This is a genomic window from Bradyrhizobium yuanmingense (genome assembly GCF_025200905.1).
Lineage (GTDB): Bacteria > Pseudomonadota > Alphaproteobacteria > Rhizobiales > Xanthobacteraceae > Bradyrhizobium > Bradyrhizobium yuanmingense.
Genome location: NZ_CP104173.1, coordinates 1,016,062 through 1,073,732, shown reverse-complemented (window position 1 = coordinate 1,073,732; position 57,671 = coordinate 1,016,062). Strand labels below are relative to the sequence as shown.

Sequence of the window (57,671 nt, the reverse complement as noted above, 5' to 3'; positions counted from 1 at the left end):
TCTGCCCTTCTCGCTGCCGAAGAACATCGTAAAGCGCAGCATCTGGCATGCGGTCGACGACTGGCAGATGCAGGCGCCGCTGATAGCGGAACGCATCCGGGCCTTCAAGCCGGACGTGCTGCACTCCAACAATTTGTCGGGTCTCACCACCGCGATCTGGCGCGTCGCCGCCCAGCTCGGCGTGCCGGTGCTGCATACGCTTCACGATTATTATCTGACCTGCCCGCGCTGCTCGCGCTTCGACAAGGGACGCTCTTGCGAGCACACCTGCACGAGCTGCGGGATCCTGACCTTCCATCGCAAGCGGGCGACGCACTGGCTGAGCGCCGTGGTCGGCGTGAGCGAGCGCGTGCTGTCGATCCATACCGACATGGGCATGTTCGCGGAGACGCCGATCCGAACCGTGATCCGCAACGCCTCGACCGAGCCGCCGCGCGAGCCCTACCCTCGCCCGGTCTGCACCACGGAAGTGACGTTCGGGTTCATCGGCCGCCTCACTGAGGAGAAGGGCATCGACAACCTGATGCATGCCCTTGCCATGCTGCCCCCCGACCGCATCCGAATGATGATCGCCGGCCGGGTCAGCGAGGAGGAGCAGCGCCGCCTCAAGGCGCTCGCGCCGGATGCGCGCATCGAGTTCATGGGCTTCGTGGCGCCGGACGATTTCTACAGGCAGGTCGACGTGGTGGTCGCGCCCTCGATCTGGCACGACCCCGGTCCACTCGTCGTCGCAGATGCCAAGGCGGCCGGCAGGCCGCTGCTCGGAACGCGCTTTGGCGGCATGCCCGAGGTCATCGAGCACGGCGTGACGGGCTGGCTGACCGAAGCCGATCCGCAATCCCTGGCCGACAGCATGCTCGCAGTCGCCTCCGATCCGCACAAGATCGACGAGATCAGCCGGCGCCTGATCGCGGATACCAACAAATGGGTATTTGCCGACGTGCTGTCATCCTACAAGAATCTGTACGAGCAACTGCGCGAGCAACGGATGTCGCGCGTGCGCGCAGCAACGACTGAAGCGCCGCGGGCCGTCGGCAAGGAGCGCCTCATTCCGAGATGACACGCCTCTTCGCGATGGCGGGCTACCTCTATCAGAGCGCCGCGGCGATCATCCTGATCTTCGCGATCAGTCATCTGTTGCCCGCCTCCGACTACACCAATTTCTCGCTGGCACTGGCCTCGAGCCAGTTGCTCTGCGTCCTGATGTTCGAGTGGCTGCAACTCGCCGGATTGCGTTTTCTGGCAGCAGCCGGGGAGAACGAGGCGGCGCGGCTGAGGTGGTCGCTCTTTGCCGCGGGCCTGTCGAGCGCAGGCGCGCTCGTCGTGGTCGGCGGCTGCGCATCTCTGGCCAGCGTACTCCCGGCCGGGATCATCGCGCTGGGCCTCGGCATATCCGTGCTTCAGGGCCTGACCGACCTCTATTTGCTGTCGGTCCGCCTGTCCGACCGGCTGGGTGTCGCCTCCTCTCTCCTGGCGTTTCGCGCTACCGCCCTTCTGACCGGAGCCGCCGCGGGTGCGGCGATTTGGGGAACGGCGGAAGCGGCGCTGCTTGGCGTCAGTGCGGGCCACGCCCTGGGCCTGCTCGCGGGGCTGGTGGCCTATCGCACCCCCCTGGAGCGCGTTCCGCTGCGGACGATGCTGGCCGACTGGAAGGATTTCTCCCGCTACGGCATGCTGGCGGCGGGTGCGTCCGTCATCCATCTCTCGGTGCCGGTGCTGCTCCGCTTCATCATCATCGGCCGGCTGGGCGCGACGGGCGCCGGCGCCGGATTCTCGATTGCGCTCGACCTGCTGCAACGCCCGTTCTGGGTCCTCAATGCAGCGATCCACACCGTGAGCTATCCCGATGTCGTGAAGGATTTCGAGCACGGAACCGTCATGAAGTCGGTGCAATCGACGCGGCGAATGTTCGAGTTCATGGTCTGCACGACCCTCGTGCTGCTCGGCGGTCTCGTCGGCTTCATTCCGGATGCAGCCCGTATCCTGGTGCCGCGGGAGAGCCTTGATGGCTTCCTGACGACGGCACCTGTTGTGGCCGTCTTCTATTTCCTGCACACGCATCTCCAGGCGACCGTCGCGGTCGTTCCGCACCTGGAGAAGCTCGCAACGAGGCTCGTGATCGTTGCGGCCGGCCAGCTCGCGATCGTCGCTGCCGTCGCGCTGGCCGCGGCATGGGCCGGCCTGTCGCCGCACCAGGCGGTCGGCTGCGCTTGCCTCGCCACGCTGGCAGCGATTCTGTTTGCGCTCGGTCCGACCCTGCGGTTCGAGGCATTCCCGCGCTGGTCACTGGTCGCGCAGGCGCTGGTGGCCGCCGTCCTGATCGGATCACTCGGCGCGATGCCGACCGAGCCCGCGACATGGCTTGCCGGCAAGATCGTGATCGCCGCGCTCGCAACGGCGATCGTCGGATGGCGCGGTGACTTTCTGATGCTGGCCCGTCGCGGCTAGCCCAATTCGCCGCATCCGGCACGGATCGGAACACAGCGGGCGAGCAACTGAGCCGTTGGGCCACGGCTCAAATTCAGGTCCTGGACGGAACCATTGCGCCTCCCCGATCAAACCAAGCGGTCATATCCGGGAAAATACGGATACAACCAGTGCGATAAAATCTTTCAGATTGATCGCCCATGAAAATGGCATCTGCCGACTCCCTGTGCCATCCGATGACGCAGACGAAAGAGACGCACCCCACCGCCGCGTTCGTATGACACGCTCTCAAGCCGAAGCGTTGGATCGAACTCGCACGGCTTGCGCATATATTTAGCAGCGTGAATCGTGGAAATCTTGAAAGCGCCATTCTCACGCCATCCTGCACGGGCATCGCATCAGCATTCTGCTGCAACACGAGTCGAGCTGTTCCTGCACAAGGAACCGCATTTCACTCGCGATTTGTAGCTTCGATTTTTATCTGAAATTCACACTCGACAGAGAAGCTTCGACGCAAATCCCTGCGAGCAATTTCGTTCGCGCTGAAACCCGAGTTTGCAATGCCTGATCAAACCATCCTGTCCGCCAGCGGCTTCATCAACTCCATCGGCGTCAACACGCACGCCGGTTTCGGATGGACCGGCTACAACAACCTCGCGCTGATGGCCGACAGCCTCGAATATATCGGCGTCACCCATCTCCGCGACGCGATGGGCACGAACCCCGCTGCGCAGCCGGTCGTCGAGGGCCTGGCCGCCGCCGGCTACAAGTTCGACTTTCTGGTATCGTCTGCGCTGCCCCAGTCCGGTACGGTCGGGTTGCAGAACTACATCGCCTCGCTCCAAAAATTCGCGACGAGCTATTCGGGTAGCATCACCGCCATCGAGGGGCTCAACGAGGCCAATCACCAGCCCTTCAGCTACAATGGCAGCTCCAGCCTTTCGGCCGCGGCCCAGTTCCAGAGTGCGCTCTATCAGGCCGTCAATGCCAACGCGACGCTCGCCAGCATCCCCGTCTACAATCTGTCACTGGCCTACAACGATCCGCAAGGCTACAGCCAGCTCGGCAACATGTCGGGCTCGGTCGACTATGCCAACGCCCACGCTTATGTCAGCACCGGCCTCAATCCGAGCAGCTCCATTGCGGCGACGCTGAGCGCCGTCATGGCCGCGGCTCCGGGAAAGCCTGTCGTCATCACGGAAACCGGCTACACCACGCAAAACAACACCCAGTATCTCGGCGCCAACGAGACGGTGCAGGCCAAATCGATCCTGAACACGCTTGTCGTCGCCTACAAGGCCGGCGTGAGTGCAACTTACCTCTACGAGCTGTTCGACCGCGACTCGTCTGCAGCCAACACCAATCCGGAAGCCAATTTCGGATTGTTCAATTCCGACGGCACGCCCAAGCTCGCCGCGACGGCGATTCACAACCTGACGACCATTCTGGCCGACGACGGCAAGGGCGGCCTGCAGCCGACTGACCCATTGAACTACACGTTGAGCAACATGCCGGCCACCGGCAACAGCATGGTGCTCGGCAAGAGCAATGGCGCCTACGAACTCGTCGTCTGGGCCGAGCCGAAGCTCTGGAACGATGCCACCGATACCGAGCTGTCCAATGCGGCCCAGACGGTGACGGTGAACCTCGGCGCCGTCCATCATACCGTGAAGGTGTACGACACGCTGACCGGCACCACAGCGATCGCCAGCTACACCGACGTCAGCACCATCACCATTCCGGTCAGCGATCACCCTGTGATCATCGAGATCGACGCGCCCCCGACCACGCCGCCCGCCCCGGACACAAGGACCAGCGTCACCGGAACGGCTGCGGAGATCGTACCGCAACTGTCCGATCTGAGCGACTCGACGGCGCTGCAGACAATCACCCTGACCGACTCCCACGTCCTGCAGGTCGCGTCGAAGGCGACCATGGACTACATGATCGCCCATTACGGCAACGCGCTCTCGAAGATCCAGGGCGGATATTCGTTCTCGGTGACGAACTCGGCGGCGACCTGGACCAGCACGAGGACTTACGATTCGAGCGGCAAGCTGCTCTCGAAATCCGACACCGGCCTCAATTCAAGCGGACAGCCGACCTCGACCACCATCGTCCACAGCGACGGCTCCAAGGACGTGATCAGCTACACCGGCGGCGTGCAGACGAAGTTCGTTCATGTCGGAACCGACGCAACCCGGACAACCGACACCTACAACACGGCCGGCACCCTGCTGAGCGAAGTCGTCCAGAAGCCCGACGGCTATTACTCCACCACGCTCTACACCAACGGCGTGAAGACAGCCGCCTACGTCAAGAACGCGGACCGCTCGCAGGACAACTATACCTACAACATCACGGGCAAGAGCTTCACCACCCAGGTGCAGCATCTCGACGCTTCGGGGAAGGTCACTTCGGTGATCCGCAGCCATGCCGACGGCTCGCTGGACTCGACCCAGGTCTACAATAGTGACGGCAGCAGCGTGATCACGTTGTACAGCGCCACGGGAGTGAAACTGATCGAGACGGCCTACCATGCCGATCGCAGCAAGGATGTCTGGACGTACAACATCAAGGACCAGAACTATACGACCCAGCACGACGTCTACGATTCGACCGGATTCCTCACGACCCTGACGCGCCTGCATGCCGACGGCAGCCTGGCCTTCGAGCTGATGCAGACCGCCGACGGCACCAAGACGACCAACTGGTACAATGCCGCCGGCAGCCTCACCAGCGAGGTGGTCCAAAAGGCCGACGGCTTCGCCTCGACAACCCTCTACAGCAACGGCGTCAAGACAAAAGTTTACATCAAGAACGCCGACGGTAGTCTGGACAACTATGCCTATGGCATCACCGGCCAGAGCTACACCACGCTGATCCAGCACATCGATCCGTCCGGCAAGGTCACGTCCGTCACCCGCAAGCACGCGGACGGCACGCTCGACTATACCCAGGTCGTCAACAACGACGGGAGCAGCGTCGTCACCATCTATGACTCGACGGGAGTACGGACGAAACAATCCGAGTACCACGCTGATGGCAGCAAGGATGTCTTCCTCTACAACATCACCGGCCAGAACTACACGACCGAACACAATGTCTACGATGCAACCGGCTTCCTCACGACGCTGATCCGGAAGCACGCGGACGGCAGCATGGCGTTCAAGCTGGTGCAGAGCAAGGACGGGACCAAGACGACGGACTGGTACGATGCCAAGGGGGTCCTCACCAGCGAGGTGATCACGAAGGCCGACGGTTACAGCTCGACAACGGTCTATACCAACGGCCTGAAAACTGCGGCCTACATCACCAATGCCGACCTGAGCCAAGACAATTACACCTACAACATCACCGGTCAGAGCTATGCCACGCAGCACCAGCATCTCGATCCGACCGGCAAAACGACGGAGGTGACCCGCTGGCACGCCGACGGCACGCTCGACTATACCCAGGTCGTCGGCAGCGACGGTGGCAGCGTCGTGACCAATTACGACGCTTCAGGCCTCAAGAAGATACAAACCGACTATCACTCCGACGGCTCGAGGGATGTCTATCTCTTCAACGTCGTCGGTCAGAACTACACGAAAGAGCACGATACCTACGATACCACCGGTTTCCTGACGCACATCGTGCGGACCCACGCCGACGACAGCCTGGCATTCACCCTTGTGCAGAGCGCCGACGGCACCAAGACCTCGGGCTGGTATGACGCCAAAGGAATTATCACCAGCGAGGTGACGACCAAGAGCGACGGCTACAGTTCCACCACGGTCTACACCGGCGGTATCAAGACCGCTGCCTATATCAAGAACGCCGACGGCACGTCGGACAACTGGAACTACAACATCACAGGCCAGTCCTACACGACGCAGCACCAGCACCTCGATGCCTCGGGCAAGATCGTCGAGATCACAAGGACCCACGCCGACGGCAGTCTGGACTATACCCAGGTCATCAACAATGACGGCAGCAAGCTGACCGACATCTATAACAGCGCCGGCATCAAGACCCAGGAGATCGCCAGCCACGCCGACGGCTCGAGGGACGTCTTCCTGTTCAACTTCAACGGACAGGCCGGCGTCACGCAGCACGAGAGCTACAACACCGCCAAGGCGCTCGAGTTCATCGATCAGACCAAGTCCGATGGCACCCACAACGTCACGGCCGTCGCCAGCGGCGTGACGATCCAGGGCGGGGCCGGCAATGACGTGTTCTCGGCGGCGCCGAACTCGACGACCATCGCGTACGACCACGGCCAGGACCAGATCCTCAACTTCCAGGCCGGCAGCGGGACGACGCACGACACGATCGCGATCTCGAAACTGCTGGCGGAGGACTACGGCCAGCTCCAGATCACGCAGTCCGGCACGAACGCGCTCATCACGTTCTCGGCGACCGACTCGATTCTGCTGAAGAACGTCTACGTCTCCAGCCTGACGAGCCACGACTTCGTGTTCGTTTGAGCCGGTGAGACCTGCCCAAACGGGCGCCAACGTCGCTGGGGCCGGGACCATGTCCCGGCCCCTGATCGCTCGTTGGTCGGGCGCCTGCCTCATCGATGAGCAAAGGGCTCTCTGCCATCCGCAATTGGATGAGCCCCATGAATTCGGAGGGATCGTCGGGTTGTGCCGCCATCGGCCGCCGCGCTTGCGAACTTGCGTCACAATTCGTCTCTAGAAGAGCGACGAAACGTGCAAGGAAACCGAGCCCCGATGGAAGCCAGTGAAGCAAGACGTTTTGTCGTTCTCGACTTCTACCGCTTCGTCGCCGCGCTCGGGGTCTTCATCTTCCACCTGAAGCTGATCGACAAGGGCATCTCACCGGCCTGGAACGGGTCCTATGGCCTGTTCGTGGACATGTTCTTCATCCTGTCCGGGTTCGTGATTTCCTACTCCTATCCTTCAACCTCGACAGGCCCGCGCTCCTATGCGCGCTTCCTCATTAGGCGGATCGCGCGAATCTACCCCTTGCATCTGCTCACATTGTTGATATTCGCGGTCCTTGCTCTCATGGGCATATCCGGTCCGACCTCGCACGCGAGCTTGACGGATTTCATTCAAAACCTCTTCCTCGTGCAGGCGTGGGGTATTACAGATCATCTCAGCTTCAACTCGCCGGCTTGGTCCATCAGCGCCGAGCTGTTCTGTTACCTATTATTCCCATTGTTCATGCTGCTGGCCGGGAGGATCTCGCCGCTGATGCTGGCGATCATCGTCGCGCTCTCTTACGGCATCCTTGCCCATGCTCACCTGCCGATCTGGCAGGAACGCTCTCAGATGTACGGGGCAACTTTCGATTTCGGGATGTTACGGGCGCTTCCGAGTTTCCTGAACGGGATTCTCCTAACCGTCCTGTTCAGGCTCTCGAGCGGCTATCGCAAGAAGCCGGTTGCATTCGCCGGAATAGCGCTGTTTGCCGTCTCGGTTCTGGTTCTCAACTTCTTTGCCAAGCCCGACCTTGCAATCATACTGTTCTCTCTCGCGATCCTCGTCACAGCCACGGGAGAAAGCGCCTTCGCGCGGTTTCCCGGCTCCGATTGGCTCGGCCGCCTCGGCAACACGTCATATGCCATCTACATGATGCACGAAGTGCTGTTGATCCTGCTCTTCAAGCCGGCCTGGCACTATTTCGGACTTCAGCCAAGCATGTTTCCGGTGTTTGCATTGGTCTGCTGCATCGTTCTGACAGTCGTTGCCGACGTGACATATCGCTACGTCGAAGATCCCGCTAGAAGATTGATCAACCGGCTTGCGCCTGGCGGGGCAAGATCAGCCCGCGTCCCGAAGCCCGAGCCGCTCGATCTTGCCGAGGCCAGACAGGCGGCCAACGCAAGCTAACTGGTGCGTGCAGGCCGAATTCTGGCTAGGTCTTAGACGATCGCCGCACACGACCCCAGACTTCCTGGCATATCCGCACCACGGCCGGCCGGGCGACCGCCATGACAACGGCAAGATAGACCGAAGAACCAAGCAGCACGAGCGCGGAGAGACGCAGCCATGGCGACGTGGCCGGCATGGTAATGGAGGCAGCAACCACCGCGCACGCCATCACCGCGGAGCCCGCAAGTGCCGGCATCAGCGCCGCGGCATAGGGCCTGATGCCGAGCGCCAAGATCCGCATCGAGGCTCCGGCGGACAGTGGATACAGCAACAAGGCGCGAACGACGTAGCCGACAGCGATGGCGATAAGGCCAAATGGCGCAGCGAGGATGAAGATCGTTATGTTCGAAACCGCGTATATCAGCGTCAGCCAAGTCTGCCAGTGCGGTTTGCCGAATGCCAGGATCACCGAGTGATTGTAGAGGCCGATCGTGGTCAAGAACCCGGTGATCGACATGATCGCGAGTAGAGGGGCGGCCTCGCCCCACTTGGATCCGAAGAAACCGACGATGAGATCCGGTGCCAGAGCCGCTATGCCCGCGAAAAGCGGGGCTGTCAGCAGTGACGTGTATTTGACGAAGTCCACCAGCGTCGAACGCGATGCTTCCCGGTCATGCTGGAGGCCAGCGATGGTCGAAAAGAACACGCGGTTCAACGCATTCCCGATCACGGTACTCACGGCGTTGACCAGGCGCTTGGCGAGGCTGTAGAAGCCCGCGCCGGCGGCGCCGGTATACCAAGTGACGAAAATCAGATCGGAATTGGCATTGGCAAAGTTCGTGATTCCCGTCAGCGCCACGTAGCGCGCATAACTCAGGAGATCGATAACAGCCTGCCGGCTGACCCGGAGCCGAGGGCGCCAGGGCGTCAGGATCCAAAGGCTGACCAGCGAGATCAACGAAGTCGAGACGAGCTGTCCGACCAGCGCAACGACCCCGTATCCCTGTATCGCCAGCGCGATCCCTACCGCCCCGCCGATAGAGATTGAAGAAAGCGAACGGATGGCGAGGGATCGAAAGAGTTGATTGCGCGTCAGCCAGGCTTCGTGCGTCCGTGACAGGCCTTGCACGGCCACCACGATGCAAAATCCCTTGAGAACGATGGCAAGATCCGAAAGACCGGAGAATCGTTCGATGGCGCCGCTCGAGGCGAACAGTGCGAGTGCTGCAAACAAGGAGAGGCCCGCGATGAGCCAAAACGAGGCAGTGTAATCCTCATCCTTCGGATCGGGACGCGCCTGGACGGCAATCGCGATGCTCTCGATCAGGACTGCCCGGCAGAACTCGAGCGCCAGCGCTCCCGTTGCCACGATGCCGAGAATCTGCGGCGACAGCAGCCGCGCCATGATCATGTAGATTGCGAGCGTGAGCGCCTGCCCGACCGCGGAATCGAGCGCCGACCAAATGACGCCCGAAACGATCGAGCGCGGCTTGATAATCTCGTGGCGCAATTGGAAGCCTGTCACAATTCGGGGTTAGGTCGACATTCGTCGAGAGCCATTGGCTGCTATGGTCCAATAGTCGCCTTGTTTACGAGGACACTACGGCAAGAAAGCAGCTACATCCGAGGCAGCATGAATTTTCGAGGCAATCTACGACGGCTGATCAACGAGGTCGGCTGCGACTTTATTCATCAACTGCCCTATCCGCACGTGGACTTGTTCTTCTGGCGTCCCGACGATGGAACGATCAATTTCGGTGATCATCTTTCGATCGTGGTCGTTGACCATCTCTTGCGGCAATTCGGCTATACGCTCGCCGATGAGGTGCCGCGGCAAGCGCGCTTGTTCGCGATCGGCTCCGTGCTCCACTACGCGCGAAATGGCGATGTGATCTGGGGAAGCGGCGTAAACGGACGCCCCGGCCAAGGCGACCTCAACCATCGCGTGCAGAATTTGGACGTGCGAGCGGTGCGCGGCCCCCGTACCCGGGAAGTTCTGCAGCGCCGGGGCATCGCGGTTCCCGAAGTGTTCGGAGATCCGGCGTTGCTGCTTCCTCAGCTGTTTCCAAATCGTTTTCGCCCTACTGCCAAGAAGCCGTGGGTGTTTGTTCCGAATTTGCACGATTTGAACATCGTCGACCCTGCCGCCGATACGGTGGTCTCACCGCTGGGATCCTGGAACCGCCGAATTGACGCCATTCTCGAAGCTGAACTGGTTCTGGCCAGCTCGCTCCACGGCATCATCGTCGCCGAGGCATTCGGGATACCGGCTCGATACGTACGGCTGAGCAGCGGAGAGGCCGAGTTCAAGTATCATGACTATTATGAGGGCACCGGCCGGTTCGCCGTCGAGTTTGCGACGAGTATTGACGAAGGTCGCGAGATGGGGGGAGCTGCGCGCCTCAACTTTGATCATCGTGCCTTGATGAGTGCATTCCCGATCGACCTCTGGAGCGGAAAGAACTAACATGGCCAAGCGCCTTCGCGTGGCCATCTACGCGCCGCATTTTGCGGAATATTCCTACCGGCTCGCATCGGGACTGGCGCATCATTGCGACGTTCGGCTTGTGCTCAACCGCAAAGACGCGAACCAGCAATGGGAGCTTGCCGATATCGCTGTGACGGCGCCGTTCGAGACACGGATTCGCGACCTCAGTCTGCGGCGCGGCGGCGCAATCGGCATCCCTGCCTCGTTCATCGACATAATTTCCTTCCGCCCGGACGTGATCCATTGTCACGAAGTTCCCGAGATCTACACGTCCAAGCTGATTCAGCTCCTGCGTCCGCTCGGCATTCCCCTGGTGCTGACCGTTCACGATGCTATCCCGCACTCGGAGGGCGGCTCCGGCACCTCGCCCCGTGAAGATGCCTGGCGCGGGCGCATGCGTGCGGCCGCCTCGATCGTCACGACGCACGGCGAGAGCTGCATTGCAGATTTTCGTCGCGCTTCGCCCGACTTCAAGGGCGAGACGGTTTCCAGCATGCACGGCGTGCTGATGGTTCCGCCGGACAAAAGCTCGTTCACCGAGCCCGAATCCGGACGCATCCTGTTTTTTGGACGGATGTGGGCTTACAAGGGCCTCGACGTCTTCATCGACGCGATCGACATGTTGGCCCAGCGCGGCGTCGCGCATGAAGCGATCGTCGCCGGGCGCGGCCCCGAGATGACACGGCTCGGCGCCCGGATGGAGGCAATGCCGACGGTCAAGACCATCAATGCCTACATTTCGCCTGCGGATACCGGACGTCTATTTCAATCTGCTACGGTGGTTGCCTTGCCCTACAAGGATGCATCACAAAGCGGGGTGCTCGCATCCGCCTATGGGAATGCGCGTCCCGTCGTCGCCAGCGCCACCGGTGGCATTCCCGACGTCGTGACGGACGGCGTCAATGGTCTCCTGGTCCCTCCCGGCGATGCCACTGCGCTCGCCGATGCACTCGAGCGCGTGCTGACGTCGAATTCACTCGCCACAACGTTGGCTGACGGCGCGCGGCAGACCGCGGCCGGCCCTCTGAACTGGGACCACATTGCCGAACGGTTGCTTGGATCCTATCACAGGCTCGCCGGTCGTACCGTGTGAGCGCGACACGCGCTTTCTCAAGCCGATTGCCCCACTTTCAGCGGTCGAAAGAACGTGCTGCGGAACGCGCCGTCCAGCAAGCGCCTCAGCCGGACCTCGATCAGTTCATAGCTGATCGCACTTGCAGCCAGTGACATCACCAACCCGAGTCCGATGAAAGCCGCCCATAGCAGCCAACGGTCGACGCCGGCGGCAACCAGCTTCAGGCCAACCACTTGCAAGGGGAAGAGCACGAAGGGGTGCACGAGATAGAGGCTGTAGCTGATCTTGCCGATATATTGGAGCGCCGGCGTGCTCAGGGCCTTCCCGAGGCCTGATTCCGGGGCGAGCACCATGGCGAACAGCAGAAATCCGGGAATGAGGCCCACGAACGGATGAAACAGCACCAGGCTCGCGTACAGCGCGGCCCCGCAGACGAGCCCTGCGACCAGACCGAGCCGTCCGGGAATGGAAATGCGAAATCCCGTCGCGCTGAACAGCATCCCGATGCAGAAGAACGCGGTGATCGGCCAGCGCATCAGGCAGGCCACGCCCAGCAGGATCAGAGGCGCAGCCAGCAGCCTGCCGCCGGCGCGCCACATCGAGAATGTCAGCGCAAACCAGATGTAGAATGCCCACTCATAGGTCAGCGTCCAGGCATTCTGCTGGGCAATGGGCAGGCCGAGCGCGTCCTGCACGAAGAACAGGTTGGCCGCAAAGATCGCGAGATAGCTGGTGAGATCGATCCCGCGGAAGAACTTGTAGGCCACGATCGGCCCGATCGCGAACAGCGCAAGATGCAGCACGACGAACACCGGCATGATGCGCAGGACGCGGTCGAAGAAGAACCGCGACAGCGAACCGTGGCGTATCAGACTGGCCGGGATCAGGAAGCCGCTGATCATGAAGAACAGCTCGACACCGTGCCCGCCGACATTGATCACCGACTGCAGCCAGGGCCAGAGCGGCGGCAGAAAACCGGGATTCGGGATGTCGTACATGCCTGCCTTCGGCATGTCGTAGAAATGATCCATCAGCACGCTCAGCGCCGCGATGGCACGAAGGCCCTGGACCGAAGGAAGGAACGATCCGTCATAGGCGGCGCCCGGCTGGTGAGGTGCCTTGATCACTCTGCGGCACCCTGGGTGCTGAGCACTGGCTCGAGGACGACAGGCTTTCTTCGCGCGGAGCGGAATCTTTGCCCGAAGGAAATGCTGGGCTTCTCGATGAACGTGTATGTCATCCAACTGACGAGGATCGACAATGCCAGGATGACGACCAGGAAGATCGACCATCCGAGGGGTCCGTCGCCGAACCATACCAGGCGGTGGACGTAGACGATCGCGAACGGCGACATCAGATAGACCGAATAGCTGATCACGCCGACGAATGCCATCGGACGCCAGGCCATCCGTTCGCCGAACACGGCAAAGCCGATGAAGACAAGCGCCGCGGAGATATAGGCCGATCCGATCGAATAACTGTAGAAGAAATTCTCGTGATACACGCCGCCGAACCGGCGGTCGGACAGGGTGGCGGCGAAGACCGCATACAGAAGCGTGCAGACGGTCACATGCGTCCACCGCAGCTTGCCGCCAATGACGGTGTCGCGGATGATCTTGCCCAGGAACATCGCCGAGAGGTTCAAGCCGACCTCCATCACCGAGGAGACTGCCCTGCTCTCAACGAAAAGTGCAGCTGTGGTTCCCACCAGCGCGGCGGCAACGACGATGGTCACCGCCGTGAAGCGCCGGTTGAGCAGCCCCATCGCAAAGAGAATGGTGCATCCGATGTAGAACAAGAGTTCGATCGCCAGCGTCCAATAGAACACCCAGAGATTCGGGACGTTCACGAAAGTCTGCAACATCGTCACGTTAGCGGCGATCTGCCCCAGCGGAAAACTCTTCGAATCCAGCAGCTGCACCGACACGAGCCCGACAACGATCGAAGTCCAATAAGCCGGATAGAGCCGGAAGAAGCGGCTGATCGTAAAATCGCGCACAGGCGTGGCGCTGTCCGGGAAGCTGAACGGAATGACGAAGCCGCTCACGAAGAAGAACAACACGACCCCGAACCGGCCAAAGTTCATGTAGTAGCCGAATATGTCGTGGAGGGGCCCGTAATAGACACCCGTCGGGTGCTTTTCCAGGATGACCTCGAATACGTGCTGGACCAGGACGGCCAGCACGGCAATGCCGCGCAGTGTGTCGATGAATGCGAGCCGTTTATGCATTGTTCGTTCTCACCTGCTTCCGCTCGCCGCCGGTACATCCGGGCGGAAGCCTTCTAATGACGGCATCGGTGGCCGTACGATGATTGGCACGGCGTCGCCCGCCCGCGCGGTGGTCGCGCGCCGCGAGAACACCTCGCTGAAGCTCAACGCGATGATCAGCAGGCCGGACGCCGGGCCGTAATTCAGAACGGTGATCGTGAACAAGTTGACGACGAAGATCAGCGTCAGCTTGTAGACGTCGGTCGTGCCGAACGTCGCCCGGAATACCATCACCATGAATGCGACGAACGGGAGTCCGAACATCAGATACGTGCCGATGTAGAAATTGTCGACGGGAACCCAGAAGGCGGCGAGCGGCGAGAACAGCTTCTGCGGATAGTTGAAGCAGCCCACGCCGCAGCCGGTCACGAGACCAACGGGCATGAGCTGGCTCAGGTAGACGAACGGCAGTTGCCAGCTGTTGTTGATGCGGTCGACGATGCTGAACAGGGTCGTGTGCGGCACCGCGGCGGTACCCGAAGCGAGCACGATCATGAAGAACGGCACCAGGATCGCGGCAAACGACCACAATGCAATGTTCCGTATCGCGGAGAAGCGCGACTTCTCCGGGAGCATCCGCACGAACACCAGCAGAATCAAGTAGAGCACGAGGACGATCATGGTCGTCTTGCTGGTCGTCAGACGGATGATGTAGACCGCAAGAGAGCCGTACAGAAGGCACCAAAGCGTGCTCTTACGGATCGACGTAATTGCGAAGGACACGAGTATGAAGAAGGCCGCCATGGTACTTTCGGCAGCAAAGCCCGTGAGACGCTGATCGTCACCGCCATAGGCCCACCATAAGCGACCCGCCTCACGAACGGCGCCGAAGGACTCATATTTGTATCCGACCCAGGGCATGAAGTAGAATTTCGTCAGCAGCACGCCGATCAGCGAGAGGTAGAACGTCGCGGCGATGACCGACAGCAACTTCTTGTAGGAGCCCAGACTGGTGTCGCAGAAACAAAATCCGACGAACACCGGGAGCATCATCTTAAACGACGACATCGCCGCGTTGACCGTCCCCAGCATGAAGTAGCCGAGCACCAGCGACAGCATGATCTGCACGAGGACAACTGCAGCCATGATACTGCGATTGCGCAAGATGCAATGCACGATGAACTGGACCAGGCACAGAAGCGCAATGCCATCCGGCACGAACCAAAGCGCGTCCAAATGCATGATGCTGGTGTAGTACCGCATCATACCGCCGAAGGCATCCCGGACCAGATAGGCTGCGAGCGCGATCGCCTCGATATTGAGGCTGATCAGCATCATCCTGCGGGGTTGCAGCGCGAAGGTGCTCATGCGCGGCTCAGTTGCTCAGCCGCGCCGATCGGGCGGGGGATGGCGCAAAATCCGGGGGGCTTCCGAATGCATTTCGCAGGAGCCTGCCGCCGGGAATTTCGACATAGAGATAGGTGAGGTGCGAAACCGCGAGCACGGCGGCCAGTGAAACGACGAGATTCAGCGTCGCCGGCAGGCCTGCCCAGATCGAATCCAGGGCGGCGATTCGCCCCGCCCCCACGCCCCGCACGAAGTATTCAGCCAGCAGCACCACGAGCGCGTGCACCATATAGATCGAGTACGAACGACGCCCCAACCAGATCAGCGGCTTGGCCACCAGGATCCGCGGCACCAGCAGCGCATCCGGAAAGGCCAGCAGGCTGCCGAGGAAGATCGCGAACATCACTGGCGCGAGGAAGGTCGCGGCAGGATTGGCCTCAGCCAGGGACACCAGGACGATGCTCGCGATCATGGCGACGAATTGCAATGCGCCCTGCGCGGCAGGCCGCGGCTTGGCCGGCAGGCGATCGACGATCCTCACCATCAAGACGCCCAGGAAAAAGCCGACGAAGCAGCGTAGCAAGCCGAAATCCGTCTGAAGCTCGATGCTCTTCTTTTCGAGCACGAAGATGATGAAGACGAGACTTCCGACCGCGAGCAGCCCGGAGAGGACATAGAACCACGCCAGCGAGCGCATGCGCAGGGCAATGAGAACGATCAGACCAAACACCAGGTAGGTGTAGAACTCAACGCTGATGCTCCAGCTCGGCGCATTCCAGCTGAGATAGTCGATGAACCCCATCGAGTGGAGAAGCAGGACGTTGAGGCCGAAGGAATAGGCATTGTTCACTTCGAACGCCGCAGGCGCGGCGACGACCACCCCCGCCATGACCAGGCCGATGCGCAGCAGGCGAAAGACGAGGTTTGCCAGCAGCATGACGATATGCAGCGGGTAGACTCGCGCCAGGCGCCGTACCATAAATTCGCGCAGCGAGAAGCGCGTGAAGTCGTTCTCGACATAGCTGAGCGCCATGACCATTCCGCTGAGAACGAAGAACAGATCGACCAGCAGCCATGCACTCCTGAAGAAGGAGCAGTTGATCCAGGCGTTGTGCGGGAATGCCGCGAGAAAGGTTGGCATCAGCAGCAGATGGTGGATCACCACGGAAGTCGCGGCGATCCCTCGGATGCTGTCGAGCGGCAGGACGTGCGCCTTCTCACGATGAACCAACTCCGTCACATCAACATTCCGTAGCTGTTGCACCGCAGCAGTGTGTATCAGGTCTCAACGCGTGATCAATCTCTGCAATCGCGGAGCCGCATTCGATGCATGACGACCGACAATAATTTCAAAGCTTGCAGATCATTCGGACATGCGAGCGCCAAGTTCATGCCACTTTTCATCCGACGTGCGCCTGCTTCGGCGCGCAAGCCAATCGGCATGGGATGATTGCGAGTATTTGCGCGCAAAGTGTGCGCGAAATTCGGCACTGTTGCGATCGAGGCCCTTGCAGCACATTGATTGCTGCGTGCCAATGTCGCGCGAAAAAATCTTTCGCCAATGGGAACAATAAACGCGCGTCGTGACTTGTGTCGGTTTTGCGACGAGCGGCTGCGCGAGTGCCCGATATGTTTTCAGGTTGCAACATTCATGGGCGTGATTTGCCGATCTCGCAGGCATTGTAGAACTTGTTTTTGCAACCGGCGAACAAGCGGGCTCGCGTTTGTTTTGTCGCCAGCTTTGCACCAGCTTTTGCGTCGCACAAAAAGATGACACAGTTACCTGTCAAGTTTCGCCTGTTCTCCTATTGCAACAGAAGCAAGGAACACGGATGGGCCGCGGACTAACACGTCGTCATGCGCAGCCGCGATGGCTAGCGATTGTCTTGATTGGTTCTGCGCTGATTGTGTCGAGCGCTGGTGCTTGCCGCGCGCAGTGCGTCGAATTCTCGGACCGCGCCTCGCAACTCGAACTCGACACCTTCGCAAAGTCGCCGTCCTCGCTCCTCGAGCGGTTGCGCAATGACAAGGAGAAGTTGCGGTATTGGCTCGCCCGCTATGTCGCGACGAATCCGTCGGTGCTGCCGTCCGTCCAGACGCTCATCTCGGCGTCGGCTTCAGCCGATCGCTCGTCCATCGGCGCTGCGCTGCGCCTTGCCGAAGCACGTTGCACGTCGACCAAGCCGGACGCCGCGCGCAAGATCAGGGATTTCGTGCAGCGGATCGGCGATCTCAACGTGCAGGCCGGTTATTCCGGCGCCGGAGAGGACAGCTCCGGCGTCCAGGCCCAATCGCAAATCAAGACCTCGCCGCAGCCGGGCCGTGGCGGAGCACTCCTCGAAGGCGAGTGGAGAACCAAGCTGGCCAATCCATTCAAGCCCGTCCCCCTTCCGAATTGATCCATGATCGTCAAAGGCAGCGAATTAGCACATGTACCAGCCTAGGGAACATTTCCAGTCGGGGCACCGATTCGGCATCGAATTCGGCGGGGCGGTCCTCAGCTTCGAGCGCGTGGCCGACGTCCTTCGCCGCCAATGGCCGATCATCGCGGTCTGTACGGGAGCTTCGCTGGCCCTGGTGATCGTCTACCTGGCCATGGCGCAGCCCATGTATACGGCAAATGCCCGCATCATGATGGATACGCGGCAGACGCAAGTTCTGGACAAGGACAGCAACGCCAGCAGCGCCCTGATCGACACGGGCTACGTCGACAGCCAGGTGGAGATCATCAACTCGGACGACCTCATTCTGTCCGTCGTCCGCCGCCTGAAGCTGACAGAAGACCCGGAGTTCAACGGCTCCAAGCCCGGCCTGCTCTCTATCATCATCGGCAAGCTGACATCGCTATTCGGCTCCGGCGAACCAGCAAGCCAGGAGCGAATCGAACATGCAGTCGTCCAGCAGATTCAGAAGAATCTGCGTACGGAGCGCGTGCTGACGACATATGTGCTGTCGCTGAGCTATAAAGCGCGGAGCCCCGACAAAGCCGCCAAGATCGCCAACGCGATCGCCAATGCCTATCTCGTCGGCGCCCTGGAGGCCAAATATCAGTCCACCAAGCGGGCCACCGAATGGCTGCAGCAGCGCAGCCTCGAGCTGAGCGAGCAGGCATCGGCCAGCGATCGCGCCGTCCAGACCTTCAAGGCCGAGAACAACATCGTCGGAACCAGCCGCGGCCTGATGTCCGAGCAGCAATTGTCGGACCTCAACACGCAGCTAGTTCAGGCGCGGGCTGCGACCGCCGAAGCCAAGGCCCGGCTTGACCGGATCGACACGATCTCCGATCAGGATGTTGCGCAATCAACCGTGACGGACGCCCTCAACAACTCGGTGATCACCCGTCTGCGCGCTCAATATCTCGACCTACAGGCCCAATATTCCGACTGGTCCAGGCGCTACGGCAAGACCCACCTTGCGGCAGTCAATCTGGCCAACAAGATGGACGAGCTGCGCAAGAACATCGCCGACGAGGTGCGTCGGATCGCAGACGCCTATCGCAGCGACTACGAGATCGCGAAGAGCCGGGAGGCCTCGCTCGAGAAGAACGTAAAGGACCTCGTCGCCCAGGCCGGCAACAAGGGCCAGGCCGAGGTCAAGCTGCGCGATCTCGAAAGTGCCGCCGACACCTACCGCAATCTCTACAACAACTTCCTGGAAAAGCTGCAGAGCGCGACGCAGAACCAGAGCTTTCCCCTCAGCGAGGCCCGCCTCATCAGCACCGCCACCAAGCCGGACCGCAAGAGCTCGCCGCGAACGGTCCTCGCCCTCGTGGGCGGCCTGGTCGGCGGCCTCTGCCTCGGCTTCGGCGCGGCATTTGCGCGTGAACTGCTGAGCGACGTGCTGCGGACCCCCGGCGAGGTCGAGGATGAGCTCGGCGTGAAATGCCTCGGCGTGCTGCCGGACATACGTCCGCCGACGACGGCCGGCGCGTTGCTCTCGACGTCAGCGAAGACCGGCCCTCCCGATCTCTCCCGCTACGTCGTCGATCATCCGTTCTCACGCTTTGCCGAGACCTTGCGCAACATCAAGGTTTCGATCGACGTCGCGCGTCTGACCCGCGAGATCAAGGTGATCGGCATCGTCTCCTCGCTTCCAAAGGAGGGCAAGACGACGGTGGCCGCCAATTTCGCGCAGCTGATCGCCCTCACCGGGCATCGCACGGTTCTGATCGACGGCGATCTGCACACGCGCTCGCTGACGCGGGAGCTCGCGCCCAACGCCAAGACCGGCCTCGTGGAGGCTCTCAACGATCCCGCGAACCTCGGCTACCACGTGCAGCGAAGCAAGGAGACGGGACTGGATTTCCTGCCCTCCGTAGTGGCCTCGCGCATGGTCAATTCGGCCGACGTCATCGGATCCAAGGCAATGGCCGAGCTGCTCAAGGTGCTGAGGGAGCACTACGAGTACATCGTGATCGATCTCGCCCCGGTGATGCCGGTGGCCGATTCCAAGGCCGTCAGCTTCCTGATCGACGCCATGGTCTACGTGATCGAATGGGGCCAGACCACGCGAACCGCTCTGCAGGAGTCGGTTTCGGGTTCGGAAGTCCTCCAGAAGAAGCTGATCGGCGCCGTGCTCAACCGCGCGAACCCGAAGATGCTCAAGCGCATCGAGGCCTACAAGGGCAAGCACCACAACAGCTATTACGTCGAGCACGCCTAGGCGGAGGCGAGGCGCCGCTCCCACTGAACAACTGGAATGAGCTCGGGCCCGTTGCCGATTGGCAGCGGGCCTTATTCGTGCTTGGCGGTCGCTTGAAGGGCATCCCGTGCGCCCTCGCGCACGGACCGAGATGCGGCAAGCGCTCCGGACCTGCTCGCGGGCTCCGTATTCGTCCGGAATCCACAACTTGCAGTTATTGCTCTAGCCAAAAGCAAGGATTGACGGATACGGTGGTCGCCAAGAGAGTGCGCTTTTGGGCCATCGTCCATCGATAAGACGAGACAATCCGAGCCTTGAGGCCTGAAAATGCCGAAACTTTAGGCATCTTTCTTTCTCCGTTCCCCGGGGCTAATCTCGGCTCATTACTCGCAGTTATTTTTCCGGTAGGCTCGGATGCTGATCGTCCTGACGATTTTGACTATTTGGGTCCTGCTCAACATCCTGTTCGTGTTGATCGTGGTCCCTCCACGCAAGCCGCTCCGCCACCCCATGGCGACGACGCTCTCACCCGCGCCCATCGACCCGAGCCGGCGCCAGATCGAGCAGGACGAGCCTTTCTCGATCCGCCATGTCATCGTCTCCGTCGCAATGGGAGCCTTCTTCGTGCTCGTGCCGCCGCTGCTCGCGCTGCGCGATGCGATCATGCGGCTCTTCCGCAGGCCGCCGCGAAGTGGAACCTGAGGCCCCGGGACGGAGGTTTCCGGCGATTGAGAGATCGAGCGGCTAAAGCGCGATACGATTAGGATGAATCGCCATCGCGCCTTTAGGAGCATGATCTTTTCGGAGAACCGCTACGCACTTTTCCGGATCATGCTCTAATAGGCCTCCTGGAACATCACGGCGGACGCGGTGCGGGCCATGATCTTCAGGTCGAGCCAGATGCTCCAATTGCTGACGTACCAGACGTCGTACTCGACCCGCTTTTCCATCAGATCGATCGTTGGCGTTTCGCCCCTGAATCCGTTCACCTGAGCCCAGCCCGTCAGGCCCGGCTTCATGTGATGGCGGTAGACATACTTGCTGATGAGCTCGTCGTAGTAATTGTCATGGGCGAGCGCGTGCGGACGCGGTCCCACCAGCGACATGTCCCCCCGTAGCACGTTCCAGAGCTGCGGCAGCTCGTCGATGCTGGTCATGCGCAGGAAGCGCCCGATCTTGGTGACCCGGGCATCCCCCTTGGTCGCCTGGGTCACCGTCTCGCCATTCTCGGCAACCGTCATGGTGCGGAACTTCCAGATCTCGAACGGCTTGCCGTTGAAGCCGCGGCGCGACTGCCGGAATATGACGCTTCCCGGCGAATCCAGCTTGATCAGCACGGCTACGGTCAGCAGCAGCGGCGTCAGCAGCACGAGCGCGAACAGAGCGACGCCGACGTCGAGACAGCGCTTCTGCAGCCGCTCGAGAATGGTGAGCGGCGGCCGCTGGATCTCGACCGCGACGGTTCCGCTGACCGGCAGGAACGGACGGGTCACGAGGTCGGCAACTGAATCGTCCGGCAGCAGGCGAATCGGCTGCGGAACGGCGCGCAAATATGGCCCGAGCTTGCGCAGCATCGGCAATTCGTTCCAGTCGATCGCGAGCAGATATTCATCGACATCGGCCGCGCGCGACTGACGGATGACGTCGCGAATCTGCCGCTCCCATTGGCCGTCATCCCGGTCCTCTCCGAGCACGAAATGGCGCATGACGTCGAAGCCGTTCCTGCGCAAATCCTTGAAGCGGCTCGAGGTGAAGTCGAGCGGCTTCAGGCTGAGCAGGATCACCTTGCGGTCGACCAGGCGGCTTCTCGCAAAGCTCGTGCCGAACACGGCCTGCCAGACGAAGCGCAGGCTGATCAGACCGAGCCCGCCGATCACGGCGAAGACGATGACGGTGCCGCGCGACAGATTGTCCGTCGATTTCAGCAGGAAGGCCGCGACGGCGAGGATCGTGAGCGACGTCAGCCAGATAAAGGCCGCCATTCGAAGCTGCCAAACCAGATTGAGCAGGCGGTGCGTGGAATAGACGTCCCGGAAATAGGCGATCCCGACGAACACCACACCGACAAACAATCCGGCTCCCACCGATGCACCGTCGGGCGGCGATGCGACCACCACGCCATACAGCGAAGCTCCCGCCGCGTAGCTCAGCAGGATCAACAGAAAGTCAGCAGCGATGACGACGACCTGAAAGGGCCTCTGAAGCGCACTGCCGCGCGCAGATGACAGCGCATGAGCGCTTTCAGAACCGTAAGTTGCAACAGCCATTCGAACCTCTGCGTATCGAGAGAGTGCCTGACGCTCATCGTGATGCTGAAGACTCGTCAATTCCCCGCACGGAAAGTGTTGGTCGATCGCAGCGACATTGTGGCGCTGCACGCGAAACTTTTGCGGCGCACGGACGATGTGTCGCGTTGAGATGCGCGGCGAAATTCGGCGCGCTGAAAATGTCGTCACAGTGCTGACATACGAGCGAACGAACTGCCCTATTTTGAATCAAGTTCCGCATCCGATGCGACGCTATCGTTGCACGAGCGGCTGTTCGCTCAAGTTTGAGGCGCTGCCTGCTGCTGACGAACGCAATATCGGATCACTCGCGAGAGTTTCATCGGATTTCTATCTGTGGCTGTATGTGAGAATCTGCGGCGAGTCATGCAGACTTGCCGCGCGCTTCGAGGCAGCAATGCAATTCCCGCGGCCCCATCTCGTTCCTGCCACCATTGAAAACAAACTCGGCAAAAAATGCCGTGCCCTTCTTTTGGCGTGATCGGGACCGACAACGAGCTGCGGCCCCACGGAACTCGCGTTGTTCGCGTTGGATGGACGCTCTCCGGTGCCGGTGACTTGGGGATATTTTTCCGACCACCCGATCGATGAGCGCCATGAAATCTTTCGCGCGATCCCACCCGTCGCTTCCCAAACCGCAATTGCCGGACGGCGTCCGCATTTACGCGATCTCGGATATCCACGGCTGCGCGCATCTGCTCGAGCCCATGCTGCGGGTGATCGACGCCGACGTTGCGCGCAGCCGGCCGCGCTATGCCGTCGAAGTCTTCATGGGTGACTACATCGATCGCGGCCCGGATACGCGTTCCACCCTCGACATCCTGGTCGAGCGGAGCCGCCGGGGAAATGCGGTCTTCCTCAAGGGCAACCACGAGGCCTTTCTGGTGAGGGTGTTCGAAGACCCTTCATTGTTCGAGGACTGGATCGCCTTCGGCGGGACCCAGACATTGATGTCCTACGGGCTTGCTCCACCCGATCTCAGGCGCGACGAGCCGGCATCGATCCTGCGCGACTTGATTCGCGCCATGCCGACCGAGCATCTGGAATTCCTGGACAATCTGCGGCTGAGCTTCAGTTGCGGAGACTTCTTCTTCGTCCACGCCGGCGTTCGCCCGGGCGTGCCGCTCGCCGAGCAGACCGAGCGCGATCTGCTCTGGATTCGCGAGGAATTCCTGCAGAGCGAGGAGCAGTTCGGCAAATATATCGTCCACGGCCATACGCCGGTCCGCAGCGCCGAACTACTGGCCAACCGCGCCAATATCGACACCGGCGCCTATGCGACCGGTAACCTCACCCTGATGAGCATCCAGGGAAGCCGCATGCTCGCGGTGTGATGAGCTTCAGCCTCCTGCCACCGATGCGCGAGACCGTCTCAGGGAGGGAATAAACGTCCGCAATTTCTAGTTGAGCAACGTCGGCTGCGCCGGCCGCGCACGCGTCTGGGCCATCCAGTCGCTCCAGGCTCGCTCGTGCTTGACGTAGAGCTCCACCCAACGTTCGCCATGCCTGGCCTCTCGGACGCGCGCCGCCTCCCCGAGCAGCTCGGCGCCGGGACGGGTGTCCGGCTTGTCCAGCGCTTCGAACTCGATCGTTTCCGAGATCGTCAGACCGACAAGCACGCGCTGTCCGGCGCCGTCCACGATGTAGCGTCGCGGCGCATCCTTCTTGGGCTCACTCATGTCGTCATGTCCGATCGGGTTCAGTGTGAAGCTGGATACCGTCATCGAATGGGACGATGCCTAGAAGGCTCGCCGGGCGTGGCCGAACGTCGAGGTCGGAGCGGGCCGCGAGGCCCGGCGCGAGGCGCTGCTAGATGAGCTCACGGTTCTTCGTTGGACGCGCCAGGCGCGTAGCGCGTATCCGAGAATGAGACCAGCGCCGAAAATGGAAGCAGAGACAAACGCAGAAGTCATGAGAGTCGTCCTGGGAATCGTCCTGGATCGTGCGCGTCCTATCAAGAGTGAGCAGTGTGTCGACATCATGGTTCTCGAGGATTCACGAGCGCCGAAAAAATGTTCAAGGTTCGGTCTCCTTTGCATGCATGCCGCGCACGCGGCAACGCTGCAAGCCTCTGCCTGATCTCGTCTCGGCCGGAGGTGATCATCGAACACTCTCTATATATGACGACCACATATCTAAGAGACGTTCTCGCAGCTCAATGCATCAAGGTCCGTCGCGGTCGATCCGACGCGCCTCGGCGAGACCATGCGCCCCTGCAACCGGAAATTCGGCGTCAGCCGGCCTGCCAGTGCCCTTGCAACCATCCGGAACCCGTCGCATTATCACCCATCGCATTTGATGAGGGATTCAATCCAATGAACTTCCGCGCCGTTGCTTCATCCATTGCCCTGGCCGCTCTCGGCCTCACTTTGGCAGCATCCGCGACATCAGCCGCCGAGCTCGCGCTTGCCCCGTCACAGCGGGCGGCCGCCGTCCAGGGCGGGCTTGTGTTCTGGGACAACGTCTACCCACCGGCGGTCTATGGCCCGCAGCTTCGCCCGGCCGAAGAAGTCGCAGCGATGAAGGCGCAGGCACGGCCGGTGTCCCAGCGCTGGTGGGGATATTGGTACGTGCGGTAACGCGCCGCCGGAGCGGTTCGGCCAAGAGCCGAGCTTCGTTGAACCGCCGCCGTGTGCAAACGCTGGCGGCGGTTTTCGTTTGGGGCCGCGCCATCCAGCCACGACGGCTACGCACGCGCGGCTCGTAAGAGTCGCATCGACAATGTCGCGCCCAAACGGCTTCCGCAATCAACCTCAACTCGATCGACTTCACGAGCGCCGGGCACCTCGCCAGCGGAAGCTGATCACGCTCGTTTTTCTCAAAGCGCCGGGGTCTTTGGTCGGGGCCGCGGAAAGCAGGCCGACCTTCCCTGGTAACAGGGAATATTACAGGGAAACCGCAGCGCAATCGCCGCCGTGGCAACGTAAGAAACGACAGAAACGCCTTCGAATACAAGCGTGTCGCGGTGGTCGGGTGCCACCACAGAACAGGGAATTTTGGCTGAAGATCAGGGCTATGATTTGCATATGAGGAGAATGGTCATTGCCGGCACTGCCTAGCCGCGACGTCATTGATCGACTTGCTAGTTTAAGCCGCGGCACTTGCGATGCGCCTTCAACACCTCAGCTTTGATGCTTGGCTGGAGCACGCATTTGGGCGCGAGGTTCGCTTTCAGCGAGCACCTTTGGTACTTCGATCCCGAGCATGATTGGTGGTATCCGCCGGTGCTTGAAGTCGTAGCTTATCTCACTCGACTATCTGAAGACCCGGAGCCTGCGTTACAGGGATTTGCCGACGTCCAAATCGCGCAGGGCCTAACCTACCTGATGAATACCAATGCCGGCGGCGACCGCCGGTGGCTCTGTTCAACTGATGTTCCGGTCGAAGGCCGTGTTCGCTGCGTCAGGTCTGTCGCTGCTCTATTTGTCAAATTGTTCGAGCCGCGTTGCGAGCATCGCCTGTCTCACCTTAGCCAAGCCGCGAGCAATGTACTCAACGGTGTTTGCTATAAGTGGTGGGATGCGTTTCCGAGCTTGGCTCTTGCCGATGATCCCGACCTCCCAACGCTCCACGATTGCGCGCTGCAAACCATGGACCGTATCCTTCAGCTTGAATCGATCGCCTGTCAGGAAAGTGCTCTCCACGGCCTTGGGCACTGGCACCGCGACTACAGCGACAAAGTCACCCAAATCATAGACCGCTTCTGCGAGGCGCATGCCGGGATCGACCCGCGCCTGTCGGCCTACGCCCAATCGGCTCGGTGCGGATGCGTCCTGTGATCCGCGGGCCATGGTTGCGCCCGCCGGCGTTGAGTGCATCATCGCGACCTCAGACAGAGGCCCGCATAGCCCAAAACTGGGCCGGCGTACTCATGATCGGCTTGCCGGCCGATGTCCGGCTCAAGCTGCAACAGCAGTCGAAGTGTGGTCACCTGCCGAGGTCAGTGCCACTCGAGCATAAGGGCCTAGAAATCCGAGATGGGCCAATGCCAAGTTCGGCATAAAGTCGCAATGGAGCGACCTCTAGTTTACGAGCTTGCCATTGCTGGCAATCCTATCTTCGTTTGCAGCGAGCAGATCGTAATCGTCTGCAAGTCTAAGGTAGATCCCACGCAGCCCTCATCTGACGTACCTAACGCTATGGTTCGGTACTCCTCTGCTACGTGCCGATGCCAGGGGCGGCTTCCGCCAATGTAATCGGTGCCCATCGCAAGCTCCCTGGAAGCCGACCATCCCTCGCCACCCGAGAAGACCATTGCTATCGATCAATGAGCAGGCCCCATCATCGGCCGGCGTGCCGGACGTTGGCTCGAGCTGCACTTATGTTGCGGCTGCTAGACGGAAAAGGCTCGCTTCCGGAGTAGACCACATCGGCCCCAGCCTGGAGGTTTTTCCGGATCGAAAAACGAGCTGGGACCGAGAGGTCTGCCGCCGTCTGGTCGGCAAACACAGCTTCATTCCAAGAAATCGGCTACTTGGGATTCAATTTTGTGAATCGGGCTCCATGGAAATACCCAAGCCCCCTCGGGGAGGAGCTGGCAACAGGTCGTGCGAGGGATGGCACGCAAGACCGACAGTCGAACTGAGAGCAGGCACGGTCGCTCCTAGCCGCCCGGCGCGCGGTCGCAAGCCATGGGCGACGGTGGCTAGCGCTTCCTGCCAGTGGGCTTGCCTCGGCGGGGGCGCTTCTTCGGCTTGGGCATTGTTGGTTTTTCCCTCTGTTCAGCCGCGAGAACTCGGGCTCGGATTTCCTCTAATTCAACCAGTGCAGCAACAATGCTCTGAAGACGTTCGCGAATTGCAGCAGCAGGAATCACCGCTCGACCGCGGGTGCTCATGGACGCCCCCAACTTATTCTTCTTTGGGCCCGCCGTTGGGCACCCGCTCGAAGTCTTCCCTTTTCGGCGAACGTAGTCCTTAACAAATTTAAACCACTGCTACCGCGTCCAGCCAGGTCGCGTTGTTCCTGGAGGGAACACTACAGCATGCTGCGTAGATCAATGAACAAGCACGCCGCTAGCCGCCCGGCGATCAACCGTGAGATTTATCGTGCATATGGAGCCCATTCACGGCCGCGTGTACGAAGCCATTTGAGGCTCCCAACGAAGCGAAGCTGAAACAATGCAATCCGATACTCTGCTGGTAACGCCCGTTGCGGGAGGCTCAAATGCGTAGCCTAATTTTCGGTACGGCCCTCTTAGCGTTCGCAACCATCGGATGTTCCACGTTTATTTCGGCCGCCCTTTCCGCGGCACGGGATGCAAAGGCTGCAACATTCTCCGAACGGTTCGCGCCAGCAATCACGGTTCCCTCAAGCGGCTAGTCTCGCCAGCGTGAACCCGCGAGCCGATTGCGAGGCTTTAATGGGAAGCTTTGTCTTCTCGCTTGAGGAGCTCCAGTCGTCGCTCTAGCTCCTCCTTCTTCGCCAAAAGCCTCTCGGCCAGAATATCATTGACGACGGTATGAAGTTGCCAGAGCTCTTCAAGAGCCATGCTCTCGAAAGGCTTCCGTTCCATGAATCCCCCCGACTCACATGTCGTGAAGGTTAGCGCGAAACAAGAATTGGAGCCACTTTTCCCGGCGGGATGTAGCAAAAGAGGTGCCGACCTGCTTTATTGCGCCAGAACTTCGTAAGCCTCAGCAAGCTTTAAGTGGCTGTCGCGGGCCACCCAGCTCTTCATGATCTCGGCGCGTACCCCGCACTCTTCGGCCGATCTCTGAGCCGTTTGGCATCCGCAGCACGATCCGTTCGGCAATGCTAGCACTCAGCTCTACATCCTTGTGTAGCAGACGACACACAAGAGCACTTCCATGGGGGCCGATTTACGACCTTAATCGATATAAGCGCGCGGTCGCTCGGTTTCTGCAGTCTCGTTTGAGGCCAAGCAACGTCGCGCCCGTTCGATCTGTGCGTCAGTAGCGCCATGATTGCGTGCGTACATCTCGGCCACTGGTGCCGAATATTTCGCGACGTAGTATCTAACCTCGCTGCACGAGATGCGCCCCGTCAGCCTCTGGTGACGCGAAGCGAAGGCTTCGGACCCCAGCGGGATCAGCAACAACGCAACAATAGCCCCGGCCCGTACGATCATTCTCGCCCCCATAGATTTGACTGGTTGGTTAGGAGAGAGCAGGCCTGAATCGCGCACGCGACGCAAATTAACTATCGTGCACCGATCCAAAGAGCTGTGCGACTGTTGCTGCGATGCCTCGGTGCTCCGCGGGTCCTGAATCATGAGGTCGCGGTCGAGCGATCTGGCGCGAGCTTCCCAGAAAGCGGAAACGGCAAGTTCGATCATCGCACTGAACCGCGGTACGAGCTCGCAATCGCTATCTCCGCCGAAGCACTCTCCTACGACGAGCTTTAGGAGTACGGCTAGTGCTCGCAATCGTTCTCGCCTGCGCGGCTCGTAGGCGACGCCGGAGGGTCTGCAGTTCTCGAAACAGTGCGAGCAGTCCCTCGACCCGCTCGCCCAGAATAGTCGAATAATTGCAAACCCGACTTCGATTACTCATTACTGCCCAAATCATGATTGTTGAAAGCAAAGGCGGTCGACAACGGGGAAAAATATGCAATCCAGGGTTGGAGTATACAACCCATAAATGACGAGCGGATTAAAAGGGCTACGCTAAGTCCCCTACACCATTGTCACAGCGCATTCCTTTCGCTTGTCTTTCGGGTCGTTTTCGTTCCGCAAGCTCGGTCTGTTCGGCAAAGCTACACGCCCGGTACCGCAGCATTCACGCGCGCCCGGTCTCTCAGGCTGGTAGTCCCATTCTGCCCTTTACTCGCGCGACGGCTGCCCAGCAGGGGTGGCGCCCTTATCACTTGGATAGCCCTTCGATCCACGGCTCCGTTACGCGTGCTGAGTGCACCGGCTGTTAAGGGTTGGTTTAGGTCCCGGCACGATCATTGGCGACCGCAAGGGACCTGAGCATGCCATTGCACCATGCGAATACCCTGGAAAGGATCGTGACCGTCGCAGATCACGGCAGTGGCGAGGTCGCCACACGGCCTGTCACTCTCGACCGATTGGATTTCTCGACCTCTACGCGAGATGAGGTCCTGGCGTTATTGGCGCCAAGCGGTCCCTCAAAACCCACTATTTGGCTCGTTGTGCTCGCTTTGGCTGGGGGCTTCGGATTGGGCTGGGCTGTTGCTTGGTATGGTCCTGCAGCTCTCTCGGCTCTCAGCCCGGCTGCTCAGGTAGAAACGGCTTCGCGCCGCACGCCGGACACAAAGTCAGGCGGTAAGGCCGAAAGCGCCCGAAAGAGTGTGGCAGCGTCGGCCTCGCGAACAGCGCCTGCTTTAACGCAACCCTCCACAGTCATCGCGAGCGTTGCTGCGAGGCCTCTGGCCAAAACCGCGAGTGGGGCGCAATCCGCGGACACTTCGAGCCCAGCTTCTTCGGCTGTCGACGCGGACGCGTCTGTAACGGGCTCGCTCGCGCCCGCGGGGCCGCTCCTGTCGGCCGTCGAGACAAGACCAACGACCATTGCAGGTTGGGCCGTGCTGGACGTTCGCGGGGGAACGGCGGTGCTCGAAGGGCCCGACGGAATTCGAATGGCAGCACGCGGTGACGTGGTCCCTGGCATCGGGCGAATTGACTCTATCTTGCGCTGGGGCAATCGCTGGATAGTTGCCACAGCAAGCGGATTGATCTCGACGCCCTAGGCGGAGGTTACGCGAGAACATCTGGACACGCCAACTCGGACGAGCTTGGCCATCACGACCATGCTCGCACCTCCCGTAGAAATGTCGTACTCCGAACTTTACGCCAAAGCGATTGACAAACAGCCAGGAGGTTGCGAGCAGCCGAGTTGCGGTATGCAGGTTGCGTCGAGAACGCTATCGGAATTCGGCAAACGTCGGCTCGGGAATGGCCGGGCCAGCGCCGGCGGCAATTTAGGCAAGTAGCGGCTGGCACCCAGAAAAGCGAGAGCATAGCGGCTTGGTGGTAGTGTGCCGGGGTCTCCGTGCGCCCGAATTAGATCAGTCCTTTTTTCGTGACCCGCAAGCTACGGACGTAATACCCTTGTCGCTGAACCGTTGACCTAATCTCCTCGCTTACTTTGAGAATTCTTGTTCTGCTCTTGCGCCACCTATTTGTAGAACAAGCGCCTGGGATTGAGGAGCCTGCGCTTAGAACGAGCACGTCACGCTTGCCATTGCGATAAACATCAAACATTTTTCGTCCCCGCGATCATATCAAAGCGAAATATGTTTTCGTCATTCCGGTCCACGAGCTTACTAACCGGCCCGGCGTCGCGGGTTGCAAATATGCAACGCTTCGCGACGCATCTTCATCCCCTCCTGGCAGAGCGGGACCGGCGAGCAGTTCCGCGCCCCAGTCGCGCTGGCACAGGAGCGAGGCTGGCTAGAGCAGCATGAGAGCGGCACGTATGCGCGGCTAACGGGGCAACAGAAGCATTGGGTCAGGTGAGGTACCGTGTGAACTCAGCAATTTAATTGTCATCTGGTGTGCGTTCAGACAGGCACAGCGGCCGAGCTATTGATATTTTAGGGGGTAGTTACGCTCCCGGCAGGACTCTAGCCTGCAACCGGCGGGGTAGAAACGTTTTGGGCGCTGAGCTAATCAATGGCTTAGCTCCTTGATGTTGCGCTGGTGTTGCGCTCACTTGCGAGTGAAAATCACGCGATCGGACTCCAAGCGAAAATCGCAGTCGTGCTTGGCGTAAGCCGTGAATTCGGAAACAGCGAGTATGCCTGCGCTGTCCCATTCATCGAAGACAACATCGCTGGTTGAGTAGAGTTGGGCCGCCTCGCTCTTGCTAATCCATTCGCTCGCGCCGACGGGTAAGCTTTTGAGAGCCGCAGATAGGCAACTTCGGAGCTGGCATCGAGATGCAAGGGCCAGGAGGGGGCGATTACCTTGTTTTGCCCAAACAGAGACTTAAACCAATCCAACATCAAATTAGCTCCCGAGCAATCGGGCCTGAAATGCTTCGGCGGCGCGTTGATCCGCGTCAGCGTCTGAAAGAAGTGCCCGTAGACGTCAGATATAACCTTGATCGAGCTATGCCCCATCACGGCCGGATCTGCTTCGGGTTGTGGCTGTTCTCGATCCAGCGGGCGTGGTGGGCGAACCTGCAGATCGCCCCACTGCCGCTCGCGCAGGAGCTGTGGGCAACGAGCCCGGCGCAGGGTCCGACCGAGGCCGCGCCCCTTCCCGCTAGCCTGGGCTTGGAGGCCTCACCACGATGAACGGTCCCATCCAAACGACACACCAGCTGACCGCGACCGCGCTACCAGTGGAGTTTGAGGCCTTGGCACTGCCGCCCCTGCTGCTGCCCGGCGAACACCTCGAGCTTTACCTGGCACTGCGGCAGGCGATCTTCGCCGACCTTGCGCCCCGATCCGCCATCGAGTGGCTGCTCGCCATCGATGTCGCCGAACTGTCCTGGGAAATCCAGCGCTACCGCACCTTGCGGCACAAATTGCTCGAGACCCGTCGCCAACAGGCCATCGCAGCGGCGCTACGGCGCATCGACATGGCCAGGATCGATCCCGACTTCGAACCCCAGGCCGAAGACTACACGCAGCAAAAATGCGCTGAGCTGGCGCATTGATCCCATCGCTGCGACCGAGATCGAGGCGCGGCTTGCCGCCTATGGCTTCGATCGAGACGCCGTCACCACAGAAGTTTACGTCCAGGCGCGCGAAGTCCTGATCCTGTTCGATGGCCTGCTGAACGCCGCACAAACCAAACGGGTGTTGCTGCTACGCGAGAGCAGAAATCAGCGCTTCGTTAGCGCGCCGATGCGCCGGCCGCGCTGAAGGATCAGATCGAAATTCCCGACGGCGCACTCTCGATTCCAGTTTGCGCTCACGGAGATGTTCGCTTGATGGGAGTCCCGAACGCGGGATGCGCAGCAACATCGGAGTAGCGGCATCGCACCCGCAAGCTTCGGAGCCGTCAACCGCTGCGAACTACCGCCATAGCAGGCGCTCACAACTCGTTCACTCGGACGAACGCAAATACAGGCTCGCGCGTAAAACGGTCTCTGCCAATCGATCGTGCGGCCCCTGCCTACCTTTTCATCACCCGATACGGTTGATAACCGCTGTGGCACAGGGCCAAATGTTCGCGCTGTTCGCCTCATTGCACCGAACACGAACCCTGGATCAAAAAGACATGGTCAAATTCTTTCTGGCGGCGGGATGGTTGGCCCTCGCCCTTGTCGCTGTTGTGACGCTCGCTCCCATTTACGATCGGCCCATGATTGCGCCGCCTAACGTCGAGCGCTTTGCCGGATTCTTCATCCTCGGTCTCGTGCTCGTGCTGGCCTACTCGAATCGCACTATCCTCATAACCCTAATCGTCGTCGGCAGCGCAGTTATCCTGGAGGCCTTGCAGCTGCTAACTGCTGATAGACATGGTCACCTCATGGATGTGCTGGTCAAAGTGGCTGGAGGTGTCTGCGGGATCTCTGTCGTCATTCTCGCGCGCGTCGGCATAACTCAGGCAATGACCAAGATCGTATCTCGCGGATGATCGGGCGACGGCTCTGAAATACGTCTGCTCCTAGCGACCGCTACAAGCTGAGGCGGCGCGAATAGCTAGGCTAACCCCGTCATGGATGATCTCTGGCTGATCGCAGCTATGTTGTCGCTCGGCTTGAGAGCCGGGTGCATTCTGCGGGTCCAACAGCCACCGCGATGGCACCGCAAATTGGGCCGGCGGCTGCTCGAAACGACGCTGGCGCCCTCAGTGTACTAAGCAGGTTTTTGGACAGCGAAGCCAATTTTCAGGTGGAAGTCTGTCCCGCTTCTCTGGAGCGGTGATTGCATCCTTGCGACCACGTTCGCGCGCCAGCGCCGCGTTGTTGGTTTGGCAAACAGCTGCGGCAGCGACGCTTCAAGGCTAGGCATCAATTGCCCCAAAATTGATATAGCGCTCCAATTTTTGCGCCTGCAAGATGGAGCGATGGTGTAGTCGTTTCTGTCAGGCGCCCAAGTGATGATCCGATATGCTGCAAGCACACTTGCCATAATGTATTGGATTTGCGGCCAACCGGCCTATTGCGGTTTTGAACAGCAAGTCGCCGCACCCCTTTCGTTCGCGCTGTTCTGCGTCCGATATCCCGAAGATTGCCAGCAACATGGCGATCTGCGCATCACAGATTTCCGTTCTCGTAGTCAGCGATGGCGACAGCTCAACCAGATCAATTCCATGGTCAATTTCAGCATCATGCCGAAGGCGTTAGCGGCAAGCCGGAATGACTATGACTGGCAGATCTTTCCCAGCGAGGGAAACTGCGCGGACTATGCTGTCACAAAGCGCCATCTCCTGCTGCGAGCTGGTTGGCCGAGTTCGTCTCTTCTCCTTGCGGAGGTTGGCATTCGGGCAACCGGAGAAAACCACCTGGTTCTGCTTGTCCGAGAAGGCAGAGCTATTTTGGTTCTCGACAATCTGAGTACGGCCATTCTCAACGTCAACGAAGCTTCCGACCAATACGCTTTCCTGCGCATACAATCGCGTCACGACCCGCAACTCTGGACACGCAGGCTTACCGTATCGTAGCTCCGTGGAATTGCCGAGAGTCGACGAGACCTGGTCCATGCGCGCCTTGGTCCGAAGTCATGGCGGGTTGGCTTATGACGCGCTATCAGCCGACCGCAGCTGACTGGCTCGGGCCCAAGCCCACTGCTCTGCGTCTGTTGTGATTCAGGAGGATTCACGCAGGACCGCGAGGTCAGCTTCCGCGCCGGCAATCGCCTAAAATTGGTGCAGGGATGCGCTTCCGTCACCATGCACTTCCAGGCTTAACGGGCGTATAGTCGAGAGAGATCGCGGTGAATCCGGTCCATTAAGTTCGCTCTCGAAGGGCGTGCGGTATGTCAGGCCCTCACATGCCGACACTGACGATCCGATTCGTGTGAACTGTGTACTGACGCAAGTTTTATACTCCGAGCCGTCGAGCGAACAACGCATCGCGATCAAGTCTCTCGCACGTTTCACCGCAGCAACTTCGAAGCATTCGTTTCTCGCGCAGATATTTCGTTCGTACCGCTCAGGGCTTTACTCGCGGAGATTTTCGATGATCGATCTTAGCGGCTACAAGCTGACTTTCGACGATGAATTCAATTCCAGGAGCATTTCACTTACTGGCGTCGGCACGAAGTGGGCGGACACCAGAGCCGAATGGCGGGGCGATGCGGCGTCCGACGTTGGCTTCGGCACCAGCTCTTTCGTCGACCCCAGCTCGGGATACGATCCTTTCTCTGTTTCCCAAGGAGCGCTTGCGATTACCGCTGTTCCGGATCGTACTCCATTCGGAGTTCCGGGCAGCTGGGAGTCCGGACTGATAACAACCCAGGGAAATTTCTCGCAACAGTACGGCTACTTCGAGATACGGGCAGAGTTGTCGTCGTCACCGGGTGCTTGGGATGCATTTTGGCTGCTGCCCGTGAAAAATCTTCCTGACCCGAACGGGCTCGGGCGGTGGCAAGAACTCGATGTGGTTGAGCACTATGGCGTCTGGAGCAAAGGGGTATACAGCACCATTCACACAACCGACCCAGTGCTGAATGAAAACTGGCAGACGCAGCTCCAGGTCTACAGCGAATTGCCAAATCCTGGTGGCTATCATACCTATGGCGTGAATTGGCAGAATGAGCAGATCAGTTTTTATATCGATGGCCAGCTGGTTGGGAGTCGCGCAACGCCGAGCGACATGCATCAACCAATGTACCTTCTGGCGAATCTGGCAACGCAAGAGCCCGCAAGCCTCGCGCAGGTACCTATCACCATTAAGATCGATTACATCCGCGTTTACTCTGCCGACCCGTCGGCCACAGCCGTTTCTCTAGAGCCAGTCTCATCTCCCGCGGGTGATGATCCCGGGACCTACGGTGCTGTAACCGCGTCGAGCACACCCCAAGCAACGCCGACATCAACATCGATCGGCGCCGGTCCCGATCGACTCGTCTTCAAGATCAGCGAAGATGCCTATCTTGGAGACGCGCTCTACACCATCTCAGTCGATGGCAACCAGGTCGGCGGGACACTGACGGCCCATGCATCGCATGTGGCCGGTCAGTCCGACATCGTTGCCGTGCACGGGGATTGGGGAGCCGGCGATCACACCGTCCTGGTTCACTTCCTTAACGACCGCTGGGATGGCACCCCGAATACCGACCGTAATCTTTACGTGGACTCCGTCAGCTTCAACGGAGCGAACCTTCCGCAAGGCGCCATCGGAAACGTACTCGGACAGACCTTCAGCTTCCATGATGCTGCATCGGCCGACCCGACCACGCCGGTGATAACGCCCCCACCGCCGACAAATTCGACCGGTACGCCTTCACGGCCACAAAACGGCTCATCACTATCGATCGGTGCCGGTCCGGATCAACTCATCTTCAAGATCAGCGAAGATGCCTATCTTGGAGACGCGCTCTACACCATCTCGGTCGATGGCAACCAGATCGGCGGGACATTGACCGCCCATGCATCGCATGCGGCCGGTCAATCCGACACCATTGCCGTGCACGGGGATTGGGGACCCGGCGATCACACTGTCCTGGTTCACCTCCTTAACGACCGCTGGGACGGCACCTGGGATACCGACCGCAATCTTTACGTGGACTCCGTCAGCTTCAACGGAGCGAACCTTCCGCAAGGCGCCATCGGAAACGTGCTCGGACAGACCTTCAGCTTCCATGATGCTGCATCGGCCGACCCGACCACGCCGGTGATAACGCCCCCACCGCCGACAAATTCAACCGGCACGCCTTCACAAACACAGAACGGCTCATCAACATCGATCGGCGCCGGTCCGGATCAACTCGTGTTCAAGATCAGCGAAGATGCCTATCTGGGCGACGCGCTCTACACTATCTCGGTCGATGGCAACCAAGTCGGTGGGACATTGACGGCCCATGCATCGCATGCGGCAAATCAATCCGAGACCATTGCCGTGCACGGCGATTGGGGACCCGGCGATCACACTGTCCTGGTCCACCTTCTCAACGACCGCTGGGACGGCACCCTCGAAACTGACCGCAATCTTTACGTGGACTCGGTCAGCTTCAACGGTACGAACCTGCCGCAGGGCGCGATCGGAAACGTGCTCGGCCAACTCTTCAGCTTCCATGATCTAGTTTGATAGATGGGTGGAACCGATAGCTCGGCCCGTGAACGGTCGGCTCCCAGGGGTGAATGGCGACACCGAGAAGGGCCGCAACTGAGCCAATGGCAGCGCCTTATCTAGCGCCGCGAAACCAAGCGGAGGCGTCCCGATCGTCTCCGGTTTCGAGACCGGTAGGCCATCAGTGCTCTGGCTGGTTCGTGAGGCAGCATGGCCGCAAGCACGAAGAAAGCAATCAGCGCAATTTTCTGAACGATCGGGAAAGGCTCAGAGCCAACACTCGCTATCAATTTCGGCAACATCGAAGCGCGTGAGCTGCTTGCCGATACGATTTGAAGGCAGAAGCTGCGCTCGCGATAGTAAAAGGCGCCCTGCGGCTCGACCAATCTTCGGCCCGGAGCCACTCGAGCAAGAATCGCGCGCAAATGCTCGGTACGTGCCACAAACCTCTTGATATCGCGCTGCAGCAACGAAGCGCTTGGAAGCTGACCGAGCTGCGAATCGTTGAGGCCGTGCACGCGGTAGTTTCCCAGCTCTTCGGAAAGGCTGACGACGTCCCCAAAGAATGGAGCAACAAACAAAATCACTCCGTCAACGGCCTTGTCATAGTCCACCTCGCGCAGCAGCTCGCAGACATCCCGACGAAATACGTTTCCAGACGTCGGTGGCGTCTTGTAGACGCCGCGTCTGAGCACCTCATCGACCAATCGGTCGCGCTCCCGAAACGATTCGAGCGACGAGAATGATCCGACAGGCCTGCTTTCGGCATCGATGAGCGCCAGACCAAATTGAAGTTTTGCAACGCGCTCGTCTAGTTCGGCCAAGATTCTGGCCAGTGAACCTGGCTTGAGCTCATCATCGGCGTCGAGAAACAAGATGAATCTCGCTTGGGTCTTTTCTAGCCCAAACAGGCAGGCCCCTAGCTGCCCGCGGTTTTCGATCTTGAATGCAGTCACCGCATAGCGGGTGATCGTCTCCCAGGAGCCGTCAGTTGAGCCATCGTCCACCACCAGGAGTTCGCAGGCATCGCAGTTCTGGTCTAAGACACTCCTGATCGCTCGCTCAACGTAAGCCTCGTAATTGAAGCAGGTGATGATGACGGCGAGCTGGGGAGCATCGCTAGCCTCTGTTCTCGAGCACGTCGTCGCTGTAGCTGCGTCACTGACATCGCTTGCTTCAGGCGTGAGCATGAGTGGGACCTGACGCCTCTTCGTAAATCGCCAGCGTTTGACGAGCGACTCGCTCAATTGTAAGAAACTCTAGATTGAACTGACTTTTCTTTTTCCACTCCAGCACGGCTTGTCGGTCTTGGAGCAAACAGCGCAATACTTCGGCAAGTCTTTGCGGGTTGCCCACGGGAACGAGAACGCCTGCTTGTCCCTGTTCAAGCAATTCAGGAATTCCGTCGACATCGGTCGCGACGATGGCGCAGCCAGCTTCCCGCGCTTCCGACAGCACCAGCGGAGCGGGATCAGCGTGCGACGGCAACACGAATATGTCGGCCCCTGACAGGAACGGAAAAGGATTATCTTGAGGACCCAAGAAGGTCACCGCCGACGCGCATGCCATCGAGCTGACCTGGACGGCATATTGCTCGCGGTGCGGACCGTCGCCCACAATATATAAGCGTCCTGCTCCAAGCGCCGCGTAAACTATATCGAACGCAGAAAAGAGGTCCGATAGCCCTTTTCGCGGATGCAGTCCGCCAACGAACACAATCGCCGGTGATTGAAGCGAGGCTGGCGTGCGATCCTTTTGCTCGAAACGCGCTGCACCGATTGTTCCGTTCAGAACCACGCGGATCCTCGACTGTGGGATGCCTCGTCTTCGCATTGACTTGCCAACGGCTGCACTAACCGCGATCACTCTCGCTCCGAGGCCCATAAGGACTGCGCTTGACTGGAATTCATTGTGAACGGTTGTGATGAGCGGGATTCCGAGCAACTTGCAAATTGGCCAGGCAAGGACAGCGCTGGTCATCATATGGGCATGAACCACCTCTGCCCGCCAATCGCGCATCAGCCGATAGAGCGACAGCGTGGCCTGCAGCAGCTCCTTAGGTCGACGCTCCAAACCAATGCGGATGTTTTCGACATTGTTTTCCGCGAGCAAGGCATCAAAATCGCCGCCGCCGCTCACCATCGCCACCTGATGGCCGAGTTTCACCTGCGCACAGGCGAGGTCCACGGCGGCATGCACATGACCATTCAGCCGGCGTGTATGATTGAGTAATTGTACAATACGCATGCACACCTGCGGCAAATAGCCAGGGAAGATGCAAGACACCCAGTGCTTGGTCCGGCGCGTTCACCGGGACGATTGACCTCAAGAAAAAAACAACCAACGATGCTTGCGTTGCAAATACCCTGCCAAGGTGACATCGGCCGAAACACCAAAGCGCTGTGCCGAAAAAAATCCGTTGACGGGGGGAACCTCTAACTTGATCTGGTTCCTCTGCTTGCTATTGTGGCTCGTCGGTGGCTTTCACAGAGCTTGGCCTGGCAAGCCGACCTAAGCTGTGTTCGGATGCACCAAACTGGCTTTGGCGCTCCGAGAGTGCTGCACCGCCACAAGATCTTGCCACACTGCGAGTTTACGTTCTCGCAACAGGTGATCTGTCACTTGACGGGTTCGTCGGTTGGGCAAGCGAGGCGAGGCGTCGAACTCCGGCCGGCGTGAGGGGGCGCGAAACCGATCGCAAGGACGTTGTTTCAGCTCAGCTCTTCGAGGGGACTTCGCGTATCGCGGGACACTGTAATGGAATACGCGGCGATCGGACTGGCAATTTTCGGAGCGGTGTTGGGGCTGCGCTTCCGATTTCGGGCATTGCTCCCCTTTGCCTTGCTTGTCCTGTTTGTCACGATCTTCCTGACACTTAATCAGCGCCTCGGCGGGCTTGAAACCGTTCTTGCCGTCTTAGCCACCCAAGCCATCTTGCAAGGCGGTTACTTTGTCGGCGTCATTATCCGCGCGCTGTTTCGTGCCTATCAGCGCAAGCTGATTGCGCCAGACGAGCTGGCTGCAGCGGATAAGCGCAGCTCCAATTCAGGATCGATCGCCTCCAACTGAGGCCGATCACCCGGCTCAGCCTATGACCGCAACCCAGCCGACTTGCGCCGGTCCTCATTTTGCGAGGACCAACAGCGAGTAGCCGCCTAGCAAACGCACCGCGAGATCCGCATTGAAGGCAAACATCAGGCGGCGGGGCACTCGCATGAGACGGCTTGTGAAGGCCTGATTGGGCAATTCCAACCGACTAGCGGTGTAACAATGATCGACAATCGTGTAGCCGCAATCCTCGAGCGTGGCCAACGCTGACTGTTTGAAGAAGTAGTGAATGTGTCCGACATTGCGTCTGAGGTCGGCAATCGGCCAAGCCCGCAAAATGGATTGCGCGGAGAGATCCAACGGGATGTGAAAGATCTTAAATGTTCCAAACCTACGCAACTGCTTTATGAATGAGATATAGTCCTCAACGTGCTCGATCACGTCAATCGCGAGGATAACATCAAATTCTAAATCGTGTTCGCCGAGGAGGTTGCTTAAGTGAAACTTCGTACGTTGAGTACTTTTTGCTGCTGCGCGCCTGAACGCATCGGGCGAGATTTCGTACCCCGATAAGCGCGCATCCGGAAACGTCCTTTCCAGGTTCAACAAGATCTCGCCCGTCCCGCAGCCGATCTCGCATATACGCTGGGTCGGGATGTTGTTTCGCCGAATCATCTGCGCGACGTGACCCGCCTTCCACGGCGCATCCTCCTCATGCCATGTCGGATTGTTCTTTCCGTAAGCATCACCCTCGTACAATTCCTTCATTACGCAAACCTTCTCAAAAGATGGGGGAGCGTCGCCTATGATTTCCTGCCTCATGCCGCTAAGACAAAGCCTCCAAGTTCAAGCTTGATTCCGCCGCGGTGGCTACAGCGTGATGAGCGGATCTTCGCAGACTATCTGCCAGCTCCGCGTACAGCTTCTCCGCATTGTAGCTTTGGTGGACAGTTTCGATTGCTGCTCGGCCAAGTGATTGGTGATCGCGCCAGGCATCGAGGATGGCGGCGGATAGACCTGTTACGTCACCGACGGGAAATAGCACGCCATTAACTCCGTGCGTGACCAATTGCTCAAACGCCCGTATGCGGCTCAGAACCACCGCCGCACCGCAAGCCATTGCCTCCAGGACAGCAAGTGCCACCGCCTCGTTCGCCGAGGGCATCACGTATACGCCGCACCGGCACAGCAAGGAGCGCACCTTGGATCGGTCGACAAATCCATGAAATCGCACCCGGTGCGACAAGCCGAGCTTGGCGGCGAGCCCCTGCATCAGGTCCTTATCCGGCCCCGTGCCGACAATATCCAGTGTCCATTCCTCTGGCAGGTTGGCGAGTGCGCGAATGAGGTCGGTCGTGCGCTTTTGCCTGTTGGTCAAACGCGTGATTGTCAGGATCGTTTTGGAACGGCTCGCGGCCGCATCCGGAAAGAACTCCGATACGTCGCAGCCGTTCGGCTGGAGACGGGATCGACCGCCATAGCGACTGACGATGCGACACTCCTGCTCGGTTTGACCATAGAGCAACGCCGCCCTGCAAAAGCTATCGCGTTTGAACAGCTTCACGACACGATCCGGCAGGCCGCCATGATCTGCACCGACTATTGGCAAATCAATTCGACCTGCGAGGTGATCGAACCTGCCGCTCCAATATTCCTGCACGTACAGCAGATCAATTCTGTCCGCTGCCAGCGCTTTCCGAAGCGGCCGCATAAATGCAATCGTGTTCAACCGTTCCTCAGCATATAGGGACCAGCGCGAACGGCGCGACAGGCGCTTGACCCACACCCGTTCGATCAGCTGGTACCAACTCTCGAGCGGCAGAAATCGAACGTCGATCCCAACATCGGTGGCAAACTTTCCCGACTCCCGCAGTGAGGGGATATAGAGCATCGGCCTAATCCCGTTTCGGCTCAAACCGCGAGCATAGTACCACGCCCAATCGTTTCGATACCGCTCGAGATAGCTAGCGCGCGTCTGACCCTGCACCCACCCAAAAAACCCTTCGAAGGAACTGCAGCTGAGCAGCATCGCGACATTGATGCGCTTTGCTTCAGCCGCGGGCCCTAACGATGACATGTGCGGCATTCTTGCTCGTGCTGAAAACTCTTTCATTCAGGCTCAGTCCGGGTCTGGTCAGCCATTCGTTTTCTCGACCAACGCTACCTGCGCGGGGCTTGCGCCAATTGCCCGTCAAGATTCGTGCCACGCCGAGAGGTCATGCGCTCCGAATGCACATACCAGCCGTCCCACTGCGAGAACTCCGCGAAGACTCGCTTGTATCCGTGCGTCGCAAGAAGCGCCTGAATCGCAGCTTCCGTTTGTCGATTCTGCTCCACGCTGAGTAGATCGATGCTGTAGCGGGAGAAATCGAAGCTCTTTAGGATATCGTACTCGCTCCCCTCGGTATCTATCGACATGTAGTCAATCCTGCGGGGAGCATTGCAGTCCGCCAGAAGCTGGTTCAGCGAAACCGTCTCAACTTCGATCTCCTGGCCGGCAGAACGCACAGCTGCAAAGTGGTCACCCGAAGCGAACTCGGCTACCCCGCTGAGCTCCGGATCCACTTCGTTCGTTACCAAGAAACGCACCTTCTTGCCTGAGCTAGAGCTGATGCACCGACGATCCTTGCGCGAAGTCCGGTTCTGTGCGAGCGCGTCGTGCCAGATTGGATTCGGCTCAGCTAGAATTCCTTGCCAGCCGTATTCCTTTTCCAACAGCCAGGTGTTGCTATTCGTAACGCCGTTGGTTGCACCAAACTCAACAAAGAATCCGCCCTGCTTCTCTCCGAGCTCGTAGCTGACCCACAGGTCTTGAAGTATTTGCGATCGCGATCGATCGCGATTCAGAAAGCAATAGGCCAAGAAGCGGATCTCGTCCATCCGACCAAAACGTTCCACTTCAGGGCGCCGCAAGCGGATGCCATTGAAGATCATCCTGCGCAACGACGCGCTTTGTGCGGCCCTGGAGGCAACAGAAGCGAGCGCGGAAATCCCATGCTTAGTAAGCGATCGCATCATTATTCTCTAAATACCCCTCGCTGGAACGGTCAGCTGAGATCGTGAGAATTCGGCTGGTAATTCGCCGGTCCATATAATTCTTAAATATGAACGCCCCTCAGAGTTGGCACGCAAAATGCTACAAGCAATTTATTGATCTGAGCAACATCTAATTGCGGAGCCCGCCTAGCACAAATCAATTTGCGACCGTTACGCGTGTTTTGCGTCATTCGGTGCGTTGGAGTTTGGTAATTTATGAAATCACATAGGCTAGCCGAGCGCGTCAGAGCCGCCGATGGAATCGATCTGATATCCGTCGACGTCTTTGATACGCTTCTGCTGCGAACCGTGCGCTCCGCTCGCTCACGTATTGTGCAAGGTGAGCATTTATTCAGCAACCTTCTTCGGGCGCGCGGTTGGCAAATCGAACCTGTTCTGCTGGCGAGAGCCAGACAAGAAGCCGAGCGAATTGCCTTCCGAGCGCTCGCCGTGCGCGGTTCCGGTGAAGTCCGACTGCCCGACGTGATCCATCGGCAACTTCGCTTGCTGGGTCTTCCGGATTCCTTGATCGTTGCGCGATTGGCAATTGAACTCGACATCGAGAAGACCTCGCTCGTTGCAAACCGGACCTTGGCCGGATTTCTGCGCGCACGCCGAGCGGCGGGCAGCCGCGTTGTCGCCGTCAGCGACACCATGCTGTCGTCTGCTGACCTCGATGGACTAATCTCGCATTTTCATGGGCACGATATTGTTGATCAGATCTACAGCAGCGCCGATCAGAGATGCACCAAGCGTGACGGTGCCCTGTTTGCCCGGGTCGCCGAAGCAGAAGGGGTGTCCTTAGGACGAATTCTGCACATCGGCGATGATCCGCATGCCGACGTCCGTCGCGCCTCGGCACATGGATTAACTGTCATTCATACACCCCGGCCGGTCTGGTTCAGCTATTTGCGCAAGGCGAATGGCGGTTTGGTTGCTGCTCGGGCCGCATTGTCGCGACCAAAGCGCGGCAAATGCTCGGCAGCGGAGCCACCCGAAAATGCGTACGCGTTTGGACGTGTTGTCCTTGGGCCCATCGTCACTCAGTTTTGTTTGCTGATTTGGCTATACGCCGCCGAAGTGAACGCATGCGACAAGGCGACCTTGCTGTTCTGCGCTCGCGGCGGTGTTGGAATAAGGGAAGTCTTCGAACGAGTCATCGCTCGGCTTTCGCTGCCGCTCGGCATGCCACGGCAGAACTTCATGGTCTCACGCCTCGTTGCGGCGCGCGCTGCGGTGCTGGTTCGCAGCGCTTCCGCGCTCGAGGAGATTGCCCGTGAGTTTCGCGACCGCTCGTTTCTTGATGTAGCTTGTGCCCTTGGTGGAGGACGCTACGAGCTGCCAGAGGAATGGAAGCAGCCATTTCGTGCAGACGTATTCTTGACCATGTTGTTCGACGATCGCGCGAAGACGGTTTTGTCTGACATCCGCGTGCAGAACGCGTTGTTCGAGCGGCACTTTGCCAAACTCCGGGGCGATGCTCGCCGAATTCTGCTGTGCGATACCGGTCTCTACGGAAGCACACAGCGGCTATTGGCCAGTGCCTTTCCGGCGCTACAAATTGAAACCATTCAGTTTGCCCGATCAAACTATAAGGGACACAGCGAAGAACATTTCAAGCAGGTTTTCGGTCTCTTGGTTGAGCGCAATCGCTATAGTCCGCTCGACGTCCGTTCCTCAGTCCTGCGGTATTGGCATCTGATTGAGAGCCTGTTCGAGCCCAGGATCCCCTCGGTCACTTCCTTTGTCGACGAGGGAGAGGGTGTCGCGGCCAATTGCGGCGACATCCGGTTTGGGATCAGCGATGCCAGCCTCGGAAACGAATTGCTGTCCGGTGCGCTCAGTTACGTAGACAGCCTTCCGATCGACGGCGGGGCAACGGCATTACGCGATGCCGATGCCGCCTGGCTTCGGCTCAAGCGGGCCATTACGCGGCCTACCGCCGGCGAATTGCGATGCCTCGAAGTGCCGGGCCGATCCGTCGACTTTGGCAGACCCGATGTGCTGCAGGCATTGCGCGCCGAGCAGCCCCAGCCGGTGTTGAGCAGGCTGGCATCGCTGCGATTTGAACTCTGGCGTGAGGGCGCAATAGCTCGGCAATTCCCCGTTCTTAAGCACGCTCTGCTGCCGATGCTTGATTCCATACATTCTATCAGGGGCATGATGGCTCGCCAGCATTGAAAAAGCCGATGCCGAATCCAGCAGCACTTCACGTGCCGTCTCCGGTCAGCCGCGCTGGCTCCGCGACTCTGGTCAGGACGTGTCGCAGCGTACTCGAGTCAAACCCCGGCGGTGCGCCATGTCGCTAGAACCGATCGGGATTTTGACCATCCTACTCGGGTTGCTCTGCCTGCCGCTCGGTTATCGCGCCACTTTCGGCGTGCTGATGGGCACTGCCCTGTTTGGCGCGGCCGCCGCCATCCTCGTCGGCGGCGCAAACATTCAACCGGCACACTTGTTCTTAAGTTTTGCCATGGCAGCAGTGCTCGCTCGGCGCCACGAGGCTGCCGCTGCGATGCGAGCCATCAGCTACGGCCAACCCGGATTCTGGCTGTTGTGCTTGGTGATCTTTGGCGTCGGCTCTGCTGTCCTGATGCCGCGCTTACTGGCTGGCGCAACGCAGATCGTTCCGCTTGGCGCGTCGGAATACGCCGACACCGGCTCAACCGTCCCGCTTGGGCCCGTGTCCAGCAATTTTACTCAGTCCGTCTACATGGCAGCGGATCTTGCCTGCTTCGGGATCACGGCCGCGATCGCAACGACTCATGCCGGCTTTCGCGCCGTTGTCGCCGCAGTACTCGGCTATTGCGCCGGAAACGTCCTGCTCGCCATGCTGGACATCGGAACGTATGCGACAGGCACCCAAAGTCTCCTCGATTTCATGCGGAACGCCCGGTACACAATGCACGCCGATGATCAGGTCAACGGCGTAAAGCGGATCGTCGGTTCATTTCCCGAAGCTTCCGCATTCGCGCGCGCCACTCTCGGAGCGTTCGCGTTCACCGGCACCCTCTTTCTGAGCGGTAGGATGCCAATGCTCACCGGCCCGATGGCGCTTGCATCGCTGGCGCTTGTCGTTCTGTCAACCTCCTCGACAGGATTTGCTGGGGCTCCACTGGTCGGCTTGATCCTCTACGCCGGACTTCTGCGGCGATCGGGCTTTCAACCGAACCGTCCGCTCAGTTCCGCGGCCGTGCTATGCACGCCGATCCTCCTGGTCATCGTGATCTTGGGTGTGCTCCTCGACGAACGAGCCAGCGAAACGGCGCGTACCTATGTCGATACGTTGATTCTCAACAAATCCTCTTCGACCTCGGCCATCGAGCGCAGCTCTTGGAATGCGGCTGCCCTACAGAACTTCTATGACTCCTTTGGTTTCGGCGTTGGGCTCGGAACTATCCGCACATCGAGTTTTCCGATCGCACTGCTTGCCAACGTTGGTATTCCGGGAACTGCCTTCTACCTCCTTTTCGCGGCAACAGCCCTGTTCGCACCATTGAATGGTCCGCGGGCTTATGAGACCGACGCTCGCCTAGCCGCGCGCAATGCATGTTTTGCTCTCATCATTGGCGACACGTTGGCAGCTCCATCCGTGGAGCAAGGTCTGCTGTTCTACGCTCTCGCCGCGCTGGCTTGCGCTTCACCGCGGGATCACCTCGAAGGAGTGTTGCTCACGCCGTCCAAACCATCGGGAGCCAAAGCATGAATGCATCCAGCAGTTTTGCCGTCAATGGCCGCTATCTGACTCAGCCCACGAGCGGCGTGCAGCGCTACGCCCAGGGCGTCACGGCGGCAATGAATCAGGCACTAGTCGGGTCCGGCGCAATCGTTCCGATCATTGCCCCCGCGGCCGCCCCCGATCCTCGGCTTCAGGCCATGCCGCTCATTACGGCGGGGCCGCTCGGCGGACACCTCTGGGAGCAATTGGTTCTTCCCGGGCGGTGGCCCGGACGGTTGCTCAATCTCGGCAACACAGCGCCGGCCGTCAAACCGGATCAGGTCGTGTGTATTCACGACGCCAACGTGTTCGACGCACCGGAGAGCTATCGACCAGCGTTTCGCGCGACCTATCGCGTGCTGCAACCGCTGTTGGCAAAGCGCGCTGCAAGGATCACCACCGTTTCAGCCTATTCGGCCCGACAACTTGCCCGGCACCTGCCGCTACGCGCCGCGGACATTGCAGTGCTTCCAAATGGACACGAGCACGCCTTGGCCTGGGACCCCAGCCTCGCGCGCAAGGATTGCCAAGTTGCGGCCGGCGCCCGGTTCGTGCTGGCGCTCGGATCGCGCGCTCCGCATAAGAACCTGCAGCTGGTTAGCACCATCGCGCCGGAGCTCGCCGCAATGAACATCGGCGTGATCGTCGCCGGTGGCGGCGCGGACATATTTTCCCCTGAGCTTCTAACGGAAGCATACGACTTAACCCTCCTCTGCCGCGTCACAGATGACGATCTCGCCTATCTGATGGATCGCGCCTTGTGCTTGATCTTTCCATCATGGACAGAAGGTTTCGGACTTCCGATCATCGAAGCCATGGCGCGTGGTTGTCCCGTCGTTGCCTCGGATCGCGCCAGCATGAGCGAAGTATGTGGCGATGCCGCTTTGCTCGTCCCCCCCGACGATCCACGACGCTGGGTTCAATGCATTCGGCAGCTCTCGACATCCGGCGATCTGCGCGATGAACTGGTCGGACGTGGCCGCGAGCGGATCAAGATGTTTTCTTGGGCGCGCACCGCGGCTGGATATGTCGAGCTGATGGAAGAGCCTACATCGGCTCTGAGAAGGCGTGAGACCACCGTTGGACGCATGCCCAGAGTGGCAGTGGCAATCGCAACACGAGGACGACCCGAAACGGTGACGGCAACCCTGACTCACTTGCTGCAAACCCAAACCCTCAAGCCGGACGCCGTCATCGTGTCTTGCGTCAACCTTGAAGATGCGGGCGATGCCGCCAAGCTGCCCGGCGTTCGGCTTGTCACCGGCCCCGGCGGCTTGCCGGCTCAGCGAAATACCGCGTTGGCCGTGCTCAGTAATGAGGCCGACGTGATCGTGTTCTTCGACGATGATTTTCTTGCGGATCCCGATTGGTTGGCCGCGGCCGCGCAAACGTTTCGAGACGAACCAGAGGTCGTCGGCTTCACTGGTTATCTTTATGCTGACGGCATCCTCGGACCGGGTCTCAGCTTTGATGAAGCGCGGCGCATCTTGACGGAAGGCACGCTGTCGCCCGAAGCACCGCGCATCGAACCATTCAGCCCGTACGGCTGCAACATGGCTTTCCGTATGTCTGCGATCGGCAACATTACCTTTGATGAGCGGCTCGTCCTCTACGGATGGCAGGAAGACCGGGATTTTGGCGCAGCGCTCGCAAAGCGAGGCGGCCGCCTGATCAAATCCCCCCGCGCCCGAGGCGTGCATATGGGACTGAAGGCGGGCCGTGTTGCCGGAGATCGCCTGGGCTATTCGCAAGTCGTCAATCCAATCTACCTGCTGCGCAAAGGCACGATGACGCCTCGGCAGGCAACCATGCAGATCTTTCGGAACGTCGCCATCAACCTGGCGCGCGCCGCCAGACCTGAACCTTTCATCGACCGGCGGGGCCGGCTTCGCGGTAACGTGCTCGGTTGCGCCGACGTCCTGAGAGGCCGTCTTGAACCCGAGCGAGCAGCGACCATCATACTGAGCGACAAGAGCTCGGGCCCGCGACCACTATCTCCAAGCACAGGCACTCGCGATGACGCCACTGCCTCGTGAAGCCGCGCGAGCCGGCACTCTTTCCGCATCGGCGACCAGGCAATGCCTCGTCGCAACGTGCAGGCATTGAGTCGTGCTTGCCCGCAAAACCCTCTTGGGCGCCGCTTGGACTGTGTCGTCCAGGCTAACAGCCCGGGCTATCGATTTCGTCACGCTTCTGGTGCTCGCACGCATCTTAACGCCCGCTGATTTCGGCCTCACCGCCCTCGCCGCTACCGTAACGATTATTGCGGACATGGTGCTCGAGGTACCAACGCTGCAGGCTCTGACGCGCTTGCCAAGCGTAGCGAAGTCGCACTTGGATACTGCCTTCACCTTGAGCGCGCTCCGAGGCATCGCCTTGACATTGGTGCTTTTGCTCGTGGCGTGGCCCTTTGCGCAGATTTACCAGGATTCCCGCCTGGCCAGCTTGATCATCGTGAGCGCCATCGGACCCTTGGCTCGCAGCCTGTATAGCCCTGGAATGGTCGAGCACACCCGCAGCCTGGCTTTCAGGCCAGTCTTTGTTACCGAGATCTTTGGCAAACTTGCCGCAGCGATCATTGCAGCGACAGCAGTCAAACTTGGCGCTGGGTACTGGGCCATCGTCGCCAGCGGCATCGCAGCGTCCTTGGGCGCCACGTCGATGTCGTACCTGTTGGCCCCTTACAGACCAAACCTCTCGCTGTCGAAGTTTCGGGAGTTCTCGGCTTTTCTGGGTTGGCTGAGCGGCGCCCAGATCATCATCGCGCTGAGCTGGCAGTTTGATCGAATCCTGCTTGGCTATTCATCGAGCAAGGCCACATTGGGTCAATACACCATCGCCAGCGATCTATCGGTGATGCCAACCCAGAGCCTGATAGGCCCGGCGATGCAGCCTCTCATGGCCGCACTGTCGCAGATCAACCAGAACCAGGACCGGCTCCGTCACGCCTATTCGAAGGCGTCCCGGCTCACGATGTCACTTGCCGCGCCGGCTTGCATCGGAATGTCATTGACCTCGGACTTGATCGCCGAGGTCCTGCTGGGCCCGCAGTGGGGCGAGGCTGGAATCTACTTGCGGTGGCTCGCATTATCGACCGTCCTCAGCGCGTTCTATCAGCCTCTGCATTCGTTGGCGCTGGCCACCAATCGAACCCATCTGGTGTTTCGCCTCACCCTGGTCGAGCTGTGCGCCAAGATCCTGCTTATGTGTTTGGGTTTCTACTTCTATTCGCTTGCAGGCGTGGTGGCTGCACGGGCCGCGGTCTCGTTTATCATGTTCGCCCTCTCCTTGATGGGAGCCCGGCAACTGGTCGGGACCAGCGTCGCGTCTGAGGCGGCCAATCTATGGCCAATCGCCGCCGCATCGGCGGTGATGACCCTTCTGGTGATCAGCCTGCGATACAAGCTGCCTGAGCTCCATCTGGCTGCGTTTTTTGAACTGGGAGTGATCTCTCTGTTCGGCGCCATTGTCTATGTCGGCGCACTGTATGGCTTTGGTGTTCGGATCAGCGGCCGCGCAGGGGCCGTGTGATGGTCGAAGTGCACGATGCAGGATCAAGGAGAGCGAGATGACCGAGAAGGGGCATGCAACAAAACGCCCGACCTGGGCAGTCACGATAGTCGCGCTCACGGTCGGGATTTCATTCGGTTCTGCGTTCGCGGCCGAGCAGCCTGCATCGTGTGAACTTCATCCCGTCTTGCTTGAAGACTTCAACGAGCTCAGTGTCTCAGCGACCCGCCTGGGCGCAGCCCGTTGGACCGCACACACCCCTTGGTCGGGCGATTTCGGCGACGCGGCATTTGCCAATCCGGGACCGAGGGGGCCATTCAAGGTGGAAGACGGAGTTCTCACCATCACTGCTTCGAAGGATCGGAACGGCAAGTGGACGTCGGGTCTTCTGGCTGCGGCCGATGCTTCCGGCGCCGGGACCGGAACCCGGTACGGCTATTTCGAAGCACGTATGAAGATGCCGCCCGGTCCGGGAACGTGGCCCGCATTCTGGCTTGCCGCTCTGAAGCCCGCCACGGTGACGGAAGGAAACGTCGAACTTGATGTCATCGAATATTATGGGCAGTTCACATCCGCTTATCAGGCCGCCACGCACATCTGGTACAAGCAACAACCGCAGAAGACCCGGGGCGAGGGGCAGAAGGTCACGGTACCGAACGATGCGCTTGTGCAAGACTTCCACACTTTCGGCGTAGATATCTCGCCGCAGGCCATTGTGTTCTTCTTCGACAGAACCCCGGTGTGGAGCCAACCAACTCCACCTGAACTCGACGGTCCGCTCTACCCTCTCGTGAACCTGGCCCTCGGCGGTGGTTGGCCGATCGATCAGACACCCAATCCTTCCACGCTGTTGGTCGACTATGTCCACGTGTACGGGCGCGGGCCTGGTCCGGCCGAAGGCTGTCCGCCTGCCCCTGAAGTCCTACCACGCTGAAGCATAGATGTCCGCTCGATCCCAATGCGCAATCACAGCACATCTTTGATCAATTCGCGAAGGGCTGACTGCATGAAAGTCGCGATCATTCACTATTGGCTTGTGGGGATGCGCGGGGGCGAGAAAGTCCTCGAAGCTCTTTGCGAGATGTATCCCGAGGCGGACATCTATACGCACGTCTATGTTCCAGAAATGGTCTCCGAAACTATTCGCAAACACCGCGTTGTTTCGACCTTTATCAATCGGCTACCGCGCGCTCCACGCATGTACAAGACCTATCTCCCGCTCATGCCGCTCGCTCTGGAGCAGCTAGATTTGCGCGACTATGATCTGATTCTCAGCAGCGAATCCGGACCGGCAAAAGGCGTCATTGCTCCTCCTCACGCCCTCCACGTCTGCTATTGCCACACACCCATGCGCTACATCTGGAATATGTTTCACGATTACCGAGCCAGCGCCGGTTCGCTCGCGCAGCTGGCCATGCCCTCGCTTGCGCACTATCTAAGACTGTGGGATGTCGCTTCCGCCGCACGGGTCGATAGCTTCGTTGCCAATTCCGCAACCGTCGCCGGCCGCATCCGCCGCTACTACGGTCTCGACGCCAACGTGATTCATCCTCCAGTGGATACTGCAGCATTCTCGCCGTGCCCCTCCTCCGAACTCGGCGACTACTATCTGATGGCCGGCGAACTTGTGTCCTACAAGCGGCCCGACCTTGCGGTACGCGCGTTTAACGAATTGAAACGGAAGCTGGTGGTCATCGGCGGCGGCGAGATGTTATCCGAGATTCGCCGCCTCGCCGGCCCGACCGTTTCCGTGCTCGGACCGCAGCCGTTCGAGGCACTCAAGCACCATTACGCGCGCTGTCGCGCGCTCATCTTCCCGGGAGAAGAAGACTTCGGCATGGTCCCGGTAGAGGCCATGGCGAGCGGACGTCCGGTGATCGCTTTCGGGCGGGGGGGCGCTACCGAAACAGTTGCAAACGACCTGACTGGTCTCTTCTTCGACGAGCAGACCATTGATGCCATCAGCAATAGCATTGCCCGATTCGAGCGAATGACCTTTGAGCCCGAGGCTATCGTTGCTCACGCCCAGCAGTTTGGCCGCGAGCCATTCATCCGCAAAATGTGTTCGCACATCGATTTCCTTTTCGCCCAACGCGCCAGATCGGAGACAGCAAAGCAAGGAAGCGCTCGGCATGATCTCAACCCTCAATTGACTGTTTCTTGAGCACAGCCTGCACGGCATTTGGGCTCTGTAACATCAATTTAATGGGCGATACTGCTTTTTGTTTAAATGCCAATTCTTGTTTGCGCGAGCAGATGCGAGCCGCTCCTTTTGGACTGTACGCGTTCATAAAACGAGTTGAGTTGAGGGCGTGGAATGAACATCGCCGGCGAATTTCGGCCCTACGCGACGGCGACAGAAGCCGCCCCTGATCAGGCAAGATCTCTGCTTCTGCTACGCGACTTCTTACGTCGCGAATGGCGTCTTATTGCCTTCATGACGGCCGCCTCGTTGGCGCTTGGCTCGCTCTACGTCGGGATGGCGCCTCGCAAGTTCACGGCGCAGGCTGACATGTTCGTTGATACCAAGGGAATTACTTCGCCACGAAGTGAGAATGTCCAGGAACATCAAGGCGTAGACGACGCTGTTGTGGAGAGCGAGATCGAGACCACTAGGTCCGAAAAGGTCGGCAAAGCGGTCATAAACAAGTTGCATCTCACGGATGATCCAGAGTTCGTCGCCTCGGGCAATGCAATCACAAGCCGCTTGGCCCGATGGTTGCGGCTAACGAAACCGTCCGAAGAAAGGCCTTCGTCTGCCGAGCTAGAGCGACGCGCGCTTGGCGTTCTCAAGGACAATCTGCGCGTCACCCGTTTGGGCCGCAGCTACGTCGAGCAGATCGCCTATACTTCGCTTGACCCGGACAAGGCTGCACGGATCGCCAATGCTTTCGCCGATGCCTATATCGAATATCGGCTGCAGGCAAAGTACGAGGCTACCCGACGCGCCAGCGTTTGGCTGGAACAGCGGATCAGCGAACTCCGTCAGCAGGCCAGCAATGCCTACAAAGCCGTACAGGACTTCAAGGCCGAAAACGGCATCATCATTGGCGTCGAAGGCAAACTGGCGAGCGAGGTTGAGCTCGATCAGCTCGGCGTCGCACTGGCCAAGGCTCGTGCCGACACCAGCCAAGCTCGCGCCAAGCTCGAGCGCATACAACGCATCCTCGAACAACGACCGGAGAAGGAAAACTTCACGATCCCAGATCCGGTTGTCACGGATGCGCTGAACAGCCCGGTGATCACCAAGCTCCGTCAGAAATACCTGGAGAACCAAAACAAGCAAGCCGAATGGAGCGCCCGCTACGGTGCCGAGCATGAGGCCGCCAGGAATCTGCGATCGGAAATGGCAGCGCTGCAACGGTCGATGTGGGATGAAATCTCCCGTATCGCGGAGAGCTATAAGAGCGAACTCCAGATTGCGAAGTCGCAGGAGGAGGCGATCGATAGGCGAATGATCGAGATCTTCCAGCAATCCGGGGCGACGCGGCAAGCTCAGGTTCGCCTGCGGGAGCTGGAAACGGGTGCGAACACCTATCGTGGCATCTACGAGGCTTTCCTGTCTCGATTCACCCAGTCAGTGCAACAGCAGTCGTTTCCGTCGACCGAGGCCCGCGTGGTGACGGAAGCGTCGGCGCCTACAAAGCCAAGCTCGCCCAAGCGCGCCATCGCCTTGGCTTTCGCAGCGATGTGCGGGCTCGGCCTGGGCACGCTCGCAGCAATAGCCCGAGAGCAATTCATGTACCGGAGGGTCCACACACGTGACCAGCTCGAGAAGCTGTTGAGCACGCCCTGCCTGGCCGCTTTCCCAGCTGTTTCAAAGCTGCGGACGCGGTGGCGCGGCGGTCACGCCAGCGCCTTCCAGCAGATCAACAAAGCCGCTCCTTTTTCAGCTACCGCCGAGGCGTTGCGTTACATCAAGGTCGCCATCGACCTGCATCCGGCCAAGCCAAAGGTGATCGGCATTACGTCGGCCCTTCCCGGTGAAGGGAAGACAACCGCCACCGCGGCGCTCGCCGCATTCCTTGCGAGAAGCGGAGCCCGCACGCTTCTGATTGACTCGGATCTGCGTAAACCGGCCTTGTCCAAAATGCTCGGCTACGAGCGCCGGTTGGGGCTGCAACGGATGGTGGTCGATCGGTTGCGTCTCAAAGACGTGATCATCAACGACCTCAATTTCAACTTCGATGTCGTCCCCTCGCCATCCGGGGCACCGCCCTCGAACAGCTCGGATGTGCTTTGTGCGCCATCGGTCAGGCTGGGACTGGAGCGAGCTCGCGAGGACTACGACTACATCATTTGCGATTTGCCGCCGATCTTGCCCATCGCCGACGTCAGAGCGGTCGCAAGCCTGTTTGACGCTTTTGTGATGGTGGTTGAATGGGGCACGTCCACCAACGAGGTCCTCAAGGCAATCCAGTCATCGCCGCTTGTTTCAGAGCGATTGCTTGGCACCGTGCTCAACAAAACCGACGAAGCGTTTATGCGTCGCTTTGAGGGTTATTCCGATCGGCGTTATTCCTATTATCAAAACTGAAGGAAGGTACGGCGCTGCTGCCGCCCTTTTCAAATCGCAAAGTCATCACGAGCTCAATTGATACAACGCTGAAAAAATCCGCTGGCTCTGCCGAAACTTTAAACTTGTATTAATTTTGCACCGCGTCAGAATTTAATGTGCTCGCATTGGGGGCGATGAGACCACAAGACAAGAGGGGACGAGTTCGAAGGCTTTTTAGGTTTTGTTTTATGGAGTTCCCGCAATGGCCAATGTGGTCGATACACGCGGCGAGTTGCCTTTCATTTCCGCAAAGAGACGTTCTTCCGCCCACGTAGCACCGCGTCCCGTGGGTACAGTCGTAAAGAGATCGATTGATCTCGTATTGGCGGCTTTTGGCATTCTGCTGCTTTCTCCTTTGCTATTTCTTTGTTGCTCGGCCTTGATTTTGTTCTCGCCAGGACCGGTGCTGTTCCGTCACAGACGGGTTGGCTTTAATGGTCAGACCTTCGACTGTCTGAAGTTCCGTACCATGGCCCCTGACGCAGCGGAGCGGCTGCAACGGTTGTTGGAGTCGGATCCTGCGGCCGCCGCCGAGTGGAAGGCCACTCGCAAGTTACGCGCAGACCCTCGCGTCACGCTGTTGGGCGCAGCGCTGCGTCGCTCCAGCCTCGACGAATTGCCTCAGTTGTTCAATGTCATTCGCGGTGACATGAGCATCGTCGGGCCTCGGCCGGTCACCGAAGAAGAACTGGCGCGGTACGCGTACAAGGTCGACGCCTACCTTGCCTGCCGTCCTGGAATTACCGGCCTTTGGCAAGTGAGCGGTCGCAGTACAACCACTTACCGCCGGCGCGTTGCCTGCGATGCGTTCTACGCGCGCAATTGGTCCATGGTACTCGACACCAAGATCATGCTGGCTACCATCCCGGCTCTATTCGAGGATGCAGCATATTGAAAGTCGACTCGCCGCCCCGACCGAACATCTCTGAAGACAGCAGGCCTGATACCCTCTGCGAGCACAGAAAACCATTTGAACCGAAGATTTGATCACCGCTCGATTGGAATCCGACTTTAAGCCGTTGCGACACTCTCGAGTTGCGAGATCGATCGAACCATTGAGGGATGATGATGAGAGCGAGCTCGACCCAGGCCACAGCTTTCGAATCCGTTTGCTCGAACTGCGCGACCCTGGCGGTTACGTTTCAGTGTGCTGACGGAGCTCTCGATGACACGCCAGTTTTTTGCACGAACTGCGGTCGCTTGCGCGGCCTCATTGGCGCGGTCAGGAAGATGGCGCATGAGCCCGCCGCCCGCACCCCAACCCCCACCCTGCTCGACCGCCACTGAGTGACGCCCAATTTCCGCTCCGAAGGCTCCTTTGTTGCCCGAATACCCGTTGATCGCGTCTTCAACAGGCCCTGTACAAAATGTTGGAATCTACCTGATGAAGTCGAGGGCGCGGCCCTCGCATCTGATCTAGACCAGGTCTGACCGACGCTGATCCGAACGAAGCGCGGCTTCGGCTTTTAAGGTGGAGTCGCGAGCGGTCGGTTGATAGTCAAATCTGCCTTGCCGTCCAATCGATTCGATGCCTAACTTGCGCAGTGCGGCCACCGTGCTTGCCGCGTGTTCGTCGGCCTGGTCGGTGTAGATCGGGTAGGCATTGCCAAGCATATGCGTGCCCTCAAGCCGAAGGTCGCCCAAAAACAGTCTGTTGTCGCAGGTGTGAGTTCTAAAGTCGCTATCTGCCGTACTAATGTCGTGCGCCACGTGCTCAGCATTGACTTCGACGGAGAAGAATTCTCGGCCGTGGCACCTGCCGTAAAAATCGGAATGAATCGTGAGGCGCTTCCACGCCCCTTCGCTTGAAAAATTGTACAGGATCGGTTGCTTGAAGCCTCTCTCACCGGAAAAGCTATAGAACAACGTCAGCAACGTCACGGTTTTCAGCTCTCGATGCGTTTGCAGACCACACAGATCTTGGATGCGTGCTAGGGGAATGGTCGAGACCAGGCGACGGCCGACGATCGCACGGTCGTTCGCCAGGACAATCGAAAACTCACCGTTCTGCCTTTGAACGCGAGCTATCTTGGTCCCCAGCACAAAGCCCGCGCCTTGGCCTTCGAGCCGCTCCATTGCCTTGCGATACAGGAATCCGAAGCCCTCCCGCGGTCGAACGAGTTGTTGATTGGGAGCCACATTGGGGGCACGACGAAAGGCCCGCCCAACAAGGTTTCGCAGCGTCGCGTGCTCCTTAATCCAAAGCATCCTTTTCTCTGCAAACTTGACGTCGACCTGATCGGCGGGAAATCCGTAGAACCGGCTCAGATAATAGCCGAGGCCTGTGCGCTCCAGTAACCGCCTTCCAATCCAAAAAGTTGCAAAGTCCTTGGCACTTCGGATCCTGCGGCGGAAGGTTCGGGCAAAGATGATCGAGCTCACCATCCAAAGCCATTCCAACGGACCGGCTGAAAGCAGATCGTCCTTGATGGATAGCGGATAGTGACTTACTGCGCCTTGCGGAGTGAGACGCCCCCACGACGGGTAGATTTGAATATAGAGCGGTAATAACTCAGGAAAGTGCGCCAATAACGGCGAATCGTCCTGAAAGATGTAGCTGCCGACATCGAAGGTGTAGTCGCCGACCTTGCAATCGATGTGGTTTCCACCGCTCCAGGCGTACTCGTCGACGACAAGGACGTTCCTCGCACCGTCGCGCAGCAAGATCGATGTCGCTACAAGGCCGCTGATTCCAGCGCCCAACACCACTGCATCGTACCGCGCCTCGTCAAGGCTGTTCGTCATCAGCGACCATCCAGTGACCCGGTATGTATTGGATTATTGAAGCGCATTTCTGAAAGCGCGACTAGCAAATTAGATGCGTCGCGAGCAGAAGCTCCTGGTGCCGCCTGCTCGGCGCAAGTGCAGCTCGCTCGGTTTTCGCGACAAAGGTTCTCAGAGAAGCTGACTTAGGTTTGTGCAGCGAGTGCCTAGAATATGACGCGCACTTTCGGGTTGCCCGGTGGCGCTGGCAGGCTCTGAAGCTACAGAGACCTGACCCTGTGCTTTGCAAGAACCGATGTGATCGGGGAATCGTAATACTTGTCCAGACCGATCGCCAGCAGAATGCAAATTGGTACTAGTGCAAAGAGGTAACAAGAGGGTGCCTGCTCAAGATGAGTTGCCTTTAGCAGACCGACCGTCGTCATAAGGATTGGAACGTGAACGATGTAGAGTGGATACGAAAGGCGGCCTAGCACACTAAGAAGACGCTGCTTTTGCTGGAGATGGCAAGCGACGGACAGATACAATAGGAGTGGAAAGATAAGGACGATCGAAACAGCATCGAAAACAGAGCTTCGGATCGGAAGGCAAAAGACGGTCGCGAGCAGAAGGATCATTGGCCAAAGTAGAAGTGTGGGCAGGAATGGTTTGGGGCGGTAATGCCAA

General features: G+C 59.5%; 40 protein-coding genes (2 of these 40 only partly in view). 26 read left to right on the top strand and 14 right to left on the bottom strand.

Going from position 1 to position 57,671, the window contains the following annotated elements:
• From N2605_RS05065 to N2605_RS05050, 4 genes are all read left to right on the top strand, one after another.
• Positions 1-1,060, top strand: the 3' portion of a protein-coding gene (locus N2605_RS05065) for a glycosyltransferase family 4 protein (RefSeq protein WP_036013938.1). It extends 209 nt beyond the left edge of the window; only the last 1,060 of its 1,269 coding nucleotides appear in the window; its start codon lies off the left edge, out of view; the stop codon is at positions 1,058-1,060.
• Positions 1,057-2,448: a hypothetical protein gene (locus N2605_RS05060; protein ID WP_225188466.1), complete on the top strand. Its 1,392-nt coding sequence runs from the start codon at positions 1,057-1,059 to the stop codon at positions 2,446-2,448. The genes N2605_RS05065 and N2605_RS05060 overlap by 4 nt, the downstream gene beginning before the upstream one ends.
• Before the next feature lie 539 nt (positions 2,449-2,987).
• A complete protein-coding gene (locus tag N2605_RS05055; protein ID WP_260345969.1) occupies positions 2,988-6,896 on the top strand; it encodes an RHS repeat domain-containing protein in 3,909 nt (1,302 codons plus the stop codon).
• 249 nt (positions 6,897-7,145) lie between these two features.
• A complete protein-coding gene (locus N2605_RS05050) occupies positions 7,146-8,270 on the top strand; it encodes an acyltransferase family protein (RefSeq protein ID WP_260345968.1) in 1,125 nt (374 codons plus the stop codon).
• Between the two features lie 25 nt (positions 8,271-8,295).
• Here the strand turns inward: N2605_RS05050 and N2605_RS05045 are convergent, their stop codons facing one another.
• Entirely contained in the window at positions 8,296-9,762 is a 1,467-nt protein-coding gene (locus tag N2605_RS05045; RefSeq protein ID WP_225186840.1) for a lipopolysaccharide biosynthesis protein, read from the bottom strand.
• A gap of 123 nt (positions 9,763-9,885) precedes the next feature.
• Between N2605_RS05045 and N2605_RS05040 the strand changes: the two genes are divergently transcribed.
• The gene (locus N2605_RS05040; RefSeq protein WP_050991696.1) at positions 9,886-10,719 is read left to right on the top strand and encodes a polysaccharide pyruvyl transferase family protein; all 834 of its coding nucleotides are present in this window, start codon (positions 9,886-9,888) and stop codon (positions 10,717-10,719) included.
• Between the two features lies 1 nt (position 10,720).
• A complete protein-coding gene (locus N2605_RS05035) occupies positions 10,721-11,833 on the top strand; it encodes a glycosyltransferase family 4 protein (RefSeq protein WP_260345967.1) in 1,113 nt (370 codons plus the stop codon).
• A gap of 17 nt (positions 11,834-11,850) precedes the next feature.
• On the opposite strand, the gene N2605_RS05030 is transcribed toward N2605_RS05035, so the two are convergent.
• The 4 genes from N2605_RS05030 to N2605_RS05015 are packed head-to-tail and all read right to left on the bottom strand — an operon-like array spanning position 11,851 to position 16,611.
• On the bottom strand, positions 11,851-12,942 hold the full coding sequence (locus tag N2605_RS05030; protein WP_036013946.1) for an acyltransferase family protein: 1,092 nt from the start codon (positions 12,940-12,942) through the stop codon (positions 11,851-11,853).
• Positions 12,939-14,045, bottom strand: a complete 1,107-nt coding sequence (locus N2605_RS05025; protein WP_260345966.1) for an acyltransferase family protein — start codon at positions 14,043-14,045, stop codon at positions 12,939-12,941. The genes N2605_RS05030 and N2605_RS05025 overlap by 4 nt, the downstream gene beginning before the upstream one ends.
• Before the next feature lie 9 nt (positions 14,046-14,054).
• Complete coding sequence (locus N2605_RS05020; RefSeq protein ID WP_225112413.1) at positions 14,055-15,392, bottom strand: hypothetical protein; 1,338 nt, start codon at positions 15,390-15,392, stop codon at positions 14,055-14,057.
• 7 nt (positions 15,393-15,399) lie between these two features.
• Positions 15,400-16,611 carry an acyltransferase family protein gene (locus tag N2605_RS05015; RefSeq protein ID WP_225136233.1) on the bottom strand — a complete coding sequence of 404 codons (1,212 nt, stop codon included), beginning with the start codon at positions 16,609-16,611 and terminating at the stop codon, positions 15,400-15,402.
• A 592-nt stretch (positions 16,612-17,203) separates the two neighbouring features.
• Here N2605_RS05015 and N2605_RS05010 point away from each other — a divergent pair.
• The 3 genes from N2605_RS05010 (at position 17,204) to N2605_RS05000 (ending at position 20,714) form a co-directional block, all read left to right on the top strand.
• Positions 17,204-17,770 (top strand): hypothetical protein, encoded by a 567-nt coding sequence (locus tag N2605_RS05010; RefSeq protein ID WP_225138984.1) that lies wholly within the window; start codon positions 17,204-17,206, stop codon positions 17,768-17,770.
• A 31-nt stretch (positions 17,771-17,801) separates the two neighbouring features.
• Positions 17,802-20,033: a Wzz/FepE/Etk N-terminal domain-containing protein gene (locus N2605_RS05005; RefSeq protein ID WP_128262946.1), complete on the top strand. Its 2,232-nt coding sequence runs from the start codon at positions 17,802-17,804 to the stop codon at positions 20,031-20,033.
• A 393-nt stretch (positions 20,034-20,426) separates the two neighbouring features.
• A complete protein-coding gene (locus N2605_RS05000; protein ID WP_225147027.1) occupies positions 20,427-20,714 on the top strand; it encodes a hypothetical protein in 288 nt (95 codons plus the stop codon).
• A 134-nt stretch (positions 20,715-20,848) separates the two neighbouring features.
• Here N2605_RS05000 and N2605_RS04995 read toward each other — a convergent pair whose 3' ends face one another.
• Positions 20,849-22,279: an undecaprenyl-phosphate glucose phosphotransferase gene (locus N2605_RS04995; protein WP_036035390.1), complete on the bottom strand. Its 1,431-nt coding sequence runs from the start codon at positions 22,277-22,279 to the stop codon at positions 20,849-20,851.
• A 151-nt stretch (positions 22,280-22,430) separates the two neighbouring features.
• On the opposite strand from N2605_RS04995, the gene N2605_RS04990 reads away from it, so the two are divergent.
• Together N2605_RS04990 and N2605_RS04985 are read left to right on the top strand one after the other, a co-directional pair.
• A complete protein-coding gene (locus tag N2605_RS04990) occupies positions 22,431-22,778 on the top strand; it encodes a hypothetical protein (RefSeq protein ID WP_260345964.1) in 348 nt (115 codons plus the stop codon).
• 115 nt (positions 22,779-22,893) lie between these two features.
• The gene (locus tag N2605_RS04985; RefSeq protein WP_081492935.1) at positions 22,894-23,631 is read left to right on the top strand and encodes a metallophosphoesterase; all 738 of its coding nucleotides are present in this window, start codon (positions 22,894-22,896) and stop codon (positions 23,629-23,631) included.
• Positions 23,632-23,697: 66 nt separating this feature from the next.
• Here N2605_RS04985 and N2605_RS04980 read toward each other — a convergent pair whose 3' ends face one another.
• On the bottom strand, positions 23,698-23,976 hold the full coding sequence (locus N2605_RS04980; protein WP_036013999.1) for a hypothetical protein: 279 nt from the start codon (positions 23,974-23,976) through the stop codon (positions 23,698-23,700).
• A gap of 636 nt (positions 23,977-24,612) precedes the next feature.
• On the opposite strand from N2605_RS04980, the gene N2605_RS04975 reads away from it, so the two are divergent.
• From N2605_RS04975 to N2605_RS04940, 6 genes are all read left to right on the top strand, one after another.
• On the top strand, positions 24,613-24,876 hold the full coding sequence (locus N2605_RS04975; RefSeq protein WP_225112405.1) for a hypothetical protein: 264 nt from the start codon (positions 24,613-24,615) through the stop codon (positions 24,874-24,876).
• A gap of 573 nt (positions 24,877-25,449) precedes the next feature.
• The gene (locus tag N2605_RS04970; RefSeq protein ID WP_260345963.1) at positions 25,450-26,076 is read left to right on the top strand and encodes a hypothetical protein; all 627 of its coding nucleotides are present in this window, start codon (positions 25,450-25,452) and stop codon (positions 26,074-26,076) included.
• A 5,442-nt stretch (positions 26,077-31,518) separates the two neighbouring features.
• Positions 31,519-31,887 (top strand): hypothetical protein, encoded by a 369-nt coding sequence (locus N2605_RS04955; RefSeq protein WP_260345962.1) that lies wholly within the window; start codon positions 31,519-31,521, stop codon positions 31,885-31,887.
• A gap of 512 nt (positions 31,888-32,399) precedes the next feature.
• Positions 32,400-32,813, top strand: a complete 414-nt coding sequence (locus tag N2605_RS04950; protein ID WP_225186835.1) for a VanZ family protein — start codon at positions 32,400-32,402, stop codon at positions 32,811-32,813.
• 465 nt (positions 32,814-33,278) lie between these two features.
• Entirely contained in the window at positions 33,279-33,842 is a 564-nt protein-coding gene (locus tag N2605_RS04945) for a transglutaminase-like cysteine peptidase (RefSeq protein WP_225136188.1), read from the top strand.
• Between the two features lie 517 nt (positions 33,843-34,359).
• The gene (locus N2605_RS04940; protein ID WP_225186834.1) at positions 34,360-36,429 is read left to right on the top strand and encodes a carbohydrate-binding domain-containing protein; all 2,070 of its coding nucleotides are present in this window, start codon (positions 34,360-34,362) and stop codon (positions 36,427-36,429) included.
• 101 nt (positions 36,430-36,530) lie between these two features.
• Here N2605_RS04940 and N2605_RS04935 read toward each other — a convergent pair whose 3' ends face one another.
• Both N2605_RS04935 and N2605_RS04930 read right to left on the bottom strand, forming a co-directional pair.
• Complete coding sequence (locus tag N2605_RS04935; RefSeq protein ID WP_225186833.1) at positions 36,531-37,601, bottom strand: glycosyltransferase family 2 protein; 1,071 nt, start codon at positions 37,599-37,601, stop codon at positions 36,531-36,533.
• Complete coding sequence (locus N2605_RS04930; RefSeq protein WP_225186832.1) at positions 37,588-38,658, bottom strand: glycosyltransferase family 4 protein; 1,071 nt, start codon at positions 38,656-38,658, stop codon at positions 37,588-37,590. The genes N2605_RS04935 and N2605_RS04930 overlap by 14 nt, the downstream gene beginning before the upstream one ends.
• 510 nt (positions 38,659-39,168) lie before the next feature.
• Between N2605_RS04930 and N2605_RS04925 the strand changes: the two genes are divergently transcribed.
• Positions 39,169-39,480 (top strand): hypothetical protein, encoded by a 312-nt coding sequence (locus N2605_RS04925; protein WP_157286778.1) that lies wholly within the window; start codon positions 39,169-39,171, stop codon positions 39,478-39,480.
• 54 nt (positions 39,481-39,534) lie between these two features.
• Here N2605_RS04925 and N2605_RS04920 read toward each other — a convergent pair whose 3' ends face one another.
• The 3 genes from N2605_RS04920 to N2605_RS04910 form a co-directional block, all read right to left on the bottom strand.
• Positions 39,535-40,227 carry a class I SAM-dependent methyltransferase gene (locus N2605_RS04920; RefSeq protein WP_036035408.1) on the bottom strand — a complete coding sequence of 231 codons (693 nt, stop codon included), beginning with the start codon at positions 40,225-40,227 and terminating at the stop codon, positions 39,535-39,537.
• 58 nt (positions 40,228-40,285) lie between these two features.
• Positions 40,286-41,350, bottom strand: coding sequence for a glycosyltransferase family 4 protein (locus tag N2605_RS04915; protein WP_260345961.1), 1,065 nt, complete (start codon positions 41,348-41,350; stop codon positions 40,286-40,288).
• Positions 41,351-41,619: 269 nt separating this feature from the next.
• Positions 41,620-42,477 (bottom strand): FkbM family methyltransferase, encoded by an 858-nt coding sequence (locus N2605_RS04910; RefSeq protein ID WP_311735356.1) that lies wholly within the window; start codon positions 42,475-42,477, stop codon positions 41,620-41,622.
• Between the two features lie 234 nt (positions 42,478-42,711).
• Between N2605_RS04910 and N2605_RS04905 the strand changes: the two genes are divergently transcribed.
• The 8 genes from N2605_RS04905 to N2605_RS04870 all read left to right on the top strand — a co-directional run bounded on the left by N2605_RS04905 (position 42,712) and on the right by N2605_RS04870 (position 55,176).
• Complete coding sequence (locus N2605_RS04905; protein WP_260345960.1) at positions 42,712-44,676, top strand: hydrolase; 1,965 nt, start codon at positions 42,712-42,714, stop codon at positions 44,674-44,676.
• Positions 44,677-44,794: 118 nt separating this feature from the next.
• On the top strand, positions 44,795-46,201 hold the full coding sequence (locus N2605_RS04900; protein ID WP_225186830.1) for a hypothetical protein: 1,407 nt from the start codon (positions 44,795-44,797) through the stop codon (positions 46,199-46,201).
• Positions 46,198-48,249, top strand: coding sequence for a glycosyltransferase (locus N2605_RS04895; protein WP_260345959.1), 2,052 nt, complete (start codon positions 46,198-46,200; stop codon positions 48,247-48,249). Before N2605_RS04900 ends, N2605_RS04895 begins: the two co-directional genes overlap by 4 nt.
• A 73-nt stretch (positions 48,250-48,322) precedes the next feature.
• Positions 48,323-49,744 (top strand): oligosaccharide flippase family protein, encoded by a 1,422-nt coding sequence (locus N2605_RS04890; protein WP_225186828.1) that lies wholly within the window; start codon positions 48,323-48,325, stop codon positions 49,742-49,744.
• Positions 49,745-49,781: 37 nt separating this feature from the next.
• Positions 49,782-50,657 carry a glycoside hydrolase family 16 protein gene (locus tag N2605_RS04885; protein WP_260345958.1) on the top strand — a complete coding sequence of 292 codons (876 nt, stop codon included), beginning with the start codon at positions 49,782-49,784 and terminating at the stop codon, positions 50,655-50,657.
• Positions 50,658-50,729: 72 nt separating this feature from the next.
• Positions 50,730-51,887 (top strand): glycosyltransferase, encoded by a 1,158-nt coding sequence (locus tag N2605_RS04880; protein WP_260345957.1) that lies wholly within the window; start codon positions 50,730-50,732, stop codon positions 51,885-51,887.
• Positions 51,888-52,040: 153 nt separating this feature from the next.
• Entirely contained in the window at positions 52,041-54,260 is a 2,220-nt protein-coding gene (locus tag N2605_RS04875; RefSeq protein ID WP_225136165.1) for an AAA family ATPase, read from the top strand.
• A 223-nt stretch (positions 54,261-54,483) separates the two neighbouring features.
• Positions 54,484-55,176: a sugar transferase gene (locus N2605_RS04870; RefSeq protein ID WP_225136163.1), complete on the top strand. Its 693-nt coding sequence runs from the start codon at positions 54,484-54,486 to the stop codon at positions 55,174-55,176.
• Positions 55,177-55,697: 521 nt separating this feature from the next.
• On the opposite strand, the gene N2605_RS04865 is transcribed toward N2605_RS04870, so the two are convergent.
• Positions 55,698-57,026: an NAD(P)-binding protein gene (locus N2605_RS04865; protein WP_225151571.1), complete on the bottom strand. Its 1,329-nt coding sequence runs from the start codon at positions 57,024-57,026 to the stop codon at positions 55,698-55,700.
• A 239-nt stretch (positions 57,027-57,265) separates the two neighbouring features.
• Positions 57,266-57,671 carry the end of an acyltransferase family protein gene (locus tag N2605_RS04860; RefSeq protein WP_225135117.1) on the bottom strand. The gene runs 617 nt beyond the window's last position, so only the last 406 of its 1,023 coding nucleotides appear in the window; its start codon lies off the right edge, out of view; it ends in the stop codon at positions 57,266-57,268.

Coding starts and splice junctions, on each gene's coding strand:
- N2605_RS05060 (WP_225188466.1), top strand. CDS start 1,057: ATGACACGCCTCTTCGCGATGGCGGGCTACCTCTATCAGAGCGCCGCG.
- N2605_RS05055 (WP_260345969.1), top strand. CDS start 2,988: ATGCCTGATCAAACCATCCTGTCCGCCAGCGGCTTCATCAACTCCATC.
- N2605_RS05050 (WP_260345968.1), top strand. CDS start 7,146: ATGGAAGCCAGTGAAGCAAGACGTTTTGTCGTTCTCGACTTCTACCGC.
- N2605_RS05040 (WP_050991696.1), top strand. CDS start 9,886: ATGAATTTTCGAGGCAATCTACGACGGCTGATCAACGAGGTCGGCTGC.
- N2605_RS05035 (WP_260345967.1), top strand. CDS start 10,721: ATGGCCAAGCGCCTTCGCGTGGCCATCTACGCGCCGCATTTTGCGGAA.
- N2605_RS05025 (WP_260345966.1), bottom strand. CDS start 14,045: ATGCATAAACGGCTCGCATTCATCGACACACTGCGCGGCATTGCCGTG.
- N2605_RS05020 (WP_225112413.1), bottom strand. CDS start 15,392: ATGAGCACCTTCGCGCTGCAACCCCGCAGGATGATGCTGATCAGCCTC.
- N2605_RS05010 (WP_225138984.1), top strand. CDS start 17,204: ATGGGCCGCGGACTAACACGTCGTCATGCGCAGCCGCGATGGCTAGCG.
- N2605_RS05005 (WP_128262946.1), top strand. CDS start 17,802: ATGTACCAGCCTAGGGAACATTTCCAGTCGGGGCACCGATTCGGCATC.
- N2605_RS05000 (WP_225147027.1), top strand. CDS start 20,427: ATGCTGATCGTCCTGACGATTTTGACTATTTGGGTCCTGCTCAACATC.
- N2605_RS04995 (WP_036035390.1), bottom strand. CDS start 22,279: ATGGCTGTTGCAACTTACGGTTCTGAAAGCGCTCATGCGCTGTCATCT.
- N2605_RS04990 (WP_260345964.1), top strand. CDS start 22,431: ATGCGCGGCGAAATTCGGCGCGCTGAAAATGTCGTCACAGTGCTGACA.
- N2605_RS04985 (WP_081492935.1), top strand. CDS start 22,894: ATGAAATCTTTCGCGCGATCCCACCCGTCGCTTCCCAAACCGCAATTG.
- N2605_RS04980 (WP_036013999.1), bottom strand. CDS start 23,976: ATGAGTGAGCCCAAGAAGGATGCGCCGCGACGCTACATCGTGGACGGC.
- N2605_RS04975 (WP_225112405.1), top strand. CDS start 24,613: ATGAACTTCCGCGCCGTTGCTTCATCCATTGCCCTGGCCGCTCTCGGC.
- N2605_RS04955 (WP_260345962.1), top strand. CDS start 31,519: ATGAACGGTCCCATCCAAACGACACACCAGCTGACCGCGACCGCGCTA.
- N2605_RS04950 (WP_225186835.1), top strand. CDS start 32,400: ATGTTCGCGCTGTTCGCCTCATTGCACCGAACACGAACCCTGGATCAA.
- N2605_RS04945 (WP_225136188.1), top strand. CDS start 33,279: ATGATCCGATATGCTGCAAGCACACTTGCCATAATGTATTGGATTTGC.
- N2605_RS04940 (WP_225186834.1), top strand. CDS start 34,360: ATGATCGATCTTAGCGGCTACAAGCTGACTTTCGACGATGAATTCAAT.
- N2605_RS04935 (WP_225186833.1), bottom strand. CDS start 37,601: ATGCTCACGCCTGAAGCAAGCGATGTCAGTGACGCAGCTACAGCGACG.
- N2605_RS04930 (WP_225186832.1), bottom strand. CDS start 38,658: ATGCGTATTGTACAATTACTCAATCATACACGCCGGCTGAATGGTCAT.
- N2605_RS04925 (WP_157286778.1), top strand. CDS start 39,169: ATGGAATACGCGGCGATCGGACTGGCAATTTTCGGAGCGGTGTTGGGG.
- N2605_RS04920 (WP_036035408.1), bottom strand. CDS start 40,227: ATGAAGGAATTGTACGAGGGTGATGCTTACGGAAAGAACAATCCGACA.
- N2605_RS04915 (WP_260345961.1), bottom strand. CDS start 41,350: ATGCTCTATATCCCCTCACTGCGGGAGTCGGGAAAGTTTGCCACCGAT.
- N2605_RS04910 (WP_311735356.1), bottom strand. CDS start 42,477: ATGATGCGATCGCTTACTAAGCATGGGATTTCCGCGCTCGCTTCTGTT.
- N2605_RS04905 (WP_260345960.1), top strand. CDS start 42,712: ATGAAATCACATAGGCTAGCCGAGCGCGTCAGAGCCGCCGATGGAATC.
- N2605_RS04900 (WP_225186830.1), top strand. CDS start 44,795: ATGTCGCTAGAACCGATCGGGATTTTGACCATCCTACTCGGGTTGCTC.
- N2605_RS04895 (WP_260345959.1), top strand. CDS start 46,198: ATGAATGCATCCAGCAGTTTTGCCGTCAATGGCCGCTATCTGACTCAG.
- N2605_RS04885 (WP_260345958.1), top strand. CDS start 49,782: ATGACCGAGAAGGGGCATGCAACAAAACGCCCGACCTGGGCAGTCACG.
- N2605_RS04880 (WP_260345957.1), top strand. CDS start 50,730: ATGAAAGTCGCGATCATTCACTATTGGCTTGTGGGGATGCGCGGGGGC.
- N2605_RS04875 (WP_225136165.1), top strand. CDS start 52,041: ATGAACATCGCCGGCGAATTTCGGCCCTACGCGACGGCGACAGAAGCC.
- N2605_RS04870 (WP_225136163.1), top strand. CDS start 54,484: ATGGCCAATGTGGTCGATACACGCGGCGAGTTGCCTTTCATTTCCGCA.
- N2605_RS04865 (WP_225151571.1), bottom strand. CDS start 57,026: ATGACGAACAGCCTTGACGAGGCGCGGTACGATGCAGTGGTGTTGGGC.